Origin of the sequence: Stutzerimonas sp. Brlt_14 (genome assembly GCF_051948915.1) — a bacterium.
Classification (GTDB): domain Bacteria; phylum Pseudomonadota; class Gammaproteobacteria; order Pseudomonadales; family Pseudomonadaceae; genus Stutzerimonas; species Stutzerimonas stutzeri.
Genome location: NZ_JAYJLM010000002.1, coordinates 57,672 through 114,004, shown reverse-complemented (window position 1 = coordinate 114,004; position 56,333 = coordinate 57,672). Strand labels below are relative to the sequence as shown.

52 protein-coding genes (1 of these 52 only partly in view) are annotated in these 56,333 nt (G+C 63.5%); 32 read left to right on the top strand and 20 right to left on the bottom strand.

Annotation, left to right across the window (positions count from 1 at the left end; genetic code table 11):
- Positions 1–199: 199 nt before the first annotated feature.
- From VF716_RS04520 to VF716_RS04495, 6 genes are all read left to right on the top strand, one after another.
- Positions 200–1,834 (top strand): methyl-accepting chemotaxis protein, encoded by a 1,635-nt coding sequence (locus VF716_RS04520; protein ID WP_014596765.1) that lies wholly within the window; start codon positions 200–202, stop codon positions 1,832–1,834.
- A gap of 400 nt (positions 1,835–2,234) precedes the next feature.
- Positions 2,235–2,504, top strand: coding sequence for a hypothetical protein (locus VF716_RS04515; protein ID WP_011913340.1), 270 nt, complete (start codon positions 2,235–2,237; stop codon positions 2,502–2,504).
- Between the two features lie 142 nt (positions 2,505–2,646).
- Positions 2,647–2,928, top strand: a complete 282-nt coding sequence (locus tag VF716_RS04510) for a hypothetical protein (protein ID WP_017246110.1) — start codon at positions 2,647–2,649, stop codon at positions 2,926–2,928.
- A 92-nt stretch (positions 2,929–3,020) separates the two neighbouring features.
- Positions 3,021–3,713 (top strand): DUF421 domain-containing protein, encoded by a 693-nt coding sequence (locus VF716_RS04505; protein WP_049339798.1) that lies wholly within the window; start codon positions 3,021–3,023, stop codon positions 3,711–3,713.
- Between the two features lie 58 nt (positions 3,714–3,771).
- On the top strand, positions 3,772–3,981 hold the full coding sequence (locus tag VF716_RS04500) for a hypothetical protein (RefSeq protein WP_014596767.1): 210 nt from the start codon (positions 3,772–3,774) through the stop codon (positions 3,979–3,981).
- Positions 3,982–4,037: 56 nt separating this feature from the next.
- Entirely contained in the window at positions 4,038–5,135 is a 1,098-nt protein-coding gene (locus tag VF716_RS04495) for a DNA topoisomerase IB (protein WP_014596768.1), read from the top strand.
- Between the two features lie 18 nt (positions 5,136–5,153).
- Here VF716_RS04495 and VF716_RS04490 read toward each other — a convergent pair whose 3' ends face one another.
- The 4 genes from VF716_RS04490 to VF716_RS04475 form a co-directional block, all read right to left on the bottom strand.
- Positions 5,154–6,110 (bottom strand): sensor domain-containing diguanylate cyclase, encoded by a 957-nt coding sequence (locus VF716_RS04490; RefSeq protein ID WP_017246111.1) that lies wholly within the window; start codon positions 6,108–6,110, stop codon positions 5,154–5,156.
- Between the two features lie 2 nt (positions 6,111–6,112).
- On the bottom strand, positions 6,113–7,096 hold the full coding sequence (locus tag VF716_RS04485; protein WP_013982878.1) for a response regulator: 984 nt from the start codon (positions 7,094–7,096) through the stop codon (positions 6,113–6,115).
- A gap of 147 nt (positions 7,097–7,243) precedes the next feature.
- A complete protein-coding gene (gene nfuA / locus VF716_RS04480; RefSeq protein WP_011913347.1) occupies positions 7,244–7,828 on the bottom strand; it encodes a Fe-S biogenesis protein NfuA in 585 nt (194 codons plus the stop codon).
- 123 nt (positions 7,829–7,951) lie between these two features.
- Complete coding sequence (locus VF716_RS04475) at positions 7,952–10,228, bottom strand: fatty acid cis/trans isomerase (protein WP_440551987.1); 2,277 nt, start codon at positions 10,226–10,228, stop codon at positions 7,952–7,954.
- A 163-nt stretch (positions 10,229–10,391) separates the two neighbouring features.
- Here VF716_RS04475 and metH point away from each other — a divergent pair, with 163 nt between their 5' ends.
- The gene (metH, locus tag VF716_RS04470) at positions 10,392–14,084 is read left to right on the top strand and encodes a methionine synthase (protein ID WP_197861269.1); all 3,693 of its coding nucleotides are present in this window, start codon (positions 10,392–10,394) and stop codon (positions 14,082–14,084) included.
- 54 nt (positions 14,085–14,138) lie between these two features.
- A complete protein-coding gene (locus VF716_RS04465) occupies positions 14,139–14,465 on the top strand; it encodes a DUF5629 family protein (protein WP_095460134.1) in 327 nt (108 codons plus the stop codon).
- A gap of 98 nt (positions 14,466–14,563) precedes the next feature.
- Here VF716_RS04465 and VF716_RS04460 read toward each other — a convergent pair whose 3' ends face one another.
- Positions 14,564–15,661 (bottom strand): acyltransferase family protein, encoded by a 1,098-nt coding sequence (locus tag VF716_RS04460; RefSeq protein ID WP_111481971.1) that lies wholly within the window; start codon positions 15,659–15,661, stop codon positions 14,564–14,566.
- A gap of 230 nt (positions 15,662–15,891) precedes the next feature.
- Here VF716_RS04460 and pnuC point away from each other — a divergent pair, with 230 nt between their 5' ends.
- Both pnuC and VF716_RS04450 read left to right on the top strand, forming a co-directional pair.
- A complete protein-coding gene (pnuC, locus tag VF716_RS04455) occupies positions 15,892–16,452 on the top strand; it encodes a nicotinamide riboside transporter PnuC (protein WP_041771940.1) in 561 nt (186 codons plus the stop codon).
- Positions 16,449–16,973 (top strand): AAA family ATPase, encoded by a 525-nt coding sequence (locus tag VF716_RS04450; protein WP_045632072.1) that lies wholly within the window; start codon positions 16,449–16,451, stop codon positions 16,971–16,973. Before pnuC ends, VF716_RS04450 begins: the two co-directional genes overlap by 4 nt.
- A 5-nt stretch (positions 16,974–16,978) precedes the next feature.
- Here VF716_RS04450 and VF716_RS04445 read toward each other — a convergent pair whose 3' ends face one another.
- Positions 16,979–17,968: a DMT family transporter gene (locus VF716_RS04445; protein ID WP_045632071.1), complete on the bottom strand. Its 990-nt coding sequence runs from the start codon at positions 17,966–17,968 to the stop codon at positions 16,979–16,981.
- Positions 17,969–18,008: 40 nt separating this feature from the next.
- Positions 18,009–18,308: a DUF1883 domain-containing protein gene (locus VF716_RS04440; RefSeq protein WP_013982886.1), complete on the bottom strand. Its 300-nt coding sequence runs from the start codon at positions 18,306–18,308 to the stop codon at positions 18,009–18,011.
- A 439-nt stretch (positions 18,309–18,747) separates the two neighbouring features.
- Here VF716_RS04440 and VF716_RS04435 point away from each other — a divergent pair, with 439 nt between their 5' ends.
- The 8 genes from VF716_RS04435 to VF716_RS04400 all read left to right on the top strand — a co-directional run bounded on the left by VF716_RS04435 (position 18,748) and on the right by VF716_RS04400 (position 26,332).
- Positions 18,748–19,896, top strand: coding sequence for an MFS transporter (locus VF716_RS04435; RefSeq protein WP_017246119.1), 1,149 nt, complete (start codon positions 18,748–18,750; stop codon positions 19,894–19,896).
- Positions 19,897–19,918: 22 nt separating this feature from the next.
- The gene (locus tag VF716_RS04430; RefSeq protein ID WP_011913357.1) at positions 19,919–20,947 is read left to right on the top strand and encodes an RNA methyltransferase; all 1,029 of its coding nucleotides are present in this window, start codon (positions 19,919–19,921) and stop codon (positions 20,945–20,947) included.
- 91 nt (positions 20,948–21,038) lie between these two features.
- Positions 21,039–22,349 carry a leucine-rich repeat-containing protein kinase family protein gene (locus tag VF716_RS04425; protein WP_011913358.1) on the top strand — a complete coding sequence of 437 codons (1,311 nt, stop codon included), beginning with the start codon at positions 21,039–21,041 and terminating at the stop codon, positions 22,347–22,349.
- A 28-nt stretch (positions 22,350–22,377) separates the two neighbouring features.
- Entirely contained in the window at positions 22,378–22,827 is a 450-nt protein-coding gene (locus tag VF716_RS04420) for a hypothetical protein (protein WP_011913359.1), read from the top strand.
- 151 nt (positions 22,828–22,978) lie between these two features.
- Positions 22,979–23,509, top strand: a complete 531-nt coding sequence (locus tag VF716_RS04415; RefSeq protein WP_011913360.1) for an Hsp20/alpha crystallin family protein — start codon at positions 22,979–22,981, stop codon at positions 23,507–23,509.
- A gap of 127 nt (positions 23,510–23,636) precedes the next feature.
- On the top strand, positions 23,637–23,852 hold the full coding sequence (locus tag VF716_RS04410; RefSeq protein ID WP_011913361.1) for a DUF2970 domain-containing protein: 216 nt from the start codon (positions 23,637–23,639) through the stop codon (positions 23,850–23,852).
- A 337-nt stretch (positions 23,853–24,189) separates the two neighbouring features.
- Positions 24,190–25,848, top strand: a complete 1,659-nt coding sequence (locus VF716_RS04405; RefSeq protein WP_045632067.1) for a nitrite/sulfite reductase — start codon at positions 24,190–24,192, stop codon at positions 25,846–25,848.
- Positions 25,832–26,332, top strand: coding sequence for a DUF934 domain-containing protein (locus VF716_RS04400; RefSeq protein WP_048329100.1), 501 nt, complete (start codon positions 25,832–25,834; stop codon positions 26,330–26,332). The genes VF716_RS04405 and VF716_RS04400 overlap by 17 nt, the downstream gene beginning before the upstream one ends.
- A gap of 267 nt (positions 26,333–26,599) precedes the next feature.
- Here VF716_RS04400 and VF716_RS04395 read toward each other — a convergent pair whose 3' ends face one another.
- Positions 26,600–27,592 carry a YhdH/YhfP family quinone oxidoreductase gene (locus tag VF716_RS04395; protein ID WP_111481969.1) on the bottom strand — a complete coding sequence of 331 codons (993 nt, stop codon included), beginning with the start codon at positions 27,590–27,592 and terminating at the stop codon, positions 26,600–26,602.
- Positions 27,593–27,606: 14 nt separating this feature from the next.
- On the bottom strand, positions 27,607–28,629 hold the full coding sequence (sohB, locus tag VF716_RS04390) for a protease SohB (RefSeq protein ID WP_011913366.1): 1,023 nt from the start codon (positions 28,627–28,629) through the stop codon (positions 27,607–27,609).
- 179 nt (positions 28,630–28,808) lie between these two features.
- Between sohB and VF716_RS04385 the strand changes: the two genes are divergently transcribed.
- The 4 genes from VF716_RS04385 to VF716_RS04370 all read left to right on the top strand — a co-directional run bounded on the left by VF716_RS04385 (position 28,809) and on the right by VF716_RS04370 (position 31,980).
- Entirely contained in the window at positions 28,809–29,507 is a 699-nt protein-coding gene (locus VF716_RS04385; RefSeq protein WP_014596783.1) for a histidine phosphatase family protein, read from the top strand.
- 59 nt (positions 29,508–29,566) lie between these two features.
- Positions 29,567–29,881, top strand: coding sequence for an SCP2 sterol-binding domain-containing protein (locus tag VF716_RS04380; RefSeq protein WP_013982897.1), 315 nt, complete (start codon positions 29,567–29,569; stop codon positions 29,879–29,881).
- Positions 29,882–30,088: 207 nt separating this feature from the next.
- On the top strand, positions 30,089–31,156 hold the full coding sequence (locus tag VF716_RS04375; RefSeq protein WP_013982898.1) for a phosphotransferase family protein: 1,068 nt from the start codon (positions 30,089–30,091) through the stop codon (positions 31,154–31,156).
- Positions 31,157–31,212: 56 nt separating this feature from the next.
- Positions 31,213–31,980, top strand: a complete 768-nt coding sequence (locus VF716_RS04370; protein WP_011913370.1) for an SDR family oxidoreductase — start codon at positions 31,213–31,215, stop codon at positions 31,978–31,980.
- Positions 31,981–32,037: 57 nt separating this feature from the next.
- On the opposite strand, the gene VF716_RS04365 is transcribed toward VF716_RS04370, so the two are convergent.
- On the bottom strand, positions 32,038–32,688 hold the full coding sequence (locus VF716_RS04365; protein ID WP_256068706.1) for a hypothetical protein: 651 nt from the start codon (positions 32,686–32,688) through the stop codon (positions 32,038–32,040).
- A 194-nt stretch (positions 32,689–32,882) separates the two neighbouring features.
- Here VF716_RS04365 and VF716_RS04360 point away from each other — a divergent pair, with 194 nt between their 5' ends.
- Positions 32,883–33,668, top strand: a complete 786-nt coding sequence (locus tag VF716_RS04360) for a TSUP family transporter (protein ID WP_440551969.1) — start codon at positions 32,883–32,885, stop codon at positions 33,666–33,668.
- On the opposite strand, the gene nudC is transcribed toward VF716_RS04360, so the two are convergent.
- From nudC to VF716_RS04325, 7 genes are all read right to left on the bottom strand, one after another.
- Complete coding sequence (gene nudC / locus VF716_RS04355) at positions 33,636–34,466, bottom strand: NAD(+) diphosphatase (protein WP_440551966.1); 831 nt, start codon at positions 34,464–34,466, stop codon at positions 33,636–33,638. The two genes, VF716_RS04360 and nudC, sit on opposite strands and share 33 nt — an antisense overlap.
- Positions 34,466–36,148 (bottom strand): ferrous iron transporter B, encoded by a 1,683-nt coding sequence (locus tag VF716_RS04350; RefSeq protein WP_108241710.1) that lies wholly within the window; start codon positions 36,146–36,148, stop codon positions 34,466–34,468. The genes nudC and VF716_RS04350 overlap by 1 nt, the downstream gene beginning before the upstream one ends.
- A gap of 37 nt (positions 36,149–36,185) precedes the next feature.
- Complete coding sequence (locus VF716_RS04345; protein WP_011913375.1) at positions 36,186–36,998, bottom strand: crotonase/enoyl-CoA hydratase family protein; 813 nt, start codon at positions 36,996–36,998, stop codon at positions 36,186–36,188.
- Positions 36,999–37,175: 177 nt separating this feature from the next.
- On the bottom strand, positions 37,176–39,428 hold the full coding sequence (locus tag VF716_RS04340; RefSeq protein WP_125882160.1) for an Orn/Lys/Arg decarboxylase N-terminal domain-containing protein: 2,253 nt from the start codon (positions 39,426–39,428) through the stop codon (positions 37,176–37,178).
- Between the two features lie 94 nt (positions 39,429–39,522).
- The gene (gene dnaQ / locus VF716_RS04335; RefSeq protein ID WP_011913377.1) at positions 39,523–40,248 is read right to left on the bottom strand and encodes a DNA polymerase III subunit epsilon; all 726 of its coding nucleotides are present in this window, start codon (positions 40,246–40,248) and stop codon (positions 39,523–39,525) included.
- 14 nt (positions 40,249–40,262) lie between these two features.
- Positions 40,263–40,718, bottom strand: coding sequence for a ribonuclease HI (gene rnhA, locus VF716_RS04330; protein ID WP_011913378.1), 456 nt, complete (start codon positions 40,716–40,718; stop codon positions 40,263–40,265).
- Positions 40,719–40,754: 36 nt separating this feature from the next.
- Positions 40,755–41,525, bottom strand: a complete 771-nt coding sequence (locus VF716_RS04325; RefSeq protein WP_013982905.1) for a class I SAM-dependent methyltransferase — start codon at positions 41,523–41,525, stop codon at positions 40,755–40,757.
- A 161-nt stretch (positions 41,526–41,686) separates the two neighbouring features.
- On the opposite strand from VF716_RS04325, the gene gloB reads away from it, so the two are divergent.
- The gene (gene gloB, locus VF716_RS04320) at positions 41,687–42,466 is read left to right on the top strand and encodes a hydroxyacylglutathione hydrolase (RefSeq protein ID WP_079328799.1); all 780 of its coding nucleotides are present in this window, start codon (positions 41,687–41,689) and stop codon (positions 42,464–42,466) included.
- Positions 42,467–42,566: 100 nt separating this feature from the next.
- Complete coding sequence (locus VF716_RS04315; protein ID WP_170934291.1) at positions 42,567–44,120, top strand: LysM peptidoglycan-binding domain-containing protein; 1,554 nt, start codon at positions 42,567–42,569, stop codon at positions 44,118–44,120.
- A gap of 5 nt (positions 44,121–44,125) precedes the next feature.
- Here VF716_RS04315 and VF716_RS04310 read toward each other — a convergent pair whose 3' ends face one another.
- Complete coding sequence (locus VF716_RS04310) at positions 44,126–45,577, bottom strand: HDOD domain-containing protein (RefSeq protein ID WP_440551957.1); 1,452 nt, start codon at positions 45,575–45,577, stop codon at positions 44,126–44,128.
- 139 nt (positions 45,578–45,716) lie between these two features.
- Here VF716_RS04310 and VF716_RS04305 point away from each other — a divergent pair, with 139 nt between their 5' ends.
- Genes VF716_RS04305 through fabI form a run of 6 tightly spaced genes read left to right on the top strand, consistent with a single transcriptional unit; the run spans position 45,717 to position 54,003 of the window.
- The gene (locus VF716_RS04305) at positions 45,717–47,546 is read left to right on the top strand and encodes an extracellular solute-binding protein (protein WP_019405889.1); all 1,830 of its coding nucleotides are present in this window, start codon (positions 45,717–45,719) and stop codon (positions 47,544–47,546) included.
- A complete protein-coding gene (locus VF716_RS04300) occupies positions 47,543–49,468 on the top strand; it encodes an extracellular solute-binding protein (protein ID WP_125850394.1) in 1,926 nt (641 codons plus the stop codon). Before VF716_RS04305 ends, VF716_RS04300 begins: the two co-directional genes overlap by 4 nt.
- Before the next feature lie 2 nt (positions 49,469–49,470).
- Positions 49,471–50,544: a microcin C ABC transporter permease YejB gene (locus VF716_RS04295; RefSeq protein ID WP_440551952.1), complete on the top strand. Its 1,074-nt coding sequence runs from the start codon at positions 49,471–49,473 to the stop codon at positions 50,542–50,544.
- A 1-nt stretch (position 50,545) separates the two neighbouring features.
- Complete coding sequence (locus VF716_RS04290; RefSeq protein ID WP_011913386.1) at positions 50,546–51,565, top strand: ABC transporter permease; 1,020 nt, start codon at positions 50,546–50,548, stop codon at positions 51,563–51,565.
- Between the two features lies 1 nt (position 51,566).
- A complete protein-coding gene (locus VF716_RS04285; RefSeq protein WP_017243920.1) occupies positions 51,567–53,228 on the top strand; it encodes an ABC transporter ATP-binding protein in 1,662 nt (553 codons plus the stop codon).
- Complete coding sequence (gene fabI, locus VF716_RS04280) at positions 53,209–54,003, top strand: enoyl-ACP reductase FabI (protein WP_011913388.1); 795 nt, start codon at positions 53,209–53,211, stop codon at positions 54,001–54,003. Before VF716_RS04285 ends, fabI begins: the two co-directional genes overlap by 20 nt.
- A gap of 67 nt (positions 54,004–54,070) precedes the next feature.
- On the opposite strand, the gene VF716_RS04275 is transcribed toward fabI, so the two are convergent.
- Positions 54,071–54,835, bottom strand: coding sequence for an SDR family NAD(P)-dependent oxidoreductase (locus VF716_RS04275; protein WP_011913389.1), 765 nt, complete (start codon positions 54,833–54,835; stop codon positions 54,071–54,073).
- A gap of 333 nt (positions 54,836–55,168) precedes the next feature.
- On the opposite strand from VF716_RS04275, the gene VF716_RS04270 reads away from it, so the two are divergent.
- Positions 55,169–56,038, top strand: coding sequence for a helix-turn-helix domain-containing protein (locus tag VF716_RS04270; protein ID WP_045159135.1), 870 nt, complete (start codon positions 55,169–55,171; stop codon positions 56,036–56,038).
- 101 nt (positions 56,039–56,139) lie between these two features.
- Here VF716_RS04270 and VF716_RS04265 read toward each other — a convergent pair whose 3' ends face one another.
- A protein-coding gene (locus VF716_RS04265) for a PQQ-dependent methanol/ethanol family dehydrogenase (RefSeq protein ID WP_013982914.1) crosses the window boundary here: on the bottom strand, positions 56,140–56,333 show its end. 1,582 nt of this gene lie beyond the right edge of the window; 194 of the gene's 1,776 nt are visible here — the last part of the coding sequence; its start codon lies off the right edge, out of view; it ends in the stop codon at positions 56,140–56,142.

The following is a 56,333-nucleotide window of genomic DNA, read 5'->3' as shown; positions in this document are numbered from 1 at the left end:
AAGCCATCTGGCCGGCTGTTCTGACTCGTCCGGGAGAATTAAATTCCTCGACGGACGACAAAGGGGGCTCATTTTTAGCCACGCGCGGCCGAAAAGCTACTCAGAGTGCCGCGGCACGACCGCTATGAGAGGTCGGAGCGATGCGCTAGCACCGACCCGTCAGATACAACGATAAGAAAGAAACCTCAGGAGCCTATTCATGAATCTGCTGCGCAATGTCCCCATCAGCAAGCGCCTCTGGCTGATCCCCGTGGTCGCCGTGGTCATGCTGTTCATTCTCGGCATGCTGATGATTCAGCAAGTCCGCTCCGACCTGTACCGCGGCAAGCAGGAAGCGACCCGCAATGTCGTGGAAGCAGCCGCCGGTGTGTTCGAGCACTACCACAAGCTCGAAACCAGCGGAGCCATGACCACGGCCGACGCTCAGCAGGCCGCCATCGAGCAGATTCGCCTGCTCCGCTACGACGGTCAGGACTACTTCTGGATCAACGATCTCGGCCCGAAGATGATCATGCATCCGATGCAGCCGAAGCTCGACGGTCAGGATCTGTCGAAGATCAAGGACCCGGAAGGCAAGGAGCTGTTCAACGAGATGGTCGCCATTGCCCGGCGTGACGGCGCTGGACTGGTGGACTACATGTGGGCCAAGCCCGGTGAAGAGAATCCGGTTCCGAAGATTTCCTACGTGCAGCTGTTCAAACCCTGGGGATGGATCATCGGTTCCGGCATCTATGTGGACGACGTCGAGCAGGAGTTCTGGAACTACCTGACGCGCTTCTCGCTGATCGGCCTGCTGATTTCGGCAATCATGGCGGTTCTGGTCGCCATCCTGATTCGCAGCATCGTCCGACCGCTGCGCCATACCATGGCGGCCATGGCCAATATTGCCAGCGGCGAAGCCGACCTGACCCGCACGCTGGACGTCTCCGGCAACGATGAGCTGACCACCCTGGGGCGCGACTTCAATCGCTTCACCCAGAAGCTGCGCACCGTCGTCGGCCAGCTGTTCGAGACTTCCGGCGCGCTGGACCAGTCGTCACGCGCGCTGAGCGAACTGTCCAGCCAGGCCCATGAGCAAAGCCAGCAGCAGATGCTGCAGATGGAACAGGTCGCCACCGCGGTCAACGAAGTCACGTACGCTGTGCAGGAAGTGGCGAAGAATGCCGAACACGCTTCCACCGAAGTGGGCAGCGCGGAAAACCAGGCTGGCCAGGGACAACGCAACATCGAAACTAGCCTGCAGCAAATCGACGCGCTGTCGGCAACCATCGGCCAGGCGGTGGATGTGATCCAGTCGCTGGCCGACGAAACCACCAAGATCGGTTCGGTGCTCGAGGTGATCGGCTCTATCGCCGAGCAGACCAACCTGCTCGCACTCAACGCCGCGATCGAGGCTGCCCGTGCCGGCGAACAAGGCCGTGGCTTCGCCGTGGTGGCCGACGAGGTCCGCCTGCTGGCGCAGCGCACCCAGCAGTCGACTGCCGAGATTCACAGCATGATCGAACGCCTGCAGAAGAACTCCGGCGCCGCGGTGAACGTCATCATGGAAAGCAATCGCGCCTCCCAGCTCACCGTCGAGCAAGCCAGTCAGGCCGGCGAAAGTCTCGGTGAGATCGCCCAGGCGCTGCGCAACCTTTCCGGCCTGAACGCCTCCATTGCCAGCGCAACGCTGCAGCAGTCCCACGTGGTGGAAGACATCAACCAGAACGTGACCCAGGCCGCCGGACTCGCGCAGGAAAGCACCTTGGCCGCCGAGCAATCCAGCGAAGCCGGCAAGCGACTCGGCGAACTCGCCGGTCAGCTGAATCGCCTGCTGAGCCAGTTCCGCGTCTGACCGCCTCTGCGGCTCGCCCAGCGTGGGCGAGCCGCACGGCACCATCCTCTGGCACCCCCCCTCCTCTCGGCACCATGGTGAGGCCGAAACACACGAGCTGAACGACCGCGCCATTCGCGACAGGTTGTCGCAGCCGGATTTTTCCGTGACCTGGCGAAAACAACCGCATTCGTTCTGCAGAAAACGGTTTTTCCCGTATTTCCAGCGACTTAAGTCCGCTTACCGAACGACTGCCGGAGAACCGCCAGCCTTATACCTTTGGCTAATTGCAAAGGCCTTCAAATTTTTTCGAACTCGCATGTGACTCGCCAGTCCTCTGGGTACATCAACTGCAATGTAAGGCCAACGCCAACGAGCTTGGCTGCAGGTATTTTGGGTATCACACAGAGAGACATGCCCCATGCACACCCCGCTGCGTATCAACGAAGCCCTTTTGATCACCGACCGTGCGTTCAAGCCTTTCCAGTGCGTCGCCTGGACGCTGCCCGAAGGTAACGGTGAAGTCAGCATCACCGTCGTCGATCGCGACGAAGCCCGACTGCTCGGCCGCTGCAAGATGTCCAGCAGCGTATTCACCGACCCGGTGAAACTGGGCGAAACCCTGGAAAAGACCCGCGCGCAGCTGAGCCGCGACGGTGCTCATTTCTCGCCCTGGCACATGCCTGAATAACGATGGGCGGCACGAATCAAGGCCTGCAGCCAACGCTCCAGGCCTTTTTTCATGCCCAGCGCTTGGCGGCACGCACCGTTCGCGACTGACCCATTCGCCCGTTTGGCGGTCTCAACACCAACGAGCGAAACAGGAGAAAACCATGAAAGGTGCAGAAGCGTACGTGAACGATCAGTGGCAGAGCTGCGGGCTCGCTGACCTGCCTCAGGGCTCCGGTGCCCAAGCGGTCAAGCTGCACTTCATTGTCCCGCGCGACGTCCAGATGCCCGGGCTGATCGATCACATCAGCGAGATCGCTCAGCGCCATCTGAGCGAGGCCTACGAAGGGCGCAAGGTCACACGCAAGCCCGCCGTCGGTTCTGTGGTCGGAGATGGCAGTGGCGATGGCATCGATCTGGAATTCGAGGTAGCACCGGCGGAGTGACTGCGGCCTGCATTCGTCGACGCTGACGTTTCAGAAAGGTCGAATGCAATGCCTGCCGGCCATGCGCCGGCTTCTCGGAAGGACGATCCCAGATGACCCCCTTTGATCTGCAGCGCATGCTTCTGCATGAGTTTCCGCTGATGTTCGTTGCGGAAGTGGCGCTACGGGCGCTGCTTGCCTTTATCGCGGTATTCGTCTTCCTTAAGGTGAGCGGACGCCGAGGCATTCGGCAGCTGTCGGTGTTCGAGCTGGTGATCATCCTGACACTCGGCTCGGCGGCGGGAGACGTCTCCTTTTACGACGATGTCCCGCTGCTGCCGGTTGCGGCCGTATTTGCCACGCTGTTGGCGCTGTACCGCCTGACCGTGTTTCTGATGAGCCGCAGCCCGCGGTTCGGCGTGTGGCTGGAAGGCAAACCCGTCACCATCATTCGCGACGGCATCTACGAACTGCGCAGCCTCGACAGCATGAACATCTCGGCGGACGAGTTCTTCATGGAGCTGCGCCAGCAGGGCGTGGAGCATCTCGGCCAGGTCAGACTCGGCATACTCGAAAACGACGGCAACGTGAGCCTGTTCTTTCACGAGCCGGAAGCGGTACGCCCAGGGCTCTCGGTTTTGCCGCCCGAGTACCGGCCGGTCTTCCGGCAGATCCCGGCATCGGGCATGTATGCCTGCAACCGCTGCGGCTTTCCGCAGGCGCTGGAAAGCCAGCAAACGCTGCGATGCCCGCGGTGCTCCAATCCGACCTGGTCGAAGGCGCTTTCCACCCGCCGCTCGCGCTGATGCACGGTACGAACCGCCAGTGCTCCTGCCGGTCAGTTGATAGAGGCGGTTCGCGTCCATGCGCGACGCCGGCTACCTTCCCGATCAACAGCAGGAGCAGACCATGCTTGGCGACTACTCATCGATCAACGATCACCTCGAAACCGCGCGCAAGCACGCCGACCAGGCGGAGACCGAAGCGAAGCCCGAACTCTATCGCGAGGCCGTCGACGAACTTGTCGCGGCAATTCGCCTGTTGATGCGCAACAGTACAGAAAAGGACAACTGAGCCCATTCCATCGCCTCGCCAGCTCCCTGGCGAGGCCTAGCGGGGACCCGCCATCCATGCGCCACGACACTGCGACGGAACCGCCACCCCTGGCCGAGGGCACCCGCCCTGTCCCGCTGGACGAAACCGCCGACACCGGCACGCTGCTTTGCCCTACCCTGCCACCCGACCTGCATTATGTGGACGATGCGCAGCCAGGCATCCGCCGCCGACAGCTGCGTGGAAAGTTCGCCTATTTCGCTCCGAGCGGCGAGCGCATCCGTGATGAAGAAGAGATTCGCCGGATCAACAAACTGGCGATCCCCCCGGCCTATCGGGACGTCTGGATCTGCCCCGACCCGCAAGGGCATCTCCAGGCCACGGGACGCGATGCCCGCGGACGCAAGCAGTATCGTTACCATCCGCGCTGGCGAGAAATCCGCGACAGCGACAAGTACGAGCGCATGCTGGAGTTCGGCGAAGCCCTGCCCAAGCTGCGCCGCGATCTGGAAAAGCACCTGGCCCTGCCCGGCATGCCGCGCGACAAGGTCATGGCGCTGGTGGTCACGTTGCTCGAATCGACCCTGATTCGCATCGGCAATTCCCGCTACGCCAGGGACAACCGGTCCTACGGCCTGACTACACTGCGCACGCGCCACGTGAACGTTAGCAGCACCGCGGTCCGCTTCCATTTCCGCGGTAAGAGTGGTGTGGAGCATGAGGTAACGCTGCGCGACCGGCGCCTGGCCAGGCTCATGCGCCGCTGCATGGAGCTCCCGGGCCAGCAGTTGTTCCAGTATCTGGATGAGGATGGCCAACGCCGTGCGGTCAGCTCCAACGACGTGAATCTCTATTTACGGGAAATGACCGGCCGCGATTTCACCGCCAAGGACTATCGGACCTGGGCCGGCAGCGCGTTGGCGCTGGAACGGTTGCGCAAGCTCGACGCATCCTCGGCAAGCGTCGCGCGACAGAACCTGGTGGAAACCGTCAAGCAGGTCGCGAGCCAGCTGGGCAATACCCCGGCGGTCTGTCGCCAGTGCTATATCCATCCGGCGATTCTGCAAGCCTTCAGCGATGGGGAGCTGGTCAAGCTACGGGCAGCGCGCAAGCGCAAATGGCTGAGCGCCGAGGAAGTCGCCCTGCTTGCCTTTCTGCGCAAAGCGGCCGATTGAGCGTCAGCTTCGACGCGGTCAGTGCTGATGCAGGGTGACGCGATTGCGCCCTGCCGCCTTGGAGGCATAGAGCGCGGAGTCCGCCCACTCGATCAGCTGTGCATGGCTGCTGCTGGGCACGCTGAGGTCGGCCACGCCGAGGCTGATGGTGAAGCGAATGCGATGCTGCTCATGCTGCACCTCATGGCTCTCCACCGCATGCCGCAGTCGTTCTGCGAAGGTCAGCGCACCCTGCTTGTCGGTGTCCGGCAATAGCACGACGAACTCTTCACCGCCATAACGACCCGCCACATCGGAATCGCGCAGGTTCTCGCGGATCAGCTCCGCGACCTGCTGAATCACCGCGTCGCCCACCTGATGCCCGTAGGTATCGTTGATCGACTTGAAATGGTCGATATCGAACATGACCAGCGCGGCCTGGCTGTCGTAGCGGCGATGACGGGCGTAGTCCAGGCGCAGCATTTCTTCCCAGTGCCCGCGGTTGTACAGACCTGTCAGGCGATCGGTGCTCGACAGACGCTGCAGTTCGGCGTTTGCCGCCTGCAGCTGGCGGCGGTTGACCGCGACATCGGTGACGTCATAGATGATCAGGCACACCTGGTCGATGCTGCCATTGATGCCCTTGAGCGGCAGGAGCGTGGTGTTCTGGTACATGAAGTCTTCCAGTCCGGTGATCGGCTGGTAGTTCTTGAAGCGCAACAGGTACGGCCGTTGTTCCCAGATGGTGAACGACGGCGTGCCGAGGGTCATGACGCTTTCCACCTTGCGCCGGAACCAGTCCTCATCCACTTCGGGAAAAAGGTTGAAGAACGTCTGGCCGCGGGCCTTTTCGGGGTGCAGACCGGAGCGATTCTCCATGAAGGTGTTCCAGACCTCGACGCGATAGTCGCGGTCCAGTACCACGACACCCACGTCGATGCTCTGGACGATGGCCAGCAGCCAGTGAAGTTCGTTCAACTCGGCGGAATTGCTCATGCTCATTCCATCAGGTGGGCGAGCTTGCGGGTCAGCAGCTCGACCGAATCTTCGGTGAACAACAACAGCAGGTCAAAGTGGATGTCATGCCCTTCCAGGCTGTAGCTGATCTCCACCGCCAGGGTTTTCTTCCAGCGTGCGCTGTTGAGCCGGATCAGCTCGTCGATGGACGCATGCTGCCCCAGCACCTGCGGGTGCCCCTGGGAGAACACCACCTCGATCTGCTCGGCGATGCCACTCAGACAGGCGCTGATCAGCAGGCTCGACAGATCCAGCAGCATCTCCATCTCCAGGTAGTCCTGCCGGCGCATGAGGCGTGCCATGTCGGCGACTTCCGAGTCATGGAACAGCAGCAGTGCCTCACCGGCGATGCCACCCCCGATGTAGCCCTGGCATACCGCCGTAAGCTTGTCGCCACGGGCCGCATCGGCCAGCGCCATGTGCAGCTCGCCGACCTCAAGAATGTTCACGTTGGGTATCGGCAACTGGATGAATACGCCCAGCACCCGCGCCAGCAGCGCAGCGGCGCGACCCATGGCGACGTTGACCACTTCGCGGAAGGTGTCGCGGAAGCTGATCCGGCCGCCCTCGACGCGACCGATGAATGACGACACATCGTCCAGCAGGCCGAGGCTCGCCAGCGTCTGATGGAGATGCACCGGATCGGCGGGTTTCTTGATGAAGGCCAGCGCGCCGAGTGCCAGCACGCGGCGCACGGCCTCATCCTGGATATCCGCGGAGATGACGATGGTCTTGCACTGGAGCTGTTCTTCGCGCAGCTGCGCAAGCACCTGATAGCCGTCCAGCTCCGGCATCGTGAGGTCGAGCAGCATCACGTCGACGCCACCCTGGCGGATCCGCTCCAGCGCTTCTAAGCCAGTCGCCGCCTGACAGACGGTTACCGGCCAGCCGGCCGGCAGCGCTTGCAGCAGCTGCTTGCGCGCGAGGGCTGAGTCATCGCAGATCAACAGGGAAATGGCAGACATGGTACGAGCTCTCGTTGCCCGGACAACCTAGGCGCAAGAGCTTATCGCAGGACAAGGACGCTGTGTGCGCCATGAAGGCAAAATAGTGGCATTTTGCCTGGAAACCTGCCGAACGGCCCGGCGGAAGCCGCCGCCGGGCCGCCGCCATCAGTAATAGGCGTTCTCGCGGTTGGTGTGATCGGTCACGTCGCGCACGCCCTTGAGCTCGGGAATCCGGGCCAGCAGGGTTTTCTCGATACCCTCTTTCAGGGTCACGTCCGCCTGGCCGCAGCCCTGACAACCGCCGCCGAACTGCAGCACGGCGATGCCTTCCTCGACCACATCGATCAGCGTCACCTGGCCGCCGTGGCTGGCCAGCCCCGGATTGATCTCGGTCTGCAGGTAGTAGTTGATGCGCTCGTTCATCGGGCTGTCTTCATTGACCATCGGCACCTTGGCGTTCGGCGCCTTGATCGTCAGCTGGCCACCCATGCGGTCGGTGGCGTAGTCGACCAGCGCATCTTCCAGAAATGGCTCGCTGGTACCGTCGATCCAGGCAGTGAAGCTCTTGAGTGCCAGGGCGATGTCGTCCGGCTTTTCTTCACCGGGCTTGCAGTAGGCGATACAGGTTTCCGCGTAGGGCGTGCCGGGCTGGGTGATGAAGATGCGAATTCCGATGCCGGTGGTGTTCTGCTTCGCGAGCAGGTCGGCCAGATAATCGTGTGCAGCTTCGGTAATGGTGATCGCGCTCATGGGAACTCCTCGCAGACATGCGTGGCAGTGTACGTCAAACCACTGCCACGGTTAAGTCCTAGTATTTTAGTCGGACTATCGGATTTCAAGTTCCACGCTCCGTGGATCGCCCTGGAACGCCTGCTAGAGGTTTTCATAACGGTTCATGTCCAGAACGCCGGCCTCTACCGGCTCGGTCTCCTCGAGATAGCGCGACAGATCGTTGAAGTAGTGCCAGAACTGCGGATGGCTGCGGCGGATGCCCCAGCGCTCGACCAGCCGCTCGAGATCGGCGCCCGCCTTCACCTGCTCCATCGCCGCAACGAAGGTCGGGACGTCCGCCGCCGGCAGGTTGAAGATGAAGTTCGGGTAGCTGCTGAGGATGCCCGGATAGACTGTCAGGGTGTCCAGGCGCGGCTGCCAGCGCAGCGACTCGCCAAACATGAACGCCACATTGCTGTGAGCCCGGTTGCGCAGCAGGCTGTAGATTTCCCGGCGGTCCCCGGCGTACTCGACCCGCACCAGGGTCGCCTCGGGCAGATGCAGGATGGCAGGCATACCGGCCGCCATCCGGTTGGTCAGTCGGCTGAGCGCCTGTTCGACACGCTGCAGCTCGGCCGGCTGGTCGTCGCGATAGCAGTGCGTGCCCTGGCAGCGGTTGATCGGGTCGGGAGCGGCGTTGATACCCGCGTGCCGCGCCAGCAGCTGCCGGGCGAACGCGCGCTTGGGATCGCCACTTTCCAGCGCAAGCTGTGTGGGTGTCGCGCGGTCGACCGATGTGTAGGCCAGCAGCAGCTTGAGCTGACCGCTTTTCTCGTACCAATCATCCAGGATGGCCTGACGCGATGCAGGTGGCAGCAGCCGCAGGAAGTTGAGCTCGGCGCCGTTGCGGATCAGGTCGAAATACAGCCGCGTCTGGCCCTGGTGGGACACATTGCCGAACACGTCGAAGTTGACCACCAGCTGGTAATAGGTGCGCTCCAGCAGCGGATAGTCCATCCACCAGAGCGTCTGCGGAATTTCGCCAATCAGCCCTTTGCGCACCGAGGCGCTGTCATGCTGGCGGAACACGCTGAGCAAGGCGTTGTCGTTACCCGCCCAGATCTGCGGCCAATCGGCCGGTGCGTTGGCGTAAGCCTTGGTGCGCAGCTGCTCGTACTGGTTGCGCTTCACGCGATAGGTCTTCCAGAACGCCAGCAGGTCGCCCATTTCGTCGAACTGCCCCGGCATGGCCAGCAGCGGTGTGGCCTGCTCACGAAAGCGCCGATCGGTGACATAGAGATCGTGCTGCGGGTCCTGGAAGAACACCCAGAAGTTGTCGCGGATGACATCAGTGGCGATCTGGCCTCGGCAGACCGGGCCGCGAATGAAGGTGCGCACGAAGTACTCAGCGTTATCCAGCATGAACTGGTATCGCGCCTCGGCAGGAATCGCCTGGAAGGTCTTGAACGGATTGGCCCGGTGATTCGCGCCATAACCGGGTAGCGATTCGACGGTCCAGTCGCCTGCGAAGAACAGCGCTCTGACCCGCGCCAGCTTCGTCGCACTCAAGGGATAGGTGATATGCGTCTTGTGCACGATCACGTCGCTGATGGGCCGCAGGCGGTAGCTGAAACGGGTACCCGGATCGTCATTCGGCCGTCGCGTGGCGATCGCATCGACCGGCTCGCCGCTGGGCGTACGCGAACGCACCAACTGATAGAAGTGACCGGGTTCGCCTCCCTCGAAATACAGATGGGCAATAAAGAGGTGCTCATAGAGCCAGCGCGCGACCAGGCTGCCGCGCGGGCCTGGCGTATTGAGCAGGCGTTCCCACTGTTCGATCTGCGTCGCTTCCCGGGCCGAGGGCTGCAGCTGTCGAGGCTCGACCGCGCCGCCCTGCTCCAGCCAGCGTTGCACGGTGGCGTATTCCTTATCGCTCAGGCCGGTCACGGCGAAAGGCATGCCGCCGTGCCGGGTCTTGCGAGCATAGCCATCGAACTCGTCGGGCAACGGGCAGTTGTTCTCCCGGTCGATGCCGATATTCAGCTCCGCAGGCAGCTTGGCATTGGGCGTCAGCGGCTGGCTGCGACCCAGATCCAGCATGCGCGCCATCAGCGCCGCCTGACCACCCTGGGCGTCGAGCACCGAATGGAAGCCCTTGCGTCGCCAGGCCTGCTCGCCTTCGGCGTCGAGAAACAGGCGAGTCGGGGCCTGGGCCTTGGAGCGTACGCCGTTGTACACCGGCAATTTGTTCGCACCACGCTCGGCACCCTCGCCGCTGCCCAGATTGAGCTGGCACGGCGAGTCATAGCAGGCATGGCAGGCCACGCACTTGGCGGTGAAGATCGGTTGGATATCGCGCTGATAGGAGAGGACTTCGGCCTGTGCAGCGCTGCCGATGAGCAGGAACAGACAGCCGAGCCAGAAACGGTGGGACATGAAACGAACGCCTGAAAGTGACCCTGCATTCTAATGCGTGCACGACAAACGCCGCTTGCCTGCCCAACCTGAATAATCTTCATGCAAATGCGCGACAGCTAAAAAAGCATGCAGCTTTGCTATCATTCGCGCTCTTTTCGTTCCCGCTTTTCAGGTAGTTCCCATGTCCGCTCGCAACGCCCGACTTCAGGCCCTCCAGCACGCGCTCAGCCAGCGCATCCTGATTCTCGACGGTGGTATGGGAACCATGATCCAGAGCTACAAGCTGGAGGAGTCCGACTACCGGGGCGAGCGATTCGCCGATTGGCCGAGCGACGTGAAGGGCAATAACGACCTGTTGCTGCTCTCCCGCCCCGACGTCATCCAGGCCATCGAGAAAGCCTATCTCGATGCCGGCGCTGACATTCTCGAAACCAACACCTTCAACGCCACTCGCGTTTCCCAGGCCGACTACGGCATGGAAGAGCTGGTTTACGAGCTGAACGTCGAAGGCGCGCGCCTGGCCCGGGAAGTGGCGGACGCCAAGACTGCCGAAACGCCGGACCGTCCGCGCTTCGTCGCCGGCGTGCTCGGCCCGACCAGCCGCACCTGCTCCATCTCGCCGGACGTCAACAACCCCGGCTACCGCAACGTCACCTTCGACCTGCTGGTGGAGAACTACACCGAAGCCACCCGTGGCCTGATCGAGGGCGGCGCCGACCTGATTCTGATCGAAACGATCTTCGACACGCTGAACGCCAAGGCGGCGATCTTCGCCGTGCAGCAGGTATTCGAGGAAGATGGCGTCGAGCTGCCGATCATGATCTCCGGCACCATCACCGACGCCTCCGGCCGCACGCTGTCAGGCCAGACCACCGAGGCGTTCTGGAACTCGGTGCGCCATGCCAAGCCGATCTCCGTAGGCCTGAACTGCGCCCTGGGCGCCAAGGACCTGCGCCCTTATCTGGAAGAGCTGGCCAACAAGGCCGACACCCACGTGTCCGCCCACCCCAACGCCGGCCTGCCCAATGCCTTCGGCGAGTACGACGAAACGCCGGCAGAAATGGCCGCGGTGGTCGAGGAATTCGCCGCCAGCGGTTTCCTCAACATCATCGGCGGCTGCTGCGGCACCACGCCGGCGCATATCCAGGCGATTGCCGAGGCGGTGGCCAAGTACCCGCCGCGCGTGATCCCGGACATTCCCAAGGCCTGCCGCCTGTCGGGCCTGGAGCCCTTCACCATCGACCGCAGCTCGCTGTTCGTGAACGTCGGCGAGCGCACCAACATCACCGGTTCGGCCAAGTTTGCCCGTCTGATCCGCGAGGAGAACTACACCGAGGCGCTGGAAGTGGCCCTGCAGCAGGTGGAAGCCGGCGCCCAGGTGATCGACATCAACATGGACGAGGGCATGCTGGATTCGAAGGCGGCCATGGTCACCTTCCTCAACCTGATCGCCGGCGAGCCGGACATCTCCCGCGTGCCGATCATGATCGACTCCTCCAAGTGGGAAGTGATCGAGGCGGGCCTCAAGTGCATCCAGGGCAAGGGCATCGTCAACTCCATCTCCATGAAGGAAGGTGTCGAGCAGTTCAAGCACCACGCCCACCTGTGCAAGCGCTACGGCGCCGCGGTGGTGGTGATGGCCTTCGACGAAGCCGGCCAGGCCGATACCGCTGCACGCAAGCGCGAAATCTGCCAGCGCAGCTACGACATCCTGGTCAACGAGGTGGGCTTCCCGCCGGAAGACATCATCTTCGACCCGAACATCTTCGCCATCGCCACCGGCATCGAAGAGCACAACAACTACGCCGTCGACTTCATCGAAGCCTGCGCCTTCATTCGCGACAACCTGCCCTATGCCCTGACCTCGGGCGGCGTGTCCAACGTGTCGTTCTCGTTCCGCGGCAACAACCCGGTGCGCGAAGCGATCCACTCGGTGTTCCTGTTCCATGCGATCAAGGCGGGCCTGACCATGGGCATCGTCAACGCCGGCCAATTGGAGATCTACGACGAGATCCCGAAGGAGCTGCGCGACGCGGTCGAGGACGTGGTGCTCAACCGCAGCGCCGGCGGCACCGAGGCGCTGCTGGAGATCGCCGACAAGTACAAGGGCGATGGCTCGGTCAAGGAAGCCGAGACCGAGGAATGGCGCAATCTGCCGGTGGACAAGCGCCTCGAGCACGCGCTGGTCAAGGGCATCACCGCCTTCATCGTGGAGGACACCGAGGAGTGCCGCCAGCAGTGCGCACGCCCCATCGAGGTGATCGAAGGCCCGCTGATGAGCGGCATGAACGTGGTGGGCGATCTGTTCGGCGCGGGCAAGATGTTCCTGCCCCAGGTGGTCAAGTCCGCCCGCGTGATGAAGCAGGCCGTGGCACACCTCATCCCCTTCATCGAGGCGGAAAAGGGCGACAAGCCGGAAGCCAAGGGCAAGATCCTCATGGCGACCGTCAAGGGCGACGTGCATGACATCGGCAAGAACATCGTCGGCGTGGTACTGGGCTGCAACGGCTACGACGTGGTGGACATGGGCGTGATGGTGCCGGCGGAAAAGATCCTGCAGACCGCCATCGCCGAGAAGTGCGACATCATCGGCCTCTCCGGGCTGATCACCCCCTCCTTGGACGAAATGGTTCATGTGGCCAAGGAAATGCAGCGCCAGGGCTTCAGCCTGCCGCTGATGATCGGCGGCGCCACCACCTCCAAGGCGCACACCGCGGTGAAGATCGACCCGCAGTACAGCAACGATGCAGTGGTCTATGTCACCGATGCATCGCGTGCAGTCGGCGTGGCCACCACTCTGCTGTCCAAGGAACTCAAGCCGGCGTTCGTCGACAAGACCCGCGAAGAGTACGCGATGATCCGCGAGCGCACCGCCAACCGCAGTGCGCGCACCGAACGCCTGAGCTACCTCGATGCCATCGCCAACAAGCCGCCGTTCGACTGGAGCGGCTACGTCCCGGTCAAACCGAGCTTCACCGGCCGCCAGGTGCTGGAAGACATCGATCTGCGCACCCTGGTCGACTACATCGACTGGACGCCTTTCTTCATTGCCTGGGACCTGGCCGGCAAGTATCCGCGCATCCTCGAAGACGAGGTGGTTGGCGAAGCGGCCACCTCGCTGTTCAACGATGCCCAGGCCATGCTGAAAAAGCTGGTTGACGAGAAGCTGATCCGCGCACGTGCGGTGTTCGGCTTCTGGCCAGCCAACCAGGTCCAGGACGATGACCTGGAAGTGTACGGTGACAACGGCGAGAAGCTGGCCACCCTGCATCACCTGCGCCAGCAGACCATCAAGCCGGACGCCAAGCCGAACCTGTCGCTGGCCGATTTCGTCGCACCAAAGGACAGCGGCATCACCGACTATGTAGGCGGCTTTATCTGTACCGCCGGCATCGGCGCCGAGGAGCTGGCCAAGGCCTATCAGGACAAGGGCGACGACTACAACTCGATCATGGTCAAGGCATTGGCCGACCGCCTCGCCGAGGCCTGCGCCGAATGGCTGCACGAACAGGTGCGCAAGCAGTACTGGGGCTACGCCAAGGATGAACAGCTGAGCAACGAGGAGCTGATCCGCGAGCAGTACAAGGGCATCCGCCCTGCCCCCGGTTACCCGGCCTGCCCGGACCACACCGAAAAGGGCACGCTGTTCCAGCTGCTGGATGCCGACGGCATCAGCCAGGTCACGCTCACCGAGCACTACGCCATGCTGCCCACCGCGGCGGTCAGCGGCTGGTACTTCGCCCATCCCGAGGCGCAGTATTTCGCTGTCGGCAAGATCGACAAGGATCAGGTGGAAAGCTACAGCCAGCGCAAGGGCCAGGAATTGGCCATCAGTGAGCGCTGGCTGATGCCGAACCTGGGCTACGACAACTGATCTCGACGCGGGCGTCTCCCGACGCCTGCGTTCGATCCACGGAGCAAGTGCACCATGTCATCGGAAATACCCTGGCTGATCGACGAACTCGAAAATGCCGACATGCTGATCATCGACGGCCTGCACGCGTGGCAGTTCGCGCTCGACGAAGCCATGCTGGATCAGGCCGACGCAGCCGCAGAAGCCAACCAGCCGTTCGCCAGCGAGGCCACCTTGCTGACCATCGACCTGGTGGACGGCCGGACCCGCCGCCAGTGGCAGTTCAGCTACAACCAGATCATGGAGGCGCAGCGCGACGCCGAAGATGAAAGCTGGCTGCTGGAAGGCCCGCATCGCCTGCAATGCCTCAGCGCCATTGGCGGCGAGGACGAGGACGAGTAGTCCACTGCACCTCAGCCGCACCCCGTTGAGGCGCCCCCATCGGGCGCCCTCCATCCAGGCACGCCAGAAAGGCGCCCCCAGCTAGGCGCCCCCATCCGTCAACGGCTGCGGACGGCTGCGCGGGTGCCCGCCTCGTCAATCGCCGGTTCACGCAATACCGCCCCTTCGGTCAGCGGGCGCTCGATATACCGGTAGCTGAGCCCGGCGACGATCAGCGAGACCGTCACGCAGAGCGCAACGCGCGGTAGCACCGGCTGATCGTCCAGCCAGTGCATGCACAGCAGCCAGACCGGGATATGGCAGAGGTACAGCGAGAAGGAAACCTGGCCTATGGCTTCCAGCGGGCGCGAGAGGCTGCCGAAGATGGCTTCGCCGGAACAGGCCGCGAGCATGAAAGGAACGGCCAGCACCAGCGTCGTCGCCGCCCAGCGGAACGACGCGAACGGCTCCAGCGCGATGGCCAGCACGCTGGCCGCCAGCACCGACAGGCCCATCACCAGCACCTTGCTCACAGGCGACATCGCCTCGATGTCCCGTTCGACCAGCCGAAACGATTCCAGGGACGACAGCTTCCACAGCAACAGGCCGAGAAACAGCCCGTTGGCTCGGAACAGCCACTCGGGCGCAAACGGATTGGCAAAACTGAACCACAGCACGATGCCGATCACCGCCGGCCAGAACGCCCTGCCCAGCAGGAGCAGCAGCGGGAAAAGCAGGTAGAACTGTACTTCCAGGGCGATCGACCAGAAGTAGCCGAAATCCGTCTCGTGCAGCGCGTTGAACACATTGGCGAGAAAGAACGCCGCGCTCGCCGTCACGCCCAGCAGGGTGTCCAGCGAATAGCTGGGTACGCCGCGTGGCGGCTCGAGCACGGCGAACAGCAATACCACCGCAGACCAGAACCAGGTCGGCAGCAGCACGCGGCGAATGCGTTTCTTGTAGAACCCGTACACCGCCGCCGCGTCGAATTGCCTGTGCTTGCGCAGGAAGGTTGCACCCATCAGGAAGCCGGATATCAGGAAGAACAGGTCGACTCCGACACCCGGCAGGAAGCGCTGCAGCACCCCATCCCACCAGACAGCCTCGGCACCTATCAGCATGACCGAGCCGTGGGCCAGCAGCACCAGCACGATTGCCAGGCCACGAAGAAATTGAATGTTGCGATTCTTGCCGTGCCGCGCTCCGGCATCACTCATAAGCCATCCGTTGTTCGCCAGCCGCCGCGACTACCAGCCATTGCCTGGGTCATTCAGGATCGATTCCATCGCCTCGCGGCCTCGTTCGACATCAGGCCAGCCTCCCGCTGCGCCTTTGCATTGTCCAAGACAGGTCGATGTCGGGGTCGTTCAATCTCGCCGGCCGCGATCCGGACGAGGCCCGGCTCCGTTATGATCGCGCCCCTCGTTCTTCGCCACCGGTCACCGCCATGTCGCTTCTCGAACTGATCGCCTCATTGCTGGGCGTTGTCGCCGTCTGGCTGACCGTGCGGCAGAACAGCTGGTGCTGGCCCATCGGGCTGGGCATGGTGTCGCTGTATGCATGGTTTTTCTTCGATGCCAAGCTGTACTCCCAGGTGCTGTTGCACGGCGTCTTCGCGGCGATGCAGCTGTATGGCTGGTGGGCCTGGACCCGCGGCACCGACGGAAACGGCCGGCGCGTGAGCCTGGCCAGCGGGCCGGAAGTGCTGGTCGGCATCGGCATGGCGGTGCTAGGCAGCCTGCTGCTCGGCAGCGCAATGGCTCGCTTCACCGAGGCGGCGTTTCCCTGGATCGATGCCAGCCTGACCGCCTTCAGCCTGCTCGCGCAGCTGTGGATGGCACTCAAGCGCCTGCAGTGCTGGCCACTGTGGATCGTGGTCGATGCCTTGTTTGTCGGCTTCTTCAGCTTCCAGGGCTACTGGTTGACGGCCGGGCTCTACGCGCTGTTCACCGCGCTGGCGGTGATGGGGCTGCGTGAATGGCGTGCGACCCTGGTGGCCGCCCGATGAAAGTCGTCGTGCTCACCGGACCGGAATCCACCGGCAAGAGCTGGCTGGCCGATCGCTTGCGACGCCGCTTTGGCGGCCTCGTGGTCGACGAGTACGTGCGTCACTACATCGAGCGGACGCAACGCGACACGACGCTGGCCGACGTCCCGGCCATTGCCCGCGGCCAACTGGCCCGAGAAGACGCCGCACGGGCCGCCGCACCGCATCTGCTGATCCTCGACACCCATCTGCTGAGCAACATGTTCTGGAGCCGCACGCTGTTCGGCGACTGCCCCGATTGGCTGGAAGCCGAACTGCAGGCGCGCGAATACCACCAGCACCTGTTGCTCTCGCCCACAGGCGCTGAGTGGCATGCGGACGGCCAGCGCTGCCAGCCGGATCTAGACGACAGGCAGCGCTTCTACGAGCAATGCCGTGACTGGCTTCGGCAGCATCGGCAGCCGTTCGTTGAAATCGCAGGTGACTGGGCCGAGCGCGAACGTCAGGCAATTGCCTGGACACGAGCGCTGCTGGATGGCTGACCGCCTCAGCGGCTTGGCTGCCCGTCCTGGCGCAGCAGCAGGCCGATGGCGAGGATGACCAGCAGGCTGCCCGGCAGCCAGTGCCAACCCATGCGCGCGGGCTGATCGAAGAACAGCAACAGCATCGAGACGAAGGGCACCAGGTAGCTGTAGGCCGTTACCGCCCCGGGGGTCAGTGCGCTGGTGGCGCGCTGCTGCAGGAAGAAGGTCATCGCGCTGGAGAACACGCCGAGGTAGGTCACCAGCAGCAGGTCCAGCAGATTCATGTGCAGCAGTGCCGCCGGGCGCTCCCATATCGCCCCCATCAGGCCGATCAGCACAGCGCCCGCCACCAGGCTCCAGAAGGTGCGCAGGCCCGCCTGGGTCGGCAACGATCCGTTGGCCAGCCCCCATTTGCTGAGCACCGGATAGAGCGCCGAGGCGACGCAGCCGAAGAAGAAACCCAGCTCGCCGAAGCCCAGCTGCATCCCGGAGAAGTCGCCGCCGTTTTCGGCCCAGGCCAGCCCCAGCGCCCCGCTCGCCCCGAGCGCGAGGATGGCGAGCAGCCTGCCCGCGCGCTGTTCGACGCCCAGCCCCCGGCCGAGGCAGTACGCCAGCAGCGGCACGCTGACGAACAGGGTCGCCATGGACAGTGCACTGACCCTATGCGCCGCCCAGAACATGGTGCCGAAGAAGCCCGCCAGGCAGAGCCCCATGGCCGCATAGAGCAACAGGGTTCGCCAGCCCGGGCGCCCGTCGCTCTGGCGCCACGCCAGCGGCGCGAGTACCAGCGCGGCGATGCCGAAGCGCATCGCCGTCAGCAGCAACGGGGGCAGCCCGTCACTGAGCAGCCCGACCGCGGGAAAGGAAAGCCCGACGAACAGCGCCCAGAGCAGCATGCCGAGATGGGCCTGAGTGACACGCTTGCGCTCATGGCCCCGCGTCGTCGCGCCTGCGCGCGGATCGTCTCGGCTGATGGTGGGCGCATGGCTGGGCTCTTGATAGCGACGACTCAAATCTTCGCTCCGGCGGGATGGTTTCGGGCTGGCGCGGCGTCTATGAACGCGACGCCGACCGTCGAATGACCTTGATGGAATAGGTGAGGTTCGGTTTGCGCGTCACGCTGATCGGGCGCCGAGTAACGGTGTCCAGGGTGATGTTCCAGAAACCCGAGCTTGGCGCGACGATCTTCGCTGGAAAACGGTCGAACGCACCGCCGTGGTAAGTGTGCCGGCCGCCATTCTTGAAGCTGCGAAAGTTCGCGTCGTTCATCAGACGAATATTGCAGGTCTGCGAACACTGGATAACGACGATGTCACCTTCTTCAAGGTGCTCGCGCTGGTGTATGAACTTCATCAACTGCTCCGACACGGTTTGCGGCAAAGCGCAGAACGATAGCATGCATACCGCTGGAACCGGCCTGCCGACGATCCCGGTCCGCACAAGGCATGCAGCCCAAGTGGCTGACCCAGGACATCCTGCTTGGCGTGGCCATCGACATGTGGACGGGCGACATCGGCGCTCGTATCGGTATCGCCCTGGGCCTGATGCGCCGAGGTTGGCCGCGCTCGCCGCGAGCGGGTTGTCCTACGGACCGGGTTGTGTATGCTCTGCCGACCTACCCGAAAGTCTGCTTCCTGCCATGTACAGCACGTCACGTCCCTGCTCTGTCAGCCTGCCCGCAGGAAGTCGGCTGCTGTTTCTCTTCGATACCGGATTGCTGGCCGTGTGGTGATGGCGCCCAGTCGCGCCTTTTCCTGCACATCCATTTCCTGCTTATCGAGGTCCGCCGCCCATGTTCGCGGTTCGTAACACCGTTCAGATTGATGCCCCCATCGTGCGCAACGCGACCCGTTGCGGTTTCTTCATGGCCGGCTTCGGCCTTTCCGTCTGGGCGCCGCTGGTGCCTTACGTCCGTGAACGCATCGAGATGACCGATGCGGTGTTCGGTCTGTTGCTGCTGTGCATTGGGATCGGCTCGCTGACCTGGATGCCCATTTCCGGCGTCCTGGTGGCCCGCTGGGGCATTCGCCCGGTGCAGCTGTGCAGTGTCGCGCTGCTGGCCCTGGCGCTGGCCGGCATGGCGCTGACCGATTCGATCGGGTGGCTGGGCCTGGCGCTGTTCTGTTTCGGCGGCAGCCTGGGCGTCATCGACGTCATCATGAACATTCAGGCGGTGCTGGTGGAAACCGCTGTCGGCCGCCGGCTGATGTCCAATTTTCACGGCATGTACAGCCTCGGCGCCATCAGTGGTGCGCTGGTGCTGACCGGCCTGCTGAGCCTGGGTCTGGCACCGGAGGTCGGTAGCTTCATGATGATCGGCGTGATCGTGGCGGCGAACCTGGCCCTTGCGCGCGGCTATCTGCCGAATCGCGCGCCCGGTGGTGGCCTCGCCTTCGTCCGCCCGACCGGGCTGGTGATGCTGGTCGGCCTGATGTGCTTCGTCGTCTACCTCGCCGAAGGCGCCGTGCTGGACTGGAGCGCGCTCTATCTGACCGGCGAGAAAGGCCTGGAAGTCGCCAGAGGCGGGCTCGGCTATGCGGCCTTCGCGCTGATGGTCACCATCGCCCGTTTCGCTGGCGCTCCGCTGGTGAACAGCCTAGGCACGGCGCGGGTCATCGCCTTCGGCGGCATGCTGGCGGCATTCGGCATCGGTCTGAGCCTGACCGCCGAGCACTGGGCGCTGGCATTGGTCGGCTATGGGCTGTGCGGCCTGGGGTGCGCCAACGTTTCGCCCGTGCTGATTTCCTCGTTGAGCCGGCAGGACGGCATGCCGGTACAGCTGGCCGTCACCGTCGCCACTACCATTGGCTTTGCCGGCGTGCTCGCCGGCCCGGCGATGATGGGCATGGTCGCCCATTTCAGCTCGCTGGGCATGGCCTTCGCACTGCTCGCCGTCCTGCTGCTCGGTATCGTGCCGTTCTGCCGTCGCTTCGCGGCGTGAGCCCGGCTAGAATGCGCGCCCTATGCGCATCCCCGACTTCCAGCAACGCCTCGCCGACATCGGCGCCAAGCCCCGTCATATCGGACGGATGACCCGCGCCTGGCTCAAGGGCCTGCCGCTCGATGTCGGGCGGCGCCAGCAGCAGGCCGAGGACTTCCTGCCGCTGAGCGTGCGCGAAGGTCTGCCGGCGCTGAGCCTGGAAATCGATGCACTGGCCCGCCTGCGCTCCGAGCACCCGGCCGCCGATGGTTCGGCAAGACTGCTGGTGGAGCTTGGCGATGGGCAGATGGTGGAAAGCGTGCTGCTGCCGCGCGACGGGCTGTGCGTGTCCAGCCAGGTCGGCTGCGCGGTGGGCTGCGTGTTCTGCATGACCGGCAAGAGCGGCCTGCTGCGCCAGCTGGGCAGTGCCGAAATCGTTGCTCAGGTCGCCCTCGCCCGCCGCTTCCGCCCGGTGAAGAAGGTGGTGTTCATGGGCATGGGCGAGCCGGCGCACAACCTAGACAACGTACTCGAGGCGATCGACCTGCTCGGTACGGAGGGCGGCATCGGTCACAAGAACCTGGTGTTTTCCACCGTCGGAGACTTGCGCGTGTTCGAGCGCCTGCCACAGCAACGGGTCAAGCCGGCCCTGGCGCTATCGCTGCACAGTACCGACGGTGCCTTGCGCCAGGCGCTGCTGCCGCGCGCACCGCAGATCGCCCCGGAGGAACTGGTCGAGCTTGGCGAGACCTACGCCCGCGCGACAGGCTTCCCGATCCAGTATCAGTGGACGCTGCTCAAGGGCATCAACGACAACCAGGAGGAGATGGACGGTATCCTGCGCCTGCTCAAGGGCAAGTATGCGGTGATGAACCTGATCCCCTACAACAGCCTGGAAGACGACGCGTACCAGCGGCCTGAGGGTGAGCGCATCGTGCAGATCGTGCGCTATCTGCACAGCCGCGGCGTGCTGACCAAGGTGCGCAATTCGGCCGGCCAGGATATCGATGGCGGCTGCGGCCAGCTGCGCGCCCGCGCCGAGCACGTGCTCGGACGCAGGCGGCCGCGCTGATCGGGCCTGAACCCACCTCGCCAACGGCTGTCGGAGCGCTGTAGCAGACGCCGTTTCGGTGTTCATCTCAGCAAGGAAAGCGCAACACCGCATGCATACCCTGGAACAACTCGAACGTGGCGAACTGGCCGGCATCAGCCGCCTTGATCTTTCCGCCGGCCTTGACGCCTTTCCCGACGCGATCTTCGGCCTCGCCGATACGCTGGAAGTGCTGAACCTCTCGGGCAACCAGCTCGACAGCCTGCCAGCCGACCTATCCCGGCTGCGCAAGCTGCGGATCCTGTTCTGCTCGGACAACCCGTTCACCGAGGTGCCGGAGTGTCTCGGCGATTGCCCGCAGCTGGAAATGGTCGGCTTCAAGGCCAATCGTATTCGTCATCTGCCTGCCGATTCCTTGCCGCCGGCTCTGCGCTGGCTGATCCTTACCGATAACCAGCTGGAAAGCCTGCCCGACGAGATCGGCAACTGCCGAAGGCTGCAGAAGCTGATGCTCGCCGGCAACCGGCTGACCAGCCTGCCGCCGTCCCTGTCCGAATGCACCCACCTAGAGTTGTTGCGCATCGCCGCCAACCGCCTGCAGCTGCTGCCAGACTGGCTGCTGACACTGCCGCGCCTGAGCTGGCTGGCCTTCGCCGGCAACCCCTTCAGCGACGCCAACGAGGCCGCGAGCCTTGCACGCCACTCGCTGCCGGCAATTGCTCGGGCGCAAGTCATCCTGCATGAACAGCTCGGCCAAGGAGCCTCCGGCGTCATTCACCGAGCGCAATGGCAGGTGTCCGGCCAGGCGCCGCGACCCATGGCGGCGAAGCTGTTCAAGGGACACGTCACCAGCGACGGCCTGCCGCATAGCGAAATGGCCGCGTGCGTGGCGGCTGGCCGTCACGCCAACCTGATCGACGTCGCCGGCCCACTTGCCGACCACGCAGAGCTGACGCCCGGTCTGCTGATGGATCTCGTCGACCCTGGCTTCCAACCCCTGGCCGGGCCACCCTCGCTGGCCAGCTGCACGCGCGACAGCTACGGTGCCGAGCAGCGTTTCAGCCTCGAACAGGTCCTGCGCATCGCCAGCGGCGTCGCGTCCGCCGTTGCTCACCTGCACCGCCGCGGCATCCTGCATGGCGACCTCTATGCCCACAACCTGCTGGTTGATCCAAGTGGCGCCTGCCTGCTCAGCGATTTCGGCGCGGCCTCCTTCTTCGAGCCCGACAGCGCAGCCGGACAGCGCCTCAAGCGCATCGAAGCCCGCGCTTTCGGTTGCCTGCTGGAAGAATTGCTGCAACGCTGCCCGGACACCGATCCACGTCAGCATGTCCTGCTGGATCTGCAACGACATTGCCTGAACGACAACATCGAGCAGCGACCGGACTTCGACCGTCTGCATAGCCTTCTCGCCGCGCTCTGACGCGCATTACCGGAGCGATTACACAGCCATGACCTCACCCGAAGCGGACGAGCCGCGCTCGCCCTATCCCAAGCCCTACGCCGACACTCCGCTGGACCAGGACCCCTTCGTTCGTGGACTCAAGCAGCGGCTGCCCGAGCACCTGCGTGATTCGTTCAATGAGGAGCAGCTGGCGGCATTGCGCGGTGTGTTCGGCGCACGCTCCTGGGTCAGGCACCGGGTCGACCTGCGCGGCACGGTGCGGCTGTGGCGCAATCATTACTATTTCGCGATCGTCGCGGGGCGCAACAAGCGCAACCTGACCCGCCCGCAGCAGAACCTGTCGCTGATCGCCAAGGCTGCGCTGGCGACCCTCTTCCTGCTGTTTTCCGCCCTGGTCGGGCTGGTAATCCTCTACCTGCTCAAATCCGCGCTGGGGATCAATCTGTTCCCCGATTTTTCCCTCGGACTCTGGGACTGGTTCAAGGAGAGCCTCTGACCGCCTGCGTCTTGTAGCTGGCCAGGAAGACGCTACGCTGAATGACGCGCGGAGAGTGGATCGGGGTTGATCGGAATCAAACTTCAATCTGCCCGCCGGTAGAACACTAAATGCGCTCTGATCTTCCCGAGCTTCTACAGGAGTTTGTGAAATGAACGACGCTTCGAACAAACCTGCAGTCAGTACGGATGAAAAGAAGGTGCCGGCGGCACCGCAAGACCCATGGCGCCCCTTCGACACCCTGCGGCGACAGGTCGACCGACTTTTCGATGAGTTCGATCGCCCCTGGCATCTGCCCTTCAGTCGCCACGGCCTGGAGACGGCGCCTCTCTGGCAGGGCGGCCCCAGCCGGATGCCGGCGGTAGATGTGGTCGAGAAGGAAAATTCCTTCGAGATCACCGCCGAGTTGCCTGGCCTCGATGAAAAGGATGTCGAGGTGAAGCTGGTCGGCAACAGCCTGGTGATCAAGGGAGAAAAGCGCCAGGAGCACAAGGAGGAGAAGGACGGCTATCACCTGTCCGAGCGCTCCTTCGGCAGTTTCCAGCGCAGTTTCGCACTGCCGGACGGGGTGGATCGCGAGCAGATCGAAGCCAAGTTCGGCAAGGGTGTGCTACGTGTTTCGCTGCCCAAGCACCCCGGCACTGGTGAAGGAGCGAAGACCATCTCGGTCAAGGCCGAATGACCAGCGAAAGGGCCGGCTGCCAGCATGGCCGGCCCTCCTCCCCCCTTGATGCGGGCTGCCCGGTTCAACGCTCCGCCGACCTCGGATCACTCGACTAGACTTCGGAAAACCCTGATTCGAGGCAGCCATGAACGACGAGCAGGAAAAGAACCTGACATTGCGGCAAATGCTCGGCAGTGTGCTGGCCGCCGCCTTGGGTGTGCAAAGCGGCAAGAACCGGGCAAGAGACTTCAGCCACGGCAAACCCAGCCACTTCATCATTCTCGGCGTGGGGTTCACCGTACTGTTCGTGCTGATCGTCCTGGGTGTGGTCAAGCTCGTGCTTTATCTGGCGGGCCTGTAGCCGCTATTGGTGGCTGACCCAGAAAATCGCCGTTCCCACGGCGAGCATGATCAAGGCAAATATCGCCGCGGCATCCACAACACTGTCGCGCTGGTCATTTCTCACGGGACTTCTCCTCTAGCAGCTACGGTCGCAGCCTGTTCTTCTCGCAGTTAAGACCAGGGAACGAGGTTGCTCAAGGCGTGTTGGCCGTAAGTCCATTTCGCTTGGTTTAGTTCTAAACATATTCCCAAACATCACTTTTGCGCATAACAAGTAGCTGGTATCGTGCCGCCCTCCCTAAATGGGTGCGCGGCCGTGCGCGCGAAAGCTGTAGCAGCCTGAGAACAGGACATTTATGTACGTTTACGACCAGTACGACCAACACATCATCGAGGATCGGGTCCGGCAGTTCCGCGACCAGACCCGCCGCTTCCTGGCCGGTGAACTCGCTGATGAGGAATTCCGCCCGCTGCGCCTGCAGAATGGCCTGTACATCCAGCGCTACGCCCCCATGCTGCGCATTGCCGTGCCATATGGCCTGCTTTCCTCGACGCAGGTGCGCAAGCTGGCAGAGATCGCTCGTCGCTACGACAAGGGCTATGCCCATATCAGTACCCGTACCAACGTGCAGTTCAACTGGCCTGAGCTGGAAGACGTACCCGAGATTCTCGCCGAGCTGGCCACGGTGCAGATGCACGCCATCCAGACCAGCGGCAACTGCATCCGCAACACCACCACCGACCAGTTCGCCGGCGTGGCTCGTGATGAGCTGATCGACCCGCGGCCCTGGTGCGAAATCATCCGCCAGTGGTCCACCTTCCACCCCGAGTTCGCCTTCCTGCCGCGCAAGTTCAAGATCGCCGTCAACGGCGCAGTGAGCGATCGCGCTGCGATCGAAGTGCACGATATCGGCCTGGAAGCGGTGAAGAACGATGCAGGCGAGCTGGGCTTCCGCGTTTCGGTCGGTGGCGGCCTCGGCCGGACGCCGATCGTCGGCAGCTTCATCAACGAATTCCTGCCGTGGCAGCACCTGCTGAGCTACCTCGATGCCATCCTGCGGGTTTACAACCGTTACGGCCGCCGCGACAACAAGTTCAAGGCGCGCATCAAGATCCTGGTCAAGGCGCTGACGCCTGAAGTGTTCGCCGAGCGCGTCAACGCCGAGTGGGCGCACTTGAAAGACGGCCCCACCACCCTGACCGAAGCCGAAGTGCAGCGCGTCAGCAAGTTCTTCGTCGATCCGCAGTACAAGGCTCTGCAGGATCAGGACGCCGCCCTCGCCCAGCTGGACGCCGAACATCCCGGTTTCGGCCGCTGGCGCCAGCGCAACGTCGTGGCGCACAAGAAGCCCGGCTACGCCGCCGTGACGCTGTCGCTCAAGAGTACCGGCGTGGCCCCTGGCGACGTCACTGACAAGCAGCTCGACGCCATCGCCGATCTGGCCGATCGCTACAGCTTTGGCGAAGTGCGCAACTCCCACGAGCAGAACATGATCCTGGCGGACGTGGAGCAGACCAGGCTGTTCGAGCTGTGGCACGAACTGCGCGAGCTGGGTCTGGCCACGCCGAACATCGGCTTGCTGACCGACATCATCTGCTGCCCGGGCGGCGATTTCTGCTCGCTGGCCAACGCCAAGTCGATCCCGATCGCCGAGGCCATCCAGCGTCGCTTCGACAACCTCGATTACCTGTTCGACCTGGGCAACATCGACCTGAACATCTCCGGTTGCATGAACGCCTGTGGCCATCACCATATCGGCCACATCGGCATCCTCGGCGTGGACAAAAAAGGCGCCGAGTTCTACCAGGTCTCGCTGGGCGGCAGCTCTGGCCGCGACGCCAGCCTCGGCCAGATCCTCGGCCCATCCTTCGCCCAGGATGCGATGCCCGACGTGATCGAGAAGATCATCACCGTCTACGTGGAGCAGCGTACCGAAGATGAGCAGTTCATCGATACTTTCCGCCGCATCGGCATTGATCCCTTCAAGGAGCGCGTCTATGCAGCGAATCATTAAGAACGACCAGCTGGTCGACGAAACCTGGCACCTGCTCCCCAAGGAGCAGACCCTGGACGACCTGTGCAACAGCGACGATCTGATCGTGCCGCTGCACCTGTGGCTCGATCATGCACATGCGCTCAAAGCCCGTGACGGTGGCCTGGGTGTGTGGCTCGATGCCCATGAGCAGGTGGAAGATATCGCTGACGACCTGGAGTACTTCCAGGTCATCGCGCTGAACTTCCCGAGCTTTACCGATGGTCGTCACTACTCCAGCGCGCGCCTGCTGCGTGAGCGCTACGGTTACAAGGGCGAGATCCGCGCCATCGGCGATGTGCTGCGCGACCAGCTGTTCTACATGCGCCGCTGTGGCTTCGACGCCTTCGCCATCCGCGCCGATCGCGATCCCGTCGATGCACTGGAAGGTCTCAAGGACTTCTCGGTGACTTATCAGGCCGCGGCCGACGACGAGCGCCCGCTGTTCCGTCGCCGTCAGGTCTGACGGCAACGCCAGTAAGTGAAGAGCCCGCCAATTGGCGGGCTTTTCATTGGCGTCACTGGTACATCCAGAAGTTCGGATGCTCGACCGGCACGGGCACTGCAGCGGTCTTTTTTCCGGAAGCGATCTGTTTGATCTTTTCGGCCAGCTTTTTCATAAGCGATTTCCTCGGTTGCGGTCAGGAGTGGCGATAGATTCGACCAAACACAGCGCCTGAGGAAATTCATTGCCACTATCGTACCGATTGACCAGGCGAGGCTTCGTCAGCCCTCAATCCAGACGCACCAGCACGCGCCCGACCTGACCGCCCGCCAGGATGCGCTCGATGGCCTCCGGCAGTTGCTCCAGACCGATCTCATGGGCCAGCTCATCGAGGTTGGCCAGCTTCCATTGCAACGACAGCTTGTCCCACATGGATGCCTTGACCACCAGCGGAATCTCCACCGAGTCCACGCCCAGCAGGTTCACGCCGCGAAGGATGAACGGCAGTACACTGGCCTGGAAATGCGTGCCGGCAGTGAGACCGCAGCAGGCCGCACTGGCGCCGCGCTGCAGCGACTTGACCACGTTGAACAGAATGTCCCCGCCCACGGTATCCACCGCCCCGCCCCACTGCTCCTTCAGCAAGGCCTTGTCCACGCCGGCCTGCAATGCAGCACGTTCGACGATCTGCGTGGCCCCCAGGCGGGTCAGGAAATCGGCCTGGTCGGCCTTGCCGGTCACGGCCGCGACCTTGTAGCCGAGGCTGGCCAGCAACGCCACCGCAATGCTGCCGACACCGCCGGTCGCACCGGTCACCAGCACCGGCGCGTCTCCCGGCTCGAGACCAGCCTGTTCCAGCTTGTCGACACAGAGTGCGGCAGTCAGGCCGGCTGTGCCGAGTATCATCGCGTCACGTAGTGACAGTCCCTGCGGACGCTTGATGACCCAGGCGGCCGGAACCCGAATGTATTGACCGAAGCCGCCGGCGGTATTCATGCCCAGGTCATAGCCGGTGACGATCACTTCATCGCCTTCGGCGAACTCGGCCACGCTGGACAAGGCCACGACACCGGCGGCATCAATCCCCGGAGTATGTGGATAGGCCCGGGTCACGCCACGATTGCCACTGGCCGACAGCGCATCCTTGAAATTCAGCGAGGAATAACGCACCCGGATGAGCACCTCACCGGCGGGCAGGTCTTCGGTGGTTCGCTCGACGACCTTCGACTCGAAACGGCCACCTTCGGTCTCGCTGACTTGTAGTGCCTTGAAGCTGCTCATCGCGGTTCCCCTTGTCATTGCCAAAAACGTTGTTCGTTCAGCCGGCTCCAGCCTTTCAGCAAGCCGTGCTCCATGATCGTGCTGGCCGCCATGCCGAAACGTTCCGGCAAGCTCTTCTTCTGGATGTAATGCAGCTGGAAGAGTTCGGCCTCCTGCGCGCGCTCGGCGAGATACTGATCGCTGGTCTTGAGCTCATCCGCCAGATGCTTGCCGAGTGCGGCGATCCCCAGCCACACCTCGCCCGTCGCAACATCGTCGATCGACAGGTTCTGGCGGTAGCGCGCCACGAAGTTCTTGAACAGCTCATGGGTCGTTTCCAGGTCTTCCTGGAACTTCTCCCGGCCCTTTTCGGTGTTCTCGCCGAACACCGTGAGCGTGCGCTTGTATTCACCGGCGGTGAGCACCTCGAAGTCCACGTCATGCTTCTTCAGCAAGCGATGAACGTTGGGCAGCTGCGCAACCACGCCGATGGAGCCGAGGATCGCGAACGGCGCCGTGAGGATACGGTTGCCGATGCAGGCCATCATGTAACCACCGCTGGCCGCGACCTTGTCGACGCAAACCGTCAGCGGCACGCCGGCATCGCGGATGCGCACCAGCTGCGAGGCGGCCAGACCGTAACCGTGAACCATGCCGCCACCGCTTTCCAGGCGCAGCACCACTTCGTCCTGAGGCGTCGCCATGGTCAGCAACGCGGTGATCTCATGGCGCAGGTTTTCCACCGCCGACGCACGGATGTCGCCGTCGAAATCGAGCACGAACACACGTGCGGACGTCTCCGATTTCTTCGTCTGCTTGGCCGCCTTCGCCTCCCGCTTGCGCAACGCCTTGAACTCGTCCTTTTCCAGCACTGCCTGCTCCAGGCGCTCGCGCATGGACTTGTAGAATTCGTTGAGCTTGTGCACCTCCAGATGTCCACCGCCCTGTTTGCTGCGTCCGCGCCGCATGGACGCGAGTGCGATGAGCACGATCACTATAGCCACCACCAGCGTGACGGTCTTGGCCAGGAAGCTGGCGTAGTCGACAAGAAATTCCACGTATCCCCCTCGATGAGTTTCAGGCGCCCGCCGCAGCTCTTGACGCCGAGCCGCCAGCATACCGATGGCCCCTTGGCTGAGCCAGTCGGCGCAATTCAAACAAACGTTCGAATTATCGTTGACACTCCGGAACGATGTCCCTACCCTCGCGAAAAAACAGTGCCGGCCGGAGCAGCAGCATGGGCAGTATCTACCTGATCAGACATGGTCAGGCGTCTTTCGGCGCAGAAAACTATGACGTGCTCTCCCCCCTGGGTTATCGCCAGTCCGAAGCGCTGGGCGATTACCTGGCGCAACTCGGCGTGAGCTTCGACCGCTGCCTCAGTGGCGAACTCGATCGCCAGCAGGACACCGCCAGAGCGACCCTGGCGCGGCTCGGTCCGCAACCCGATCTTGAAATCGATGCGGCCTTCAACGAATTCCATGCCGACGCGGTGATCCGCGCCCACCTGCCCGACCTGCTGAAGGTCGAGCCCAACGCCATGCATATCCTGCGCAATGCCGCCGATCACCGTGCCGACTTCCAGAGACTTTTCACCTATGTGGTCCATCGCTGGATCTCCGGCGAGCACGAGAAAGACGAACTGGAAAGCTGGCAGCATTTCCTCGATCGCGTGCGCGGCGGGCTGGAACGGGTGCTCGAACAAGCCGGCAAGCGCGACCGCATTGCCATCTTCACGTCCGGCGGAACCATTACCGCGCTGCTGCAACTGATCATTGGCGTACCGCCGATCAAGGCCTTCGAGATGAACTGGCAGATCGTCAATACGTCGCTCAGCCAGCTGAAGTTTCGTGATCGCGACGTCGCGCTCGCGTCATTCAACAGTCATGCGCATCTGCAACTTCTGAAGAATCCGGAGCTCATCACCCATAGATGAGCCCAGCCCCACGCGGCCCAAAGCTGCGTGTAACCATAACGAGCAAAAAGGAAACCCTCATGAGCAACGTCGCCGAAACCTTCAAAGGCATGCAGTCGAAGTTCAACCCCAGCGCCGCCGCCGGCCTGGATCTGGTGTTCCAGTTCAACATCACCGATGCCGAGAACTACTACCTGGTCGTCAAGGACGGCACCTGTGACCTGCAGCAGGGCGACTCCAGCGACGCCAATGTCACCCTGATCATGGACAGCGAAACCATGCAGGGCATCGTCAGCGGCGAGACCGACGGCATGCAGGCCTTCATGGGCGGCAAGCTGCGCGCCGAGGGCGACATGATGCTGGCCCTGAAGCTCAGCGAGCTCTTCCCGGCCTGAGCCTCTTTCGGCGGTCGAGAGACACCAAAAACCGAAGTCCCGACTTCGGTTTTTTTATGTCCAACGTAGCCGTGAATGGCGGATCAGGCAGCTTGATTGACAGGCAACACGCCGGCCAATAACGGCCAGCCGCACTTGGTATCAGGCACCGCGAGCATTAGATTGTTGAATCATCTTGGGCACCAAACATAAGCAGAAGGGATAACAATGGCGCTTACAGATCAAAGCACCCCTGTCCGCACGGGTGAGGAATTGCCCGCCGATGTCATCGACCAGTACCTCAAGGCACATATCCCGGGACTGGACGGAACACCGCAGATTTCCCAGTTCCCCGGCGGCGCGTCGAACCTGACCTACCTGCTGCAATACCCCGGCCTGGACCTAGTGCTGCGTCGCCCGCCATTCGGCCACAAGGCCAAGTCTGCCCATGACATGGGCCGCGAGTTCCGCATTCTCAATCAGCTCAACGCCGGGTTCCCCTACTGCCCCAAGGCATATGTCTACTGCACCGATGAATCGGTGATCGGCGCCGAGTTCTACGTAATGGAGCGCGTCAACGGCATCATTCTGCGTTCGGAACTGCCTCCGGAGCTGAATTTCGACGAGGCCCAGACCCGCGCTCTGTGCGAGAGCTTCATCGACAAGTTCGTCGAACTGCACAACGTCGACTACCAGGCCTGCGGGCTCGGCGATCTGGGCAAACCGGAAGGCTATGTGAAACGTCAGATCGAAGGCTGGAGCGAGCGTTACGAGCGCGCCATGACCCCCGATGCGCCGGCTTGGGACGCGGTCAAGGCCTGGCTGAAGGACAAGATGCCGGCCGACCACCCAAAACCCGGGATCATTCACAACGATTACCGCTTCGACAACGTCATTCTCAATCCGGACAATCCGATGGAAATCATCGGTGTGCTGGACTGGGAAATGACCACCATCGGTGATCCGCTGATGGATCTGGGCAACACCCTGGCCTACTGGATCGAAGCCAACGATCCCCAGCCGATGCAGGCGATGCGCCGACAGCCGAGTCACCTGCCCGGCATGCATACCCGTCAGGGCTTCGTCGATTACTACGCTCAGCGCGCCGGCATCGAAATCCCCTGCATCGATTTCTACTACACCTACGGCCTGTTCCGCCTGGCTGGAATCGTTCAACAGATCTACTACCGCTTCCATCACGGCCAGACTCAGGACAAGCGCTTTGCCCAGTTCATTCACATGAACAAGCTGCTGGAGCAAAAGGCGCTGCAAGTGATCGGGCAATCGAAGCTCTGACCCCACCCAATCCGTCTGTGGCCTGCCACAGAAACGAACAAGAAAGAGGAACGACCATGTCCAAGACCACCCTGTTCGACCTAGACGGCAAGATCGCCTTCGTTTCCGGCGCCAGCCGCGGTATCGGCGAGGCGATCGCAAAACTGCTCGCCCAGCAAGGCGCCCACGTAATCGTGTCCAGCCGCAAGATCGAAGGTTGCCAGGCGGTAGCCGACGCCATCGTCGCGGCTGGCGGAAAGGCCACCCCGGTGGCCTGCCACATTGGCGAGCTGGAGCAGATTCAGGCGGTGTTCGCGCAGATCCGCGAGCAGTTCGGCCGCCTCGACATCCTGGTCAACAACGCCGCCACCAACCCGCAGTTCTGCCATGTGCTGGACACTGACGTATCGGCCTTCCAGAAAACCGTCGACGTGAACATTCGCGGCTATTTCTACATGTCCATCGAGGCCGGCAAGCTGATGCGCGAGCACGGCGGCGGCAGCATCATCAACGTCGCGTCGATCAATGGTGTTTCGCCAGGCAACTTCCAGGGGATCTACTCGATCACCAAGGGTGCCGTGATCAACATGACCAAGGCGTTCGCGAAGGAGTGCGCGCAGTTCGGCATTCGCTGCAACGCCTTGCTGCCCGGCCTGACCGACACCAAGTTCGCTTCGGCACTGGTCAAGAACGACTCGATTCTGCAGATGGCCCTGCAGCACATTCCGCTGAGCCGCGTTGCCCAGCCGAGCGAGATGGCCGGCGCTGTGCTCTACCTGGCCAGCGAGGCATCGAGCTACACCACCGGCGTGTCGCTCAATGTCGATGGCGGCTATCTGGCCTGACCCGACCAGCCAGATGAAAAAGGGAGCCGCAATGGCTCCCTTTTGTTATCTGCACGCTTACCAGTTCTTCAACGCTTCGGTCGCCGCTGCGTTCAACGGCCTGGCCAGCAGGCCGGTCGGTGCAAGCTCCACCGCATAGCTGGCGCCATCGGCAATCGGCATGTAATCGACACGCAATACCTGCGCCTCGACCAGGTACATGTCGCGCTGCCCCAGCTGCAGCGACTGCCAGATATCCATGCCCAAGGGCCTTTCGCTCAACACGACGCGGCCATGCCGGGCCAGGTTCTGCTGTTCGACGGCAAGGTAACGCCCGGAGAGCCGCTCCAGGCGATAGCCCGACTCCAGCCCGATCAGCTCGGCGAGGCTCTTCCAGCGCAACAGGTTCAGGTCGAGTTGCCAGAGATCACCTTCCAGCATCACCGTTCGGGTTTCCTTCCCCTGCTGCAGCGTCACCTCGTAACGCTGTGCGCCCTGCGCCTGGAACGTCAGCGTGACCAGGGGCTTCTGCTCAGGGGGAAGCGCTGTGTAGGTGCTGATGTCATAGCCGATCAAGGCGATCAGACCGGCCAGCGCCAGCACGACAAAACCACAGGTGCCGCGCAACCAGCCCATGAACCAGTGCCCCCCCAGCAGCAAGCGCAGCGCGACCAGCAGCACGATCAACGCCAGCAGAGCGACGACGATCGCAAGCCCGAGATATTGCATAACCAAGCGTCCTTTTCATTGGGTGCGACATTATCTGCAGGGGCCGTCAGCGCAGCCAGCACCGAGCTGGGATGCCGATCACGAGCCGGCGTTCTTGTTCAAGCGGAGGGCGACGTCGATCATATGGGCGCAGCCCTTTCACCCGGTCGGTGGCGGCATTATCCTCCGCAGTCCCTCAACCCACCGAGATTCGCATGCCCTTCGCCCTCGAGCTGGCGCTGGACCCGTCCACGCTGGCGATCCTGCTTGCCGTCGCCTTTACTGCCGGCTTTATCGATGCCATTGCCGGTGGCGGCGGGCTGTTGACCATACCGGCCCTGCTAACCGCCGGCCTACCGCCCCATCTCGTGCTGGGCACGAACAAGCTGTCCGCCACCTTCGGCTCGGCGACTGCCAGCTACACCTTCTACCGGCGACGCCTGTTCGAACCAGTCGTATGGAGGCGTGCGCTGATCGGTACGGCCATCGGTGCGGCCGTGGGCGCACTGCTGGCGCAATTCATGCCGGCAAGCTGGCTCAATCAGCTGCTGCCGCTGGTGGTGTCCGCCTGCGGCATCTACCTGCTGTTCAGCAAAGTGCCGGCGAAGGCTGCCGGTGAAGCAGCTGAGATCGGTCGTCGACGGCAGTGGCCGCAGAGCCTGTCGCTCGGCTTCTACGATGGCGTGGCTGGGCCCGGGACAGGCGCTTTCTGGACCGTCAGCAGCATGCTGCTCTATCCCCTCGACCTGTTGCGGGCCAGCGGGGTGGCGCGAACGATGAACTTCGTCAGCAACGCCGTGGCGCTGGCGGTGTTCATCGTGGGTGGGCATGTCGCCTGGGTACTGGGGATCGGCATGGGGCTGGCGCTGATGACAGGCGCCTACTTCGGCGCACGCACGGCCATCGGCGGCGGCTCCCGCTTCATCCGGCCGGTGTTCATCCTCGTGGTACTGGCGATGAGCCTTCGCCTAGCCTGGCAGCACTGGTTCGGGGCGGCCTAGCCGACGCGCCAAGTACAGCTCGATCAGATAGCGAGCGATTGACTGGCGCGCGGGCAACGCCGGCAGGCTGGCGATGTGAAACCAGCGTGCATCCTCGATCTCCTCGGGCTGCGGGACGATCTCGCCGCCGGCATATTCGGCGTGGAACCCGAGCATGAGGGAGTGGGGAAACGGCCAGCCCTGGCTGGCGATGTATTGCGGCGGATGGATATCCACCCCGACCTCCTCACGCACTTCGCGCGCCACGCATTGCTCCACCGACTCACCCGGCTCCACGTAGCCGGCCAGCGTGCTGTAGACGCCGGGTGCAAAGCGCGGTGAACGCGCCAGCAGCAACTCGTCACCGCGGGTGACCAGGACGATCATGCTGGGCGAAAGCCGCGGATAGTGCTGAACACCACAGGCTGGACAGTACATGGCGCGCTCACCGGCTCGCGCCTGCATCGGCGAACCGCAGCTACCGCAGAAGCGGTGCTGGCTGACCCAGGTGCCGATCTGCGTGGCGTAGCCGAGCAGGCGAAACAGGTCCGGGTCAACCTGCTGCATGAACTGACGCAGCCCCTGCCAGCGCGCACCAGGCACATCGGCGGGGACATCCAGTTCGAAGAGAAAGACCGGCTCGCCATCGAAATGCCCCAGCCCCTGCTCGCTGAGCAGCGGCAGCTCCAGACGCTTGAGCCAGTCCCGCGGAAACAGAACACCGCTGTCGTCGACCAGAAACTGTTGCCGGCAATGCACCACTGCCCAGCCCCCCGCCAGCGAGGGGTCGAGCAGCGCCGCTTGCCAGCGCAGGTTCATCAGGCGGCGACCGGCATGCCCAGCGCGCGCACGCTCTCGCTGGCGAGATCGAGCACGCTGACCCGCGAATCGTCGCGCCGCAGGATCGCGCCGCCCTCGAGGTAGTACTCGAGGCTGGTCAGGGCGTCGGCAAGCGTCTCGAGCAGCTGCTCGGGGGGCATCTGATTCGACTCGAGCATGTGCTTCTGGATGAAATCGGCACAGGCTCCGATCAGCTCGGCAGCACGCTCCTGCTCGAGGAAGCGCAAGCCGCCGCGAACAGCCTGCAGGCTGAACGGCACGTTGGCCAGATGCAGCTTCTCGCCGTTGGACTCGAGATAGGCGGTGATGGCGCGCTTGGCCAGCGCAAGCCCGGCGGTCGCCTCGTCGATCACCACGATGCAGGCTTCGGTCAGCTGGTGGTTGGCGAAGGCTTCGGCCTCCATGCCCGGACGGGCGACCTGAGGTTTGCTATCGCGCCGATCGCCACGTTCCAGGCTGGCGACCATGCTCTCGACATAGAGCACCGCATCGGCCAGGCGCAGGATGGCCTGGGACTCGGGAGCCTGTTCCAGGCTCCAGCCGGACACATCGCCCAACTGCGCCTGCAGCGTGCTCGCAGCCGAGGACAGCCCTACCATCCCCAGGGTCTTGGCCATCTTGCCGAGCAGGTTATGCAGGTTCGAATAGGCTTCGGCCTGGGCGGTACCGCGCTCGATCAGGTCGAGCAGGTCCTTCAGGCTGGCCAGTTCTTCGCGAATCGCCGAGGACAGCGAACGCATGACGGCCTGGCCGGGACCGGCCAGGCGCTGGGATTCATCTTCCAGCAGGTGATCGGTAAAGGGCAGCGGGCTCAGCGAGAACACCTGCCTGACCTGGCTGGCAATCGGACCTTTGCTGTCCGCCAGTGCGACGACGTACAGCAATTCCTTGAGCAGGCTACGCGGCGCTTCGTATGTCGGGTTGCCGAGCACCTGCTTGAGCTCCCTGTCGAGCCGCGAGAACAGTTGCTTGCGCGATCTACGTGGCAACAGCTGGCCATCGAGCTGCGACTCGATGGCCGCACTGCCGATCCAGCACAGGCGGCCGGCCGGCGAGTCGATGAACAGATGATCGAGTCGCGTCAGCGCCCGCCCCATCAGTTTCAGGCTGGCCGGCAGGTTTTCTTCCCGGATGAAGCCGAGCAAGCCCACCTGGTACATCTGCCGCAGCCGGCGCGCTTCAGCTGCCGGAGCAACGCCCTGGCGAACCGGCGTGTCGAGCGCAGGCCGGGCATGATCGAGACGAACACTGAAGAAGAAGCTTTCCGGCAGCGGCGGCTGCGCGCAGGCCTGGCGCAGTGCATTGATCGCCGGCAGCAGCAGCTCGGGGATTTCCTGGCGGCTGGCATCGACGCTTTCAAGGTAGCGGCGCAGCACATAGAGCGCGTTGCTCAGTGCGGCCAGCTGCCCGTCGCGATCCTCGCCCGCACCGACGGGAATGTCGGTGGCCAGCTGGAGGATTTCCTGGGCGAGCAGTTCGGCACCGGTCAGTTCGATCAGATTGAGCGTGCCGCGGACCTGTTTGAGGTTCTCGACGGCCTGCTGCAGAAGACCGCCGTTGTTGCGATCGATGATGAAATGCTCAAGGCTCTGCTCGGCCTCTTCCATAGTGGCGAACAGCTCATCCCGGACCAGACCGAGTGATGTAGCTCCAGTAACCATGCCTAGTGCGCCTCCCGCGCAAACGTGTGATGGCGCATCAGTCGGCAAAGTCCGGCTTCTGTTTGCTCATGTGAGCGGCGATGGCAACCTTGATATCGGCCGACTGCAGCATGGCCGCATTCCAGGTGGCGATGTATTCGAGACCATCGTCGACGCGGTGGTCGCGCATGTAGCGGATCATTTCCTTGGTGCCACGGATGGCGATCGGTGACTTGCTGGCGATGTCGCGGGCCAGCTCCAGCACACCCTCCATCAGCGCCTGCTGATCGGCGTAGGTGCGATTGACCAGGCCGATGCTGCGCGCCTCATCACCGCGGATGGTGCGGCCGGTGAAGGCCAGCTCGCGCATCATGCCGTCGCCGATGATACGTGGCAGGCGCTGCAGTGTACCGACATCGGCGGCCATGCCCATGTCGATCTCCTTGATCGAGAATTTCGCATCCACCGTGCTGTAGCGCATGTCGCACGCCGAGATGAGATCGATGGCGCCCCCCAGGCAATAGCCCTGGATCGCAGCGAGGACAGGCTTGCGGCAGTTGTCGACCGCGTTGAACGAAGCCTGCAACGACAGGATCTTGCGCCGCAGCTGCTCGGCATTGCGCCCGACATCGCTGCCCAACTGGCTACCCACCGAGGCCAGCAACTGAAGGTCGATGCCTGATGAGAAATGCTCCCCGGCCCCGCTGAGGACCACTACACGCACGTCATCCGTGGCATCGACCCAATTGAAGATATCGATGATTTCCGTCCAGAACGCGGCATCCATCGCATTGATCTTCTCGGGTCGGTTGATCACGACTCGGGCAATCTTGTCTGCCAACTCTACGCGGAAGGCTTTGTATTCGGTCACGCTATCATCCTCGACAGCAAGCGCATGGGAACGTCGTGACGGGAGCAGCCCGGGACGACGGTGGGCAACTATAACAACTGGTACCAGCCCGAGTGTATGCCGATGCAGACGATGTGATACAGACCACGCCGCCGGACGGCCCGTTCGTGCCGATGTAGAGCCTCGAAGCCACGACCATCACCCCTGGCGGATGCAATCGACGGTGTATGCGCTGCCGTTGGTGGTGACCTCGTGTTGCAAGCCATGGACGTCCGCATCGAAGCCCGGGAAGCGCTCGGCGAAGTCCCGGGCGAAACGAAGGTAATCGAGAATCGAGCGAGTCTCGCCGGTGAAACGCTCGCCCGGCATGATCAGCGGGATGCCCGGCGGATACGGCACCAGCATCACCGCTGCTACGCGCCCTTCCAGCTCATCGATCGGAACTGCCTCGACCTCGCCGCGAACCAGCGCATCATAGGCCTGCGCCGGGGTCATGGCCGGCTCCGGCAGCGCCGTGTACATCCGCCGCATCGCCCGCGCCGTTGCGTTTTCGCAATAACAGGCATGCAGTGCATCGCACAGGTCGCGCAGCCCCATGCCGGCATAGGTGGCAGCGCCGCTGCGGGCAACCGACGGCAGCGCTTCGATCAGCGGGATGTTGGCGTCGTAATGGCGTTTGAATTCCAGCAACTCGGTCAGTAGCGTGCTCCACTTGCCCTTGGTGATGCCCATGGAGAACAGCACGAGCATCGAGTACAGGCCGGTCTTCTCCACCACCAGGCCACGTTCCCAGAGGAACTTGCTGACCACCGCCGCCGGGATGCCACTTTCGCCCAGCGCGCCGGACGCGGTGAGGCCCGGCGTCACCAGCGTGACCTTGATCGGATCGAGCAGCACATAGTCGTCGGCAACATCGCCGAAACCATGCCAGTCGGCGGTGGGCTCGAGCAGCCAGTCCCGCGTCACCAGCTCATCGGCGCCATCAACCCGCGGCGGCTGCCAGATACTGAACCACCAGTCGTCCGGATCGATGTGCTGACGCAGGTTGGCCAGTGCCCGCCGGAAGCTCAGGGCCTCATCGAAGGTCTCCTGGATCAGCGAGCGACCCGCCGGCCCTTCCATCATTGCCGAGGCCACATCGAGCGACGCCAGGATGCCGTACTGCGGCGAGGTGGAGATGTGCATCATGAAGGCTTCGTTGAAGCGGTCACGGTCCAGCTGCCGGGTCTGGCTGTCGAGTACGTGGATCATCGAGGCCTGGCTGAAGGCGGCCAGCAGCTTGTGCGTGGAATGGGTGGTGAATACCAGCGGCCCCTGTTCACGGGTATCCATGCCGTAACGGCCATCGTAGAACTCATGAAAGGCCGCGTAGGCGTACCAGGCCTCGTCGAAATGCAGCACCTCGACGTTGTCGGCCAGGGTGCGCTTGATCAGGTTGGCGTTGTAGCACAGGCCGTCGTAGGTGGAATTCGTGACCACCGCCAGCTTGACCTTCGGCGGGCGCCCACGCGCCAGCGGGTTGGCGGCGATCTTCGCCTGGATCGACTCGCGGGTGAACTCCTCCAGCGGAATGGGTCCGATGATGCCCAGTTCGTTGCGTGCGGGGCTCATGTACAGCGGTATCGCACCGGTCATGATGATCGCGTGGAGGATCGACTTGTGACAGTTGCGATCGACCAGTACCAGGTCGCCACGCGCCACCATCGAATGCCAGACGATCTTGTTTGCCGTCGAGGTGCCGTTGATCACGAAGAAGGTATGATCCGCGCCGAAATTGCGCGCGGCACGGGCCTCCGCGGCGGCCAGCGGCCCGGTGTGATCAAGCAGCGAACCGAGCTCCGGCACCGACACGGAGAGATCCGAGCGCAGCGTGTTTTCGCCGAAAAACTGATGGAACGCCTGGCCGACCGGACTCTTGCGATAGGCGACTCCCCCGCCGTGGCCCGGCGTGTGCCAGGAGTAATTGGACTCGCCGGTGTGCTGCACCAGGGCTCGGAAGAACGGCGGCAGCAGATCCTCGAGGTAGTTGCGCGCCGCCCGAGCGACCTGCCGGGCCAGAAACGGCACGGTGTCCTCGTAGAGGTAAAGCAGCCCGCGCAGCTCGTTGAGATCGGCCATGGCCTCGGCGGGCGCATTTTCGATCGTCACCTGCTCGCCCAGTGCGAAGATCGGCAGACGCGGCGCGCGGCGTCGGGCGACACGAATCAGTTCGACGACATCATGCAGCAGCCGCTGATTGTCTCCGGCGCCTTCGGCGGCCACCAGGATGCAGGCCAGCCCGTGGTGGGTCGACGCCACGATGCGCCCCTCGCTGGAGCTCGCTGTGGGCAGGATATTGAAACCGTCACGCTCCAGCTCCGAGGCGATGCCTCGCACGCGTTCGCCGGCAACGGTGTCGGCCTTGATGTCGCGATGGACGATGAGGATCGGGAATTTCAGGTCTTTATACATGCGCGCTCTCTGCGGACGGTCTTCCTACAGGGTAGAAGTGTCCGCAGCAAAGGAACAGCGCATTAGGAACCGGACGGATGCCGCGTGAAGACGATCAGCCTTCCAGCTGCATCCACAGCGGCGCGGCACCGGCGGCCTTCTCGATTGCCGCCATGCGCGCCATGTGCGCAGCCAGTTCCTCATCGCTGGCGCGCAGCACGGCGGTGCGCGGCCGATCAGCCGGCAGGCGGCGGATCGGGCTGGGCTGCGGTCGCCCGCCATCGGAGCTTTCGCCATCGCCGGCCAGGGACAGATTCGTCTGCCCACCGGTCATGGTCAGCCAGACATCGGCGAGAATCTCGGCGTCGAGCAATGCGCCGTGCAGGTCGCGCCCGGAGTTGTCCACACCGTAGCGCTTGCAAAGGGCGTCGAGGCTGTTGCGCTGCCCCGGGTGTCGCTCACGCGCCATCAGCAGCGTATCGAGCACCGTGCAGTGGTCGGTGATTTCGGCACGATCCTGCTGGCCCAGCAGGGCGAACTCGTTGTTGATGAAGCCAAGGTCGAACGCCGCATTGTGGATGACCAGCTGCGCGTCCTTGATGAACTCGAAAAACTCGTCGGCAATATCACGAAAGCGCGGCTTGTCGACGAGGAATTCATTGGTGATGCCGTGAACCGCGATCGCCCCTTCATCAACCTCACGATCGGGCTGCAGATAGACATGGTAGTGACGCCCGGTCAGGCGGCGACCGATGACCTCGACACAACCGATCTCGATGATCCGGTGGCCATCGGTGACTGGCATACCCGTGGTTTCGGTATCGAGTACTACGCTGCGCATGTCGTTTCGCTCACTTACACAATGGGTTGTCGTTTGGCCTGAACCACGCCACGGTTGGCCAGCAGGTCGGCCTGCTCGTTGCCTGGGTGCCCGGTATGTCCGCGGACCCACTGCCAGCTCACTTCGTGACGATTGACCTGCTCGTCGAGCTGCTGCCAGAGGTCGGCATTCTTCACCGGCTGCTTGCTCGCCGTCTTCCAGCCGCGCTTCTTCCAGTTCGGCATCCAGTCGTTGATACCCTGCATGACGTATTGCGAATCCGTCACCAGCCGCACCTTGCATGGACGCTTCAGCTCGGCGAGCGCGCGAATGGCGGCCATGAGCTCCATGCGATTGTTGGTGGTGTCCGGCTCGCCGCCCCAGAGCTCGCGCTTTACGCCCTTATATATAAGCAGCGCTCCCCAGCCACCGGGACCAGGATTGCCCTTGCAGGCGCCATCGGTATAAATCTCGACCCAATCGTCGCTCATGTGGATTGCTTACTCGTTTTTTGACGGCGACGGCCTTCACGGCAACCGGTGGTGCTCGGCATCGCGGCGGCTGATCTTGGCTACCGGCATCGGCAGCAGCTTGCCCATCCGCTCGCGACGCTCCTGACGCAACGGCCGCAGACCGATCATCAGCTTGCGCGCCACCAACAGGTAGAAGCCTCCGGTCGGCGCCTGCAGCTGCTGCCCAATGGACTCCAGACGCGACAATCGCGCCTGCCAGTCGCTCGAAGAAAGCGGCGGACAATAGCATCCGAAGCGGCGTTTCTCCAGCGCGAATCCCAGCAGGTTCAGCCAGTCGCCGACCCGCGACGGACGGATGCAACGGGCCTGACGAAAGCCTTCCCGCGACACCAGATGGCGCAGCCCCCAGGCGCTCCAGGGATTGATGCCGACGATCAACAGATGCCCGCCGGGGCGCACACCGCGTGCCGCTTCGCGCAGCAGGCCGTGTGGCGAGAGGCTGAAATCCAGCGCGTGCTGCAGGACGACCACGTCGGCGGCATGCTCGCCGAGCGGCCAGGCCTGTTCCTCGCAGTGGATTTCCACGCCCGGCAGAGGCGCACCAAGGCGAACGCTCCGCTTGATGTTCTGCGGCTGCACCGGTTCCCCGGCAAACGGCCCGTTGTGCACCAGATAGCTGCCGAAGCATCGGGCCAGCTCATCGGTCAGGATCTGCTTCTCCTGCGCAAGCAGCTGCTGGCCCAAGGGGCCGGCGAACCAGTCGGACGCCTGGCTGATCATGGACAGCCAATGGTCGCTGGCGTGGTTGGACGGTCGCTCGTTCATCGCTCGGCTCCGTTCGCCCGAGGATTCGCCGGGCGCTGGGTTCGATCAGGTTCAACGCTTCCATGGGACTGCCAGAGCCCGCTCCCGTTTCCGGCGCGGGTTGCAGCCTGGCGGGAACAGCCCCTAGGATGCGCCTTTGTGATCCGCTTGGCGACCCACCCATGTTCAAGATCGAAGCCCTGCCCGCCTTCACCGACAACTATATCTGGCTGCTCCAGGACGACGCTGCCCGGCGCTGCGTAGCGGTCGATCCCGGTGACGCAGCGCCCGTGCTGGACTGGCTGTCGGCACATCCCGGCTGGCAGCTGAGCGACATTCTGGTGACGCACCACCATCACGACCATGTCGGTGGCGTCGAGCGGCTCAAGGCACAGACCGGCGCCCGCGTCTACGGGCCTGCCGCCGAGAAGATCCCCGCGCGTGACGAGGCGCTGAGCGACGGCCAACGGATCGAGGTCCTCGGCAAGCGCCTGCAGATCATCGCCGTCCCGGGGCACACCCTCGGACACATCGCCTACTTTCACGCTGACCCAGATCAGCCATGGCTGCTCAGTGGCGACACGCTGTTCGCAGCCGGTTGTGGACGCCTTTTCGAAGGCACCCCCGAGCAGATGTTCGAGTCGCTCACACGCCTGGCCAGCGCCCCCGACCACACACTGGTCTATTGCACGCATGAGTACACGCTGAGCAATCTGCGTTTCGCCCAGGCGGTTGAGCCACACAACGCGGACATCGCCGCGCGCATCGGCGAAGTAACCCAGCTGCGCGAGGCGGGTCGATTCAGCCTGCCCAGCCGACTGGACATCGAGCGCAAGACCAACCCGTTTCTGCGCAGCGAGGTCGAAGCGGTACGGCAGGCGGCGAGCCAGCATTGCGGCAGTCCGCTGGCGACCAACGTCGCGGTTTTCGCGGCTTTGCGTGCCTGGAAGGATCGTTTCTGACAAGGTCGACAGGTTCCCGAAACGGGGCCTGCAAACTTGACCCCACCTGGGTGCATTCCTAGAATCCCCCGAATTTTGTTTCCGGGGAAGATTCCAGCCAATGCCGCCAGCTCCCAAGAAACGCCACGAAACGGACGCCTTGGCAGCCTCTGGTCGTGCGTTGGCCCTCGCCATTTGCGTAGCCCTAGCCGGCTGTCAGAGCAACGCCGTGCGTGACGATGCTCTCGAACAGACAAGGCGCGCAGTGGTGCCTGCGGCACAGGAGCCGATCTGGCTGAGCGACACCGCCACCGAGGTCGAGCACCAGGATATCTGGGAGCGAATCCGCGACGGCTACAAGCTGCAGGAGCATCTGGACAGCAACCCCCGCATCGAACAGCAGCGTCTCTTCTTCTCCAGCCGCCCCCGATCCATAGAGATCGCCAGCGAGCGCGGCAGCCCCTACATCCATTACATCGTCGAGCGGCTCGAAGAGCGCGACATGCCGCTGGAGCTCGCGTTGCTTCCGATCATCGAAAGCTCCTATGACCCCTTCGCCTACTCGCCGGCGCACGCGGTCGGGCTCTGGCAGTTCATTCCATCCACCGGCCGGCACTTCAACCTGCGCCAGACCAGCTGGTACGACGGCCGCCGCGACATCACCGCCTCGACCAATGCGGCCTTGCGCTATCTGAGCTATCTGCATGGGCTGTTCAACGGTGACTGGCTGCTGGCACTGGCGGCCTACAACGCAGGCGAAGGCACCGTCAGCCGCGCCATCGAGCGTAACCAGAAGCTGGGCCTGCCCACCGATTACTGGAACCTGCCGCTGCCGCAGGAAACCCGCGACTATGTGCCCAAGCTGCTGGCGCTGTCGCAACTGATCCAGGCACCGGAAGCCTATGGCATCAATCTCAGCCCGATCGCCAACGAACCCTATTTCGAAGTCATCGCGCTCAAGCAGCGCATGGACCTGGCACGCGTCGCCAAACTCGCAGACCTCGACGAGGACGAGCTCTACCAGCTGAACCCGGCGTTCACCCGGCGGATCACCCTGGACGGCCCGCAGCAGCTGCTCGTACCCATGGAGAAAGCCGAGATGCTGGCAGCCAACCTCGCCCTGATGAAGCCCCAGGAGCTGGTCGACTGGCAGCAGTATCAGGTTCGCGCCGGCGATACGCTGGGGACGATCGCCAACCGTCACCACCTCACCGTCAATATCATTCGCGACGTCAATCGACTCAAGAGCGACTCGCTGCGCGTCGGTCAGGTACTCAGCATTCCCACCAGTGGCGATGCCCAGGCGTCGCGCGAGCTGTTGCATGCTGTTGCACGTCAGCCGGCCGCGACTCCGCGTAGCTATAGGGTGAAGCCCGGCGACAACCTCTGGGACATCGCCAAGGCCCAGCGCGTATCGGTTCGGGACCTGCAGCGCTGGAACAAGCTGTCCGGCAGCCAGCTCAAGGTCGGCCAGGCGCTGTTCCTGCAGGGCCCGGCAGCAAGCGTTGCGCAAAAGAAAGGCAATGCCCCTACCTATTACAAGGTGCAGAAAGGCGATTCGCTGTACCAGATCGCCAAACGTTTCAACGTTCAGTTGACCAACCTCAAGACCTGGAACAAGGGCGCCGACGTGCTGCGCCCTGGCCAACTGCTGACGCTGTATCTCCCCAACTGAAGGATTCAGCCGCCAGGGCGCTTGCCCAGTGACTCCAGGCAGCGTCCGGTCAGCTGGGTGAAGCGCTGGAACGCAACGAACTGCTCGTGCTTGAGCGCCCGACCGGACAGCCTGCAATCACCATAAAGCACACCGATCTCACGCGTGCCGGCCATCAACGGCGCAATGAAGAACATTCCGCTGCCCAGCCGCTGTCGTAGCGGCTGGGTCACCAGGTCCGCCAGGTTGTAGCTTGCCGGAACCCCCATCCACAGCGACTGCCGATGGCGCAACGCGTAGCTGAACACGTGTGGCTGCTCGGGCTGATCGGCCGGCAGAACGAAGCCCTGGAGCCAGTCCGCGGTTCCCTCGCCGATCGCACAGCGAACCTTGAAACGGCTCTGCTGGTCGGCCAGCACCGCCACCATCACGCGCTCCAGCCCAACGCCGCGATGCAGGCCCTGCAGCAGGGTGTCCAGGATCAAGCTGGCGTCGCCGCTGCCGTTCACCATCAACCCCAGGTCCTGCAATGACTGCTGCATCAGCAGCAGGTCCGGCTGCAGCAAGGCTGCCTGGCGCTGGGCCTGCTGCAGGCGAATCTGCTCGGGGTCGGTGCTCGGGATCAATTTGCCCAGACGACTGGCGCCAAAGGTGGCAGCCACTCGCACCGTCTCATCGGCGCTGGCGAGGATCTGCTGCAACGCGTCGTTTTCGTGCACGCCGGTAAAGTCGGCGACCGCCTTGGTCAAGGCGGTCATTCGCTCGCACTCCCATCCACCCAGCGCGGCTTCGCTGATCTGCACGCCCAGCGCGACCGCGCGGGCGGCGGGATCGCTCCCCGCTGCCTGGCTGTGCGCGAGGCTGGTCAGCTCTCCGAGATTCCAGCTCCTGACCAACCCGAGGCTGAGCTGGCGGAAGCTGGTGCCCAGCACCTGCTGCACCGCCTCGTCAGCCTTGATACCGGGTTGCGTCAGCAGCTGCGCGAGCTCCTCGACCTGCTCGCCGCCGCAGCCCCAGAACGCCAGTTCACCGACGTTATAGAGCAGCGCCGCGATGAAGACCTCTTCCTCATGCCGCGACAGCACGTAGCCGGCGATGTTGCGTGCCTGCACCGCGGCATGGAACGAGCGCGCAAGCAGCTCCAGCAGCTGCTCGCGCGGCGCACGCGCGAGCAGGCTGTCGATCAGCGTTACCGACAGACTGATCAGACGGACGTTCTCGAAGCCGATCATCACGATGGCTCGGGATATGGTCTTGATGGTTTCCCGGGAGGGGTTGTAATAGCTGCTGTTGCCGACCCGCAGCACCTTGGAGGTCAGCGAAGCATCGCGCAGCAGCACATCGGCAAGCTGCTGGACCGATGCATGCTCGTGCGCGGCCAGGCGTTGCAGATCCTTCACCACGGACGCCAGCGCGGGCAGCTCCGATTGATTGAGGCGCTCGATCCACGCCTGCACACCCTGGGCACGTACATCCAAGAGGTCACCTCTCCACAATGCCATTACGGGAAATGGACGGCAGTTTGCCCGAGGTGACCGGCCTTTTTCCAGCGCATACAAGCTGTTACTGTACCGGCCCGAGAAGCCCGTAAGCGCCAAGGATCGGATCCCCCGTCTGATGCGAGCCCTGCTACTGTTACTGACCTGTCTGGCCTTGAGCTTTCCCGCCCTCGCCACCATCAGCGAAAGCCATGGTTATGCGCAGTTCGGCACTCTTAAGTACCCAGCCTCCTTTACCCATTTCGACTGGGTGAACCCGCGCGCGCCCAAGGGCGGCCGGATCAAGCTGATGGCGTCAGGCACCTTCGACACGCTCAACCCCTACACCTTCAAAGGCACCAGCCCGAGCGCCTCGCCCGGTTTCCTGCAGTACGGCATCAGCGAGCTGAACGAACCGCTGATGGTCGGCACCGGACTGTACGACCCATCCGGCGACGAACCCGCGTCCAGTTATGGACTGATTGCCGAATCGGTGGAGTACAGCGACAACAACAGCTGGGTGGTATTCAACCTGCGCAAGGAAGCCCGCTTCCATGACGGCAAGCCCATCACGGCATACGACGTCGCCTTCTCCTACCGCCTCCTGATCAAGGACGGCCACCCGCAGTACCGCACCAACCTGCAGGGCGTGAAGCGCGTCGACATCCTCAACCGCCACCGCATCCGCTTCGTCTTCGAGCAGCCGAACAATCCGCTGCTCATCATGCGCCTCGGCGAACTCCCGGTGCTGCCGCAGCACTACTGGAAGAATCGCGACTTCAAGGCCACCACCTTCGAGCCGCCGCTGGGCAGCGGTCCCTACCGCATCACGCAGGTGCAACCCGGGCGCCAGGTGGTGTTCGAACGCGTGCGCGACTGGTGGGGGGCGAAGCTGCCAGTCAACCAGGGCAAGTACAACTTCAACCGCGTCGAGGTCGAGTTCTACCGCGACAACGTGGTGGCGTTCGAAGCGTTCAAGGTCGGTGAATTCGACTTCTACATCGAGCACCAGGCCAAGAACTGGGCCAACGGCTATCAATTCCCGGCCATGCTGCGGGGCGACATCATCCGCGCGGAGATTCCGCATCAGATTCCGACCCAAACCCAGGCGCTGTTCATGAACGGGCGCCGCGCGACGTTCGCCGACCAGCGCGTGCGCGAGGCCCTCGGCCTGATGTTCGATTTCGAGTGGACCAACCGCGCACTGTTCTATGGCGCCTATCGCCGCAGCGAAAGCTACTACCCCAACAGCGAGTTCAGCGCCACCGGCAAGCCCGAAGGCGGTGAGTGGCTGCTGCTTTCACCCCATCGCAAGCAGCTTCCGGCCAAGCTGTTCAGCGAGCCGTTCCAACTGCCGCAAACCGATGGCCGCGGCATCCCGCGGGATACCCTGCGCCGTGCCCTGGGCCTGCTCGCCGAAGCGGGCTGGAAACCCTCAGATGCCGGCCTGTTGAACAGCGCCGGGCAACCGCTGCGGTTCGAGATACTGCTGGTCAATCCGCGGCTGGAGCGCATTCTCCAGCCTTATGTGGAGAATCTCGCGCGCATCGGCATCCAGGCCAACCTGCGCACCGTTGACGGCGCGCAGTACAAGCAGCGACTGGACCACTACGATTACGACATGATCCTGATGACGCTGGTGCAGAGCCTGAGCCCCGGGATTGAGCAGCACCTGTACTTCCATTCCAGTCAGGTGGACGTCAAGGGTGGACGCAACTATGCCGGCGTCGCCAACCCCATCGTCGACGACCTGATCGGCAAGCTGCTCGCCGCGCAGACCCGCGACGAGCAGGTCGCAGCCGCCCGCGCCATCGACCGGGTGCTGCTGTGGAACCACTACACCATTCCGAACTGGTTCATCAGTAACCATCGCCTGGCGTACCGAAATCGGTTCGCCCACGTCACCACGCCGCCCTACACGCTGGGTCTGCGCGCCTGGTGGCTGAAGAGCCTGGAGAAGAGCAAATGAACAATCGCGTGCGCCATTCGCTGTTTCGCGCCGGCCTGCTGAGTCTGCTCTGCATGGCAACCCTGGCCGAGGCCGCCCCCCGCCATGCCCTGACGCTGTATGACGAGAAGCCCAAGTACCCGGCCAATTTCCAGCACTTCGAGTACGTCAATCCCGAGGCTCCCAAGGGCGGCACGCTGCGCCAGGCCGGTTTCGGCAGCTTCGACTCGCTCAACCCCTTCATCAACAAGGGCGTCGCCGCCGATGACATCGGCCTGATCTACGACACACTGACCACCAACAGCCTGGACGAACCGTTCACTGTCTACGGCCTGCTGGCGGAAAAGATAGAGAAAGGCCCGAACAACAGCTGGGTGCGCTTCCACCTGCGCCCGCAGGCTCGCTTCCACGATGGCGAGCCGGTAACCGCCGATGACGTGGTGTTCACCTTCGAGACGCTGATGAGCAAGGGCGCCCCGCACTACCGCGGCTATTACGCCGATGTGGAGAAGGTGGTGGCCGAGAGCCCGCGACGGGTTCGCTTCGACTTCAAGCACGCCGGCAACCGCGAGCTGCCGATGATCCTCGGCCAGCTGCCGGTGCTGCCGAAGCACTGGTGGGAGGGGCGGGAATTCACCTCGGGCAGCCTGGAAATCCCGCTGGGCAGCGGCCCGTACCGCGTCGAGAAGGTCCAGGCCGGGCGCTCGATCCGCTATGCCCGGGTCGAGGATTACTGGGGCAAGGACCTGCCGGTAAATCGCGGGTTCTACAACTTCGATCACGTCAACTTCGACTACTACCGGGACAACACCGTAGCGCTGCAGGCCTTCAAGGCCGGGCACTTTGATTATTGGGAAGAGCGCATAGCCAAGAATTGGGCCACAGCCTACGACATACCTGCTGTCAGGGACGGTCGCATCATTCGTGACGAGATCCATAATCATAACCCTGCGGGTATGCAGGGTTTCGTCTTCAACATTCGCCGCCCGACACTCAACGACCGCCGTATTCGCGAAGCCCTGGGGCTGCTGTTCGACTACGAATGGACCAATCGCCAGCTGTTCAACGGCGCCTACACCCGTACCCGCAGCTATTTCGAGAATTCCGAGCTGGCCGCCTCCGGCCTGCCGAGCGAGGGCGAACTCAAGATTCTTGAGCCCTTGCGTGGCAAGGTGCCCGACGAGGTATTCGACAAGGCTTTCGAACTGCCGAAAACCCAGGGCAACGGTGTGATCCGCGAACAACAGCGCCAGGCCTACCGGCTGTTGACCGAGGCAGGCTGGAAAGTCGAGAACGACCAGATGCTGGACGCTCAGGGCAAGCCGGTGAAACTGGAGCTCCTGCTGCTTCAGGCCGATTTCGAACGCGTGCTGCTGCCCTACAAGCGCAACCTGGCCGACCTGGGTATCGAACTGGAGATCCGTCGGGTCGACGTCTCGCAGTACATCAACCGCCTCCGTTCACGCGACTACGACATGATCGTGGGCACATTCAGCCAGTCCAACTCCCCTGGCAACGAACAGCGTGAGTATTGGCACTCGGCGAGCGCGGACAATCCCGGCAGCCGCAACTTCATCGGCCTGAAGGACCCGGCCATCGACGTGCTGGTCGAAGGGCTGATCGGCGCCGACTCGCGCAAGGAACTGGTCGCCCACACCAGGGCGCTCGACCGGGTGCTGCTATGGGGCCACTACGTGGTCCCGAACTGGCACATCAAGACCTGGCGCGTGGCCTACTGGAACCACCTGGCGCATCCGCAGGTCACGCCGCAGCAGGACATCGGTCTGATGACCTGGTGGCGCAAGCCCGACGCCCAGGCGCCAGTGGCCGACCCGGCGGAAGCGAAGAAGGCCGAGCAGGCCGGCGCCCCGGCACCTTCGGCGGAACCGGCAGCCGACGATGCCGCTGACGACTCTGCTACCGACGCCGAGGCGGAGCGCTAAGCATGCTGGCCTATATCATTCGCCGACTGCTGCTGATCATTCCGACGCTGTTCGGCATCCTGCTGATCAACTTCATCATTATCCAGGCAGCGCCAGGCGGCCCGGTCGAACAGGCAATAGCCAAACTGGAAGGCTTCGAAGGCGCCACCAGCCGTATCGCCGGTGGCGGCTCGGAAGTCGCGGTGGGCGGCACCAGCTATCGCGGCGCGCAGGGCCTGGACCCCGAGCTGATCGCCGAGATCGAGCGACTCTACGGCTTCGACAAACCGCCGGCCGAGCGCTTCTGGATCATGCTCAGCAACTACCTGCGGCTGGACTTCGGCGAGAGCTTCTTCCGCGACGCCAAGGTCACCGACCTGATCATCGAGAAGATGCCCGTCTCCATCTCGCTGGGGCTGTGGAGCACGCTGATCATGTACCTGGCCTCGATTCCGCTGGGGATCGCCAAGGCCACGCGCCACGGCAGCAAGTTCGACGTCTGGACCAGCTCGGCGATCATCGTCGGTTACGCCATTCCGGCGTTTCTGTTCGCCATTCTGCTGATCGTGCTGTTCGCCGGCGGCAGCTACTGGAACTGGTTCCCCCTGCGCGGCCTGACCTCGGCCAACTTCGACGACCTGACGCTGGGCGGCAAGATCATCGACTATTTCTGGCACCTGGCCCTGCCCGTCACCGCCCTGGTGATCGGTAACTTCGCCACCCTGACGCTGCTGACCAAGAACAGCTTCCTCGACGAGATCAACAAGCAGTACGTGATCACGGCACGGGCGAAGGGCTTGAGCAAGAATCGCGTGCTCTACGGTCACGTGTTCCGCAACGCCATGCTGATCATCATCGCCGGCTTCCCGGCCGCCTTCATCGGCATGCTCTTCACCGGTTCGCTGCTGATCGAGGTGATCTTCTCCCTCGACGGGCTCGGCCTGCTCAGTTTCGAGGCGGCGATCAACCGCGACTATCCGGTGGTGTTCGGCACCCTCTTCCTCTTCACCCTGCTCGGCCTGGTGGTGAAACTGATCGGCGACCTGACCTATACGCTGGTCGACCCACGCATCGACTTCGAAAGCAGGGAGGCCTGAAATGCAGTTGTCCCCCCTCAATCAGCGCAGGCTGGCACTGTTCAAGGCACACAAGCGTGGCTGGTGGTCGCTGTGGATTTTCCTCGCGCTGTTCGTGCTCAGCCTCGGCGCGGAGATCATCGCCAACGACAAGCCGATCGTGGTGCGCTACGACGGCGAATGGTTTTTCCCGGTGTTCAAGCGCTACCCGGAAACGGCGTTCGGTGGCGAGTTCCCGCTGCAGGCCAATTACAAGAGCCCATACATCCAGGAGCTGATCGCCGAGAAGGATGGATGGATGATCTGGCCGGTCATCCCCTTCAATTATTCGAGCATCAATTACGAGCTGCAGGTGCCGGCGCCGGCCCCGCCTTCGCTGGAAAACTGGCTGGGCACCGACGACCAGGGCCGCGACGTGCTGGCACGGGTCATCTACGGCTTTCGCATCTCGGTGCTGTTCGCAATCACGCTGACCCTGATCAGCTCCGTGATCGGCGTGATCGCCGGGGCGCTGCAGGGCTTCTATGGCGGTTGGGTGGACCTGGTCGGGCAGCGCCTGCTGGAGATCTGGTCGGGCCTGCCGGTGCTCTACCTGCTGATCATTCTGGCCAGCTTCGTGCAGCCCAACTTCTGGTGGCTGCTGGGCATCATGCTGCTGTTCTCCTGGATGAGCCTGGTGGATGTAGTGCGTGCCGAATTCCTGCGCGGACGCAACCTGGAGTACGTGCGTGCCGCTCGCGCGCTGGGCATGCAGAACGGCGCGATCATGTTCCGCCACATCCTGCCCAACGCCATGGTCTCCACCATGACCTTCATGCCATTCATTCTCACCGGCGCCATCGGCACCCTCACCGCACTGGACTTCCTCGGTTTCGGCCTGCCGGCAGGCTCGCCGTCGCTGGGCGAGCTGGTCGCCCAGGGCAAGGCCAACCTGCAGGCGCCCTGGCTCGGCATCAGCGCCTTCATGGTGCTGGCGATAATGCTGACCCTGCTGGTGTTCATCGGGGAGGCGGCGCGCGATGCCTTCGACCCAAGGAAATAAGATGTCCGAAGTTTCGATTGGCGAGAACCTGGTCGAGGTCCGCGACCTGGCCGTCGAGTTCGTCACCGGCGATCAGGTCCAGCGCGTGGTAGAGGGTGTGTCCTTCGACATCCGCAAGGGCGAAACCCTGGCGCTGGTGGGCGAAAGCGGCTCGGGCAAGTCGGTCACCGCACATTCCATCCTGCGCCTGCTGCCCTACCCGCTGGCCCGCCACCCCCAGGGAGAGATTCATTTCCACGGGCAGGACCTGATCAAGGCGGACGAAAAAGCCATGCGCAAGATCCGTGGCAACCGTATCGCCATGGTCTTCCAGGAGCCCATGACCTCGCTCAACCCGCTGCACACGGTGGGCAAGCAGATCAACGAGGTACTGGAAATCCACAAGGGCCTGCGCGGCAAGGCCGCCAGTGCCCGCACGCTGGAATTGCTCGAGCTGGTGGGCATACCGGAGCCGCGCAAGCGCATCCGCGCCTACCCGCACGAACTGTCCGGCGGCCAGCGCCAGCGCGTGATGATCGCCATGGCCCTGGCCAACGAGCCGGAGCTGCTGATCGCCGATGAACCGACCACGGCGCTGGACGTTACCGTGCAGCTGAAGATCCTCGAACTGCTCAAGGAACTGCAGGCGCGGCTGGGCATGGCGTTGCTGCTGATCAGCCACGATCTCAACCTGGTTCGGCGGGTCGCCCATCGCGTATGTGTCATGCAGCGCGGTCGTGTCGTCGAACAGGCGTTGTGTGAAGAACTGTTCCGTTCGCCCAAGCATCCGTACACCCAGGAACTGCTCGCGGCCGAGCCCAGCGGTGGGCCGGTGGAGGTCGAGCAGGCGGCACCGCTGCTAGAGGTCGAGGATCTGCGCGTCTGGTTCCCGATCAAGAAGGGCCTGCTGCGGCGTACCGTCGATCACATCAAGGCCGTCGACGGCGTGAACTTCAGCCTGCCCCGGGGGCAGACGCTGGGGATCGTCGGCGAAAGCGGCTCGGGCAAGTCGACCCTGGGGTTGGCTATCCTTCGTCTGTTGGCCAGTCGCGGCGAGATCCGCTTCCAGGGTCAGCAACTGCAGGGCATGTCGCAGCGCGCCGTGCGGCCGTTGCGCCGGCAGATGCAGGTGGTCTTCCAGGACCCCTACGGCAGCCTGAGCCCGCGGATGTCGGTCGGGCAGATCATCGGCGAAGGGCTGCGCATTCACCACATGGGTAATGCGCAGGAGCAGGAACAGGCAATCATTGACGCGCTCGTGGAGGTTGGTCTCGATCCGGAAACCCGGCATCGCTACCCCCACGAGTTTTCCGGCGGGCAACGGCAACGCATTGCCATTGCCCGGGCTCTGGTGTTGAAGCCGGCGCTGATACTGCTCGACGAGCCGACCTCGGCGCTCGATCGCACGGTACAGCGTCAGGTGGTGGAGCTCCTGCGCTCGTTGCAGGCCAAGTACAACCTGACCTACCTGTTCATCAGCCATGACCTGGCGGTGGTCAGGGCGCTGAGCCACCAGATGATGGTGGTCAAGCAGGGCCAGGTGGTGGAACAGGGGGCGGCTGCCGAGATATTCGCGGCGCCGCAACATCCGTATACACAGCAGCTGCTGGAATCCGCCTTCATGGCGCCCGGCGCTGCCGAACAACCAGAAGAGGGACAAGCACATGGGTTTTCTCACCGGTAAGCGCGTACTGATCGTCGGCGTTGCCAGCAAACTGTCGATTGCCTCGGGCATCGCCGCCGCCATGCATCGCGAAGGTGCTGAACTGGCTTTCACCTACCAGAACGACAAGCTCAAGGGCCGCGTCGAGGAATTCGCCGCCGGCTGGGGCTCGAGCCCGGAGCTGTGCTTCCCCTGCGACGTCGCCAATGACGAAGACATCGCCCGCGTGTTCGAGGAGCTGGGCAAGAAGTGGGACGGCCTGGACTGCATCGTTCACTCCGTCGGCTTCGCCCCGGGCGACCAGCTGAACGGCGACTTCACCGAAGTCACCACCCGCGAAGGCTTCAAGATCGCCCACGACATCAGCGCCTACAGCTTCGTCGCCCTGGCCAAGGCCGGTCGCGAGATGATGAAGGGCCGCAACGGCAGCCTGCTCACGCTCTCCTACCTCGGCGCCGAGCGCACCATGCCGAACTACAATGTGATGGGCATGGCCAAGGCCAGCCTGGAAGCCGGTGTACGCTACCTGGCTGGCAGCCTCGGCCCGGAAGGCACCCGCGTCAACTGCATCTCCGCCGGCCCGATCCGCACCTTGGCAGCCTCCGGCATCGCCAGCTTCCGCAAGATGCTCGCCGCCAACGAGAAGCAGACCCCGCTGCGCCGCAACGTCACCATCGAGGAAGTCGGCAACGCCGGTGCCTTCCTCTGCTCGGACCTGGCCTCGGGCATCAGCGGCGAGATCCTCTACGTGGATGGCGGCTTCAACACCACCGCCATGGGCTCGCTGGAAGACTGATCCTGCGCCCGCCTACGTAAAGCACCGAACCCCGCCTACTGGCGGGGTTCGTGTTTCTAGGGCGGCATCAGCCGGCCGTGACCGTCATGCCGCCATCGGCCATGACCACTGAGCCGACCATGAAACTGGCTCGCTCCGAGGCCAGGAACGCAACGACCTCGGCGATCTCCTCCGGCTGCGCCGCGCGGCCGATGGGCGCGGCTTCGCCATGCTGGGCGAGAAAGCCCGGCCCGTCCTCGACCACATCGTTGAGGATGTTGGTCACCACATCGCCGACGCCGATGGCGTTTACCCGAATGCCATGCTCGATCGCCTCCAGTGCCAGCGTGCGGGTCAGCTGCGCCAGCGCACCCTTCGACGCCGTATAGGCGGCGATGGTCGGAAAGGCGAAGTACGACGCATAGGAGGCGATATTGACGATCGCCCCCGAGCGGTTGGGCATCATTGCCTTGACCGCTTCGCGGCAATGCAGGAAAGCCGCAGTGGCATTGACCGCCTGGATGCGCTCCCAGTCCTCGCGGGTCATGTCCACCACCAGCTTGTTGATGATGATGCCGGCATTGTTGACCAGGATGTCGAGTCGGCCGAAGCGCTCGACCGCCAGGCCCACCGCCCGCTCCGCGGCCCCGTCTTCGGTGATGTCGGCCTGAAGCGGCACCAGCCCCGGTCGAGCGAGTTCCTCGACCGCCGGGTCGATGTCTTCGGCAATGACCTTGGCACCTCGCTCGTGCAGCAGCAAGGCGATCGCCTTGCCGATACCACTGGCAGCGCCAGTGACCAGCGCGACCTTGCCTGCAACTTCCGCGATGACGCTATGCTTCGAATCGCTCATGCTGATTCCTCCGGTATATATGACGCCATGGGCGCCCTGGTTATCGACAGGTTCAGTCTTGCTCATCGTTGCGCCCCGAACTTTCGCTGGCTTGCTCTGGCTGTCGGACTCTTGCGCGCAAAAGCCGGATCCCGACATCTGCGGACCGCAGGACCGCACAATGGTGGGCTGAAGTCCGCCCTGCGGTTCGCTCCGTGTTCGATCCGCGGCACCGGGCGGCCGCTGCGCTACGCTAACGCCCCAGCCGCTTGCGGTCTTGTCCTGGAGTTTCACGTGCCTCGGCCAACCGACGCCCCGCCCTTGCCTGCTTCCGGCCGTGCCCCGGCCCAGGCCATGGGCCGTTACCTGCCCGCCGAAACGCAGCTGACCGAGCTGCCAATGCCGACGCAGGACGTCGTGCTGCAGCTGTTCAGCCACCGTTCGGTCGAAGTACCGATCGGCGTGCCGGCGGTGGTGGAGCCGTTGCTGGTCCTGGTGCTGGCCGGTGCTGCGCAGGTCGAGGAGCGCACACCGGGCGGCCAGTGGAGCACGGTGAACGTCCGTGCGGGCGACTTCTTCCTGACCGACACGGACGAGCCCTATGAGATGCGCTGGCAAGCGCTGGAGGGCGAGCGCTTCGAGGTGATGCACCTGTATCTCGGCCTGCCGCTCATCGACCAGGCGGCGCGTGAAATGCTGGGGCCGCAGAGCACCGGCGTTGCCTTGCTGGACGTTTCCGGTGCACGGGACGAGACGGTGCGTTGGTTGATGGATCAGCTGCGTCGCGAACTGCTCGACCGGCCCCAAGCCAGCCCGCTGTACGTCCGTGGCCTGGCCCAGGCACTGGCAGTGCATCTGCTGCGCCACTATCGCGACCCGCACGGCAGCATCCGCCGCAGCAATGCCCTGCCCGCCTACAAGCTGCGCAAGGTCATCGGGGTGATGAACGAACGGCTGGCCGAGGAGTTCAGCCTGGCGGCGCTGGCGCAGGTCGTCGAACTGAGCGAGTACCACTTCAGCCGGATGTTCAAGCGGGCCACCGGCCTTTCACCGTCGCAGTACTTCATCGGGCTGCGCATGGCGCGGGCGCGGCAGCTGCTGCTTGAAACACCGCGCAGCATCATCGACATCGGGCTGGAGGTGGGCTACTCGAGCCCCAGCCATTTCTCCCAGGTGTTTCGTCGTGAGGTGGGCGTCACCCCCAGCATCTATCGCCAGGGCTGAAAGAAATTCCGCAGGCGCAGAAACACGAAACCCCGGCCGTGATGACCGGGGTTTCGCACACGGAGCCCGGCGTTCGCCGGACTCGTCCTACAGATCGTCAATCAGCGCTTGGCGACCAGATCCTTCGGCAGCTTGAAGGTCCAGACCATGCCGCCCTGGTTGAACTCCTTGATGCGCTTGGCGACTTCACCGCCCCACAGAGGGACCGCACCACCCCAGCCGGACAGGACGGAAACGTACTGCTCGCCATCCATCTCCCAAGTAACCGGAGAACCGACGATCCCCGAACCGGTGT

Excerpts from the sequence above, each read along its gene's own strand:
- VF716_RS04430 (WP_011913357.1), top strand. The coding sequence starts at position 19,919 with ATGCGCATCCCCGACTTCCAGCAACGCCTCGCCGACATCGGCGCCAAG.
- VF716_RS04365 (WP_256068706.1), bottom strand. The coding sequence starts at position 32,688 with ATGCAATATCTCGGGCTTGCGATCGTCGTCGCTCTGCTGGCGTTGATC.
- VF716_RS04435 (WP_017246119.1), top strand. The coding sequence starts at position 18,748 with ATGTTCGCGGTTCGTAACACCGTTCAGATTGATGCCCCCATCGTGCGC.
- VF716_RS04290 (WP_011913386.1), top strand. The coding sequence starts at position 50,546 with ATGCAGTTGTCCCCCCTCAATCAGCGCAGGCTGGCACTGTTCAAGGCA.
- VF716_RS04385 (WP_014596783.1), top strand. The coding sequence starts at position 28,809 with ATGGGCAGTATCTACCTGATCAGACATGGTCAGGCGTCTTTCGGCGCA.
- nudC (WP_440551966.1), bottom strand. The coding sequence starts at position 34,466 with ATGAACCTGCGCTGGCAAGCGGCGCTGCTCGACCCCTCGCTGGCGGGG.
- VF716_RS04500 (WP_014596767.1), top strand. The coding sequence starts at position 3,772 with ATGCGCGACGCCGGCTACCTTCCCGATCAACAGCAGGAGCAGACCATG.
- VF716_RS04315 (WP_170934291.1), top strand. The coding sequence starts at position 42,567 with ATGCCGCCAGCTCCCAAGAAACGCCACGAAACGGACGCCTTGGCAGCC.
- VF716_RS04405 (WP_045632067.1), top strand. The coding sequence starts at position 24,190 with ATGTACGTTTACGACCAGTACGACCAACACATCATCGAGGATCGGGTC.
- VF716_RS04505 (WP_049339798.1), top strand. The coding sequence starts at position 3,021 with ATGACCCCCTTTGATCTGCAGCGCATGCTTCTGCATGAGTTTCCGCTG.
- VF716_RS04450 (WP_045632072.1), top strand. The coding sequence starts at position 16,449 with ATGAAAGTCGTCGTGCTCACCGGACCGGAATCCACCGGCAAGAGCTGG.
- pnuC (WP_041771940.1), top strand. The coding sequence starts at position 15,892 with ATGTCGCTTCTCGAACTGATCGCCTCATTGCTGGGCGTTGTCGCCGTC.
- VF716_RS04305 (WP_019405889.1), top strand. The coding sequence starts at position 45,717 with ATGCGAGCCCTGCTACTGTTACTGACCTGTCTGGCCTTGAGCTTTCCC.
- VF716_RS04490 (WP_017246111.1), bottom strand. The coding sequence starts at position 6,110 with ATGAGCAATTCCGCCGAGTTGAACGAACTTCACTGGCTGCTGGCCATC.
- rnhA (WP_011913378.1), bottom strand. The coding sequence starts at position 40,718 with ATGAGCGACGATTGGGTCGAGATTTATACCGATGGCGCCTGCAAGGGC.
- VF716_RS04515 (WP_011913340.1), top strand. The coding sequence starts at position 2,235 with ATGCACACCCCGCTGCGTATCAACGAAGCCCTTTTGATCACCGACCGT.
- VF716_RS04520 (WP_014596765.1), top strand. The coding sequence starts at position 200 with ATGAATCTGCTGCGCAATGTCCCCATCAGCAAGCGCCTCTGGCTGATC.
- VF716_RS04440 (WP_013982886.1), bottom strand. The coding sequence starts at position 18,308 with ATGAAGTTCATACACCAGCGCGAGCACCTTGAAGAAGGTGACATCGTC.
- VF716_RS04325 (WP_013982905.1), bottom strand. The coding sequence starts at position 41,525 with ATGAACGAGCGACCGTCCAACCACGCCAGCGACCATTGGCTGTCCATG.
- nfuA (WP_011913347.1), bottom strand. The coding sequence starts at position 7,828 with ATGAGCGCGATCACCATTACCGAAGCTGCACACGATTATCTGGCCGAC.
- VF716_RS04415 (WP_011913360.1), top strand. The coding sequence starts at position 22,979 with ATGAACGACGCTTCGAACAAACCTGCAGTCAGTACGGATGAAAAGAAG.
- VF716_RS04360 (WP_440551969.1), top strand. The coding sequence starts at position 32,883 with ATGCCCTTCGCCCTCGAGCTGGCGCTGGACCCGTCCACGCTGGCGATC.
- VF716_RS04410 (WP_011913361.1), top strand. The coding sequence starts at position 23,637 with ATGAACGACGAGCAGGAAAAGAACCTGACATTGCGGCAAATGCTCGGC.
- VF716_RS04295 (WP_440551952.1), top strand. The coding sequence starts at position 49,471 with ATGCTGGCCTATATCATTCGCCGACTGCTGCTGATCATTCCGACGCTG.
- dnaQ (WP_011913377.1), bottom strand. The coding sequence starts at position 40,248 with ATGCGCAGCGTAGTACTCGATACCGAAACCACGGGTATGCCAGTCACC.
- VF716_RS04465 (WP_095460134.1), top strand. The coding sequence starts at position 14,139 with ATGTCATCGGAAATACCCTGGCTGATCGACGAACTCGAAAATGCCGAC.
- VF716_RS04285 (WP_017243920.1), top strand. The coding sequence starts at position 51,567 with ATGTCCGAAGTTTCGATTGGCGAGAACCTGGTCGAGGTCCGCGACCTG.
- VF716_RS04350 (WP_108241710.1), bottom strand. The coding sequence starts at position 36,148 with ATGGTTACTGGAGCTACATCACTCGGTCTGGTCCGGGATGAGCTGTTC.
- VF716_RS04380 (WP_013982897.1), top strand. The coding sequence starts at position 29,567 with ATGAGCAACGTCGCCGAAACCTTCAAAGGCATGCAGTCGAAGTTCAAC.
- VF716_RS04400 (WP_048329100.1), top strand. The coding sequence starts at position 25,832 with ATGCAGCGAATCATTAAGAACGACCAGCTGGTCGACGAAACCTGGCAC.
- VF716_RS04340 (WP_125882160.1), bottom strand. The coding sequence starts at position 39,428 with ATGTATAAAGACCTGAAATTCCCGATCCTCATCGTCCATCGCGACATC.
- VF716_RS04485 (WP_013982878.1), bottom strand. The coding sequence starts at position 7,096 with ATGTCTGCCATTTCCCTGTTGATCTGCGATGACTCAGCCCTCGCGCGC.
- VF716_RS04425 (WP_011913358.1), top strand. The coding sequence starts at position 21,039 with ATGCATACCCTGGAACAACTCGAACGTGGCGAACTGGCCGGCATCAGC.
- VF716_RS04275 (WP_011913389.1), bottom strand. The coding sequence starts at position 54,835 with ATGAGCGATTCGAAGCATAGCGTCATCGCGGAAGTTGCAGGCAAGGTC.
- VF716_RS04495 (WP_014596768.1), top strand. The coding sequence starts at position 4,038 with ATGCGCCACGACACTGCGACGGAACCGCCACCCCTGGCCGAGGGCACC.
- VF716_RS04395 (WP_111481969.1), bottom strand. The coding sequence starts at position 27,592 with ATGAGCAGCTTCAAGGCACTACAAGTCAGCGAGACCGAAGGTGGCCGT.
- VF716_RS04475 (WP_440551987.1), bottom strand. The coding sequence starts at position 10,228 with ATGTCCCACCGTTTCTGGCTCGGCTGTCTGTTCCTGCTCATCGGCAGC.
- VF716_RS04510 (WP_017246110.1), top strand. The coding sequence starts at position 2,647 with ATGAAAGGTGCAGAAGCGTACGTGAACGATCAGTGGCAGAGCTGCGGG.
- metH (WP_197861269.1), top strand. The coding sequence starts at position 10,392 with ATGTCCGCTCGCAACGCCCGACTTCAGGCCCTCCAGCACGCGCTCAGC.
- VF716_RS04420 (WP_011913359.1), top strand. The coding sequence starts at position 22,378 with ATGACCTCACCCGAAGCGGACGAGCCGCGCTCGCCCTATCCCAAGCCC.
- VF716_RS04370 (WP_011913370.1), top strand. The coding sequence starts at position 31,213 with ATGTCCAAGACCACCCTGTTCGACCTAGACGGCAAGATCGCCTTCGTT.
- VF716_RS04300 (WP_125850394.1), top strand. The coding sequence starts at position 47,543 with ATGAACAATCGCGTGCGCCATTCGCTGTTTCGCGCCGGCCTGCTGAGT.
- gloB (WP_079328799.1), top strand. The coding sequence starts at position 41,687 with ATGTTCAAGATCGAAGCCCTGCCCGCCTTCACCGACAACTATATCTGG.
- fabI (WP_011913388.1), top strand. The coding sequence starts at position 53,209 with ATGGGTTTTCTCACCGGTAAGCGCGTACTGATCGTCGGCGTTGCCAGC.
- VF716_RS04460 (WP_111481971.1), bottom strand. The coding sequence starts at position 15,661 with ATGAGTGATGCCGGAGCGCGGCACGGCAAGAATCGCAACATTCAATTT.
- VF716_RS04375 (WP_013982898.1), top strand. The coding sequence starts at position 30,089 with ATGGCGCTTACAGATCAAAGCACCCCTGTCCGCACGGGTGAGGAATTG.
- VF716_RS04270 (WP_045159135.1), top strand. The coding sequence starts at position 55,169 with ATGGGCCGTTACCTGCCCGCCGAAACGCAGCTGACCGAGCTGCCAATG.